The 53,367-nt window shown below is 72.4% G+C and carries 59 protein-coding genes and 1 pseudogene (2 of these 60 running past the window's edge); 31 read left to right on the forward strand and 29 right to left on the reverse strand.

Annotated elements, in window-relative coordinates; genetic code table 11:
- On the forward strand, positions 1–262 hold the 3' portion of the coding sequence (locus tag FPV26_RS03015) for a helix-turn-helix domain-containing protein (protein WP_147652230.1). Its footprint begins 86 nt before the window's first position; the window shows 262 of its 348 coding nt (coding positions 87–348); its start codon lies beyond the left edge, outside the window; it ends in the stop codon at positions 260–262.
- Here FPV26_RS03015 and FPV26_RS03020 read toward each other — a convergent pair.
- The 3 genes from FPV26_RS03020 to FPV26_RS03030 are packed head-to-tail and all read right to left on the reverse strand — an operon-like array spanning position 259 to position 2,361.
- Complete coding sequence (locus FPV26_RS03020) at positions 259–528, reverse strand: acylphosphatase (protein ID WP_147652231.1); 270 nt, start codon at positions 526–528, stop codon at positions 259–261. The genes FPV26_RS03015 and FPV26_RS03020 overlap by 4 nt on opposite strands.
- 1 nt (position 529) lies before the next feature.
- Complete coding sequence (locus tag FPV26_RS03025; protein ID WP_425473038.1) at positions 530–1,099, reverse strand: TlpA family protein disulfide reductase; 570 nt, start codon at positions 1,097–1,099, stop codon at positions 530–532.
- The gene (locus tag FPV26_RS03030; RefSeq protein WP_147652305.1) at positions 1,096–2,361 is read right to left on the reverse strand and encodes a YihY family inner membrane protein; all 1,266 of its coding nucleotides are present in this window, start codon (positions 2,359–2,361) and stop codon (positions 1,096–1,098) included. Before FPV26_RS03030 ends, FPV26_RS03025 begins: the two co-directional genes overlap by 4 nt.
- Positions 2,362–2,416: 55 nt before the next feature.
- Between FPV26_RS03030 and wrbA the strand changes: the two genes are divergently transcribed.
- From wrbA to FPV26_RS03045, 3 genes are read left to right on the forward strand one after another with little or no spacing between them, the layout of a single operon-like run.
- On the forward strand, positions 2,417–3,007 hold the full coding sequence (gene wrbA / locus FPV26_RS03035; RefSeq protein WP_147652232.1) for an NAD(P)H:quinone oxidoreductase: 591 nt from the start codon (positions 2,417–2,419) through the stop codon (positions 3,005–3,007).
- Positions 3,004–3,336, forward strand: a complete 333-nt coding sequence (locus FPV26_RS03040; protein WP_147652233.1) for a DUF2069 domain-containing protein — start codon at positions 3,004–3,006, stop codon at positions 3,334–3,336. The genes wrbA and FPV26_RS03040 overlap by 4 nt, the downstream gene beginning before the upstream one ends.
- A gap of 47 nt (positions 3,337–3,383) precedes the next feature.
- Positions 3,384–3,872 (forward strand): asparaginase domain-containing protein, encoded by a 489-nt coding sequence (locus FPV26_RS03045; protein WP_147652234.1) that lies wholly within the window; start codon positions 3,384–3,386, stop codon positions 3,870–3,872.
- A gap of 74 nt (positions 3,873–3,946) precedes the next feature.
- Here the strand turns inward: FPV26_RS03045 and FPV26_RS12810 are convergent, their stop codons facing one another.
- The 3 genes and pseudogenes from FPV26_RS12810 to FPV26_RS03055 form a co-directional block, all read right to left on the reverse strand.
- Complete coding sequence (locus FPV26_RS12810) at positions 3,947–4,237, reverse strand: proprotein convertase P-domain-containing protein (RefSeq protein WP_246109193.1); 291 nt, start codon at positions 4,235–4,237, stop codon at positions 3,947–3,949.
- A 63-nt stretch (positions 4,238–4,300) separates the two neighbouring features.
- Positions 4,301–6,022, reverse strand: a pseudogene (locus FPV26_RS03050) (S8 family peptidase); the annotation flags it as partial.
- Positions 6,023–6,280: 258 nt separating this feature from the next.
- Positions 6,281–8,182, reverse strand: a complete 1,902-nt coding sequence (locus tag FPV26_RS03055; protein WP_147652236.1) for a S8 family serine peptidase — start codon at positions 8,180–8,182, stop codon at positions 6,281–6,283.
- Between the two features lie 731 nt (positions 8,183–8,913).
- Between FPV26_RS03055 and FPV26_RS03060 the strand changes: the two genes are divergently transcribed.
- Complete coding sequence (locus tag FPV26_RS03060; RefSeq protein ID WP_147652237.1) at positions 8,914–11,796, forward strand: winged helix-turn-helix domain-containing protein; 2,883 nt, start codon at positions 8,914–8,916, stop codon at positions 11,794–11,796.
- A 22-nt stretch (positions 11,797–11,818) separates the two neighbouring features.
- Here FPV26_RS03060 and sufT read toward each other — a convergent pair whose 3' ends face one another.
- Entirely contained in the window at positions 11,819–12,370 is a 552-nt protein-coding gene (sufT, locus tag FPV26_RS03065) for a putative Fe-S cluster assembly protein SufT (protein ID WP_147652238.1), read from the reverse strand.
- A gap of 74 nt (positions 12,371–12,444) precedes the next feature.
- On the opposite strand from sufT, the gene FPV26_RS03070 reads away from it, so the two are divergent.
- On the forward strand, positions 12,445–12,876 hold the full coding sequence (locus FPV26_RS03070; RefSeq protein ID WP_246109186.1) for a hypothetical protein: 432 nt from the start codon (positions 12,445–12,447) through the stop codon (positions 12,874–12,876).
- A gap of 3 nt (positions 12,877–12,879) precedes the next feature.
- On the opposite strand, the gene FPV26_RS03075 is transcribed toward FPV26_RS03070, so the two are convergent.
- Both FPV26_RS03075 and FPV26_RS03080 read right to left on the reverse strand, forming a co-directional pair.
- Positions 12,880–14,271, reverse strand: coding sequence for an NAD(P)(+) transhydrogenase (Re/Si-specific) subunit beta (locus FPV26_RS03075; RefSeq protein ID WP_147652239.1), 1,392 nt, complete (start codon positions 14,269–14,271; stop codon positions 12,880–12,882).
- Positions 14,268–14,567 carry an NAD(P) transhydrogenase subunit alpha part 2 gene (locus FPV26_RS03080; protein WP_147652240.1) on the reverse strand — a complete coding sequence of 100 codons (300 nt, stop codon included), beginning with the start codon at positions 14,565–14,567 and terminating at the stop codon, positions 14,268–14,270. The genes FPV26_RS03075 and FPV26_RS03080 overlap by 4 nt, the downstream gene beginning before the upstream one ends.
- A 128-nt stretch (positions 14,568–14,695) precedes the next feature.
- Here FPV26_RS03080 and FPV26_RS03085 point away from each other — a divergent pair, with 128 nt between their 5' ends.
- Genes FPV26_RS03085 through FPV26_RS03100 form a run of 4 tightly spaced genes read left to right on the forward strand, consistent with a single transcriptional unit; the run spans position 14,696 to position 16,413 of the window.
- The gene (locus FPV26_RS03085) at positions 14,696–15,028 is read left to right on the forward strand and encodes a hypothetical protein (protein WP_147652241.1); all 333 of its coding nucleotides are present in this window, start codon (positions 14,696–14,698) and stop codon (positions 15,026–15,028) included.
- Between the two features lie 24 nt (positions 15,029–15,052).
- A complete protein-coding gene (locus tag FPV26_RS03090) occupies positions 15,053–15,628 on the forward strand; it encodes an RNA polymerase sigma factor (RefSeq protein ID WP_246109187.1) in 576 nt (191 codons plus the stop codon).
- Positions 15,625–15,984: a hypothetical protein gene (locus FPV26_RS03095; RefSeq protein ID WP_147652243.1), complete on the forward strand. Its 360-nt coding sequence runs from the start codon at positions 15,625–15,627 to the stop codon at positions 15,982–15,984. The genes FPV26_RS03090 and FPV26_RS03095 overlap by 4 nt, the downstream gene beginning before the upstream one ends.
- A gap of 6 nt (positions 15,985–15,990) precedes the next feature.
- On the forward strand, positions 15,991–16,413 hold the full coding sequence (locus FPV26_RS03100; RefSeq protein ID WP_147652244.1) for a DUF3106 domain-containing protein: 423 nt from the start codon (positions 15,991–15,993) through the stop codon (positions 16,411–16,413).
- 33 nt (positions 16,414–16,446) lie between these two features.
- Here FPV26_RS03100 and FPV26_RS03105 read toward each other — a convergent pair whose 3' ends face one another.
- Positions 16,447–17,538, reverse strand: coding sequence for an NAD(P) transhydrogenase subunit alpha (locus FPV26_RS03105; protein ID WP_147652245.1), 1,092 nt, complete (start codon positions 17,536–17,538; stop codon positions 16,447–16,449).
- Positions 17,539–17,604: 66 nt separating this feature from the next.
- A complete protein-coding gene (locus FPV26_RS03110) occupies positions 17,605–19,749 on the reverse strand; it encodes a DUF1631 family protein (protein ID WP_181952543.1) in 2,145 nt (714 codons plus the stop codon).
- Positions 19,750–19,863: 114 nt separating this feature from the next.
- Between FPV26_RS03110 and FPV26_RS03115 the strand changes: the two genes are divergently transcribed.
- The 3 genes from FPV26_RS03115 to FPV26_RS03125 are packed head-to-tail and all read left to right on the forward strand — an operon-like array spanning position 19,864 to position 21,960.
- Positions 19,864–20,445 (forward strand): nitroreductase family protein, encoded by a 582-nt coding sequence (locus tag FPV26_RS03115; protein ID WP_147652247.1) that lies wholly within the window; start codon positions 19,864–19,866, stop codon positions 20,443–20,445.
- Complete coding sequence (locus FPV26_RS03120) at positions 20,445–21,353, forward strand: 5'-3' exonuclease (protein WP_147652248.1); 909 nt, start codon at positions 20,445–20,447, stop codon at positions 21,351–21,353. The genes FPV26_RS03115 and FPV26_RS03120 overlap by 1 nt, the downstream gene beginning before the upstream one ends.
- 46 nt (positions 21,354–21,399) lie before the next feature.
- On the forward strand, positions 21,400–21,960 hold the full coding sequence (locus FPV26_RS03125; RefSeq protein ID WP_147652249.1) for an NUDIX hydrolase: 561 nt from the start codon (positions 21,400–21,402) through the stop codon (positions 21,958–21,960).
- A 6-nt stretch (positions 21,961–21,966) separates the two neighbouring features.
- On the opposite strand, the gene pip is transcribed toward FPV26_RS03125, so the two are convergent.
- From pip to FPV26_RS03145, 4 genes are all read right to left on the reverse strand, one after another.
- Positions 21,967–22,908 (reverse strand): prolyl aminopeptidase, encoded by a 942-nt coding sequence (gene pip / locus FPV26_RS03130; RefSeq protein ID WP_147652250.1) that lies wholly within the window; start codon positions 22,906–22,908, stop codon positions 21,967–21,969.
- 31 nt (positions 22,909–22,939) lie between these two features.
- The gene (gene prmC, locus FPV26_RS03135) at positions 22,940–23,782 is read right to left on the reverse strand and encodes a peptide chain release factor N(5)-glutamine methyltransferase (RefSeq protein ID WP_147652251.1); all 843 of its coding nucleotides are present in this window, start codon (positions 23,780–23,782) and stop codon (positions 22,940–22,942) included.
- Positions 23,783–23,798: 16 nt separating this feature from the next.
- Positions 23,799–24,332 carry an alkylhydroperoxidase, AhpD family gene (gene ahpD, locus FPV26_RS03140; RefSeq protein ID WP_147652252.1) on the reverse strand — a complete coding sequence of 178 codons (534 nt, stop codon included), beginning with the start codon at positions 24,330–24,332 and terminating at the stop codon, positions 23,799–23,801.
- A 109-nt stretch (positions 24,333–24,441) separates the two neighbouring features.
- A complete protein-coding gene (locus FPV26_RS03145; protein WP_147652253.1) occupies positions 24,442–24,981 on the reverse strand; it encodes a peroxiredoxin in 540 nt (179 codons plus the stop codon).
- Positions 24,982–25,157: 176 nt separating this feature from the next.
- Here FPV26_RS03145 and oxyR point away from each other — a divergent pair, with 176 nt between their 5' ends.
- From oxyR to FPV26_RS03165, 4 genes are all read left to right on the forward strand, one after another.
- Positions 25,158–26,126 carry a DNA-binding transcriptional regulator OxyR gene (gene oxyR, locus FPV26_RS03150; protein WP_147652254.1) on the forward strand — a complete coding sequence of 323 codons (969 nt, stop codon included), beginning with the start codon at positions 25,158–25,160 and terminating at the stop codon, positions 26,124–26,126.
- Positions 26,127–26,279: 153 nt separating this feature from the next.
- The gene (locus FPV26_RS03155; protein WP_147652255.1) at positions 26,280–26,699 is read left to right on the forward strand and encodes a rubrerythrin family protein; all 420 of its coding nucleotides are present in this window, start codon (positions 26,280–26,282) and stop codon (positions 26,697–26,699) included.
- 69 nt (positions 26,700–26,768) lie between these two features.
- On the forward strand, positions 26,769–28,112 hold the full coding sequence (locus tag FPV26_RS03160) for a heterodisulfide reductase-related iron-sulfur binding cluster (RefSeq protein ID WP_147652256.1): 1,344 nt from the start codon (positions 26,769–26,771) through the stop codon (positions 28,110–28,112).
- Positions 28,113–28,123: 11 nt separating this feature from the next.
- Complete coding sequence (locus tag FPV26_RS03165) at positions 28,124–28,705, forward strand: DUF3501 family protein (RefSeq protein WP_147652257.1); 582 nt, start codon at positions 28,124–28,126, stop codon at positions 28,703–28,705.
- 9 nt (positions 28,706–28,714) lie between these two features.
- Here the strand turns inward: FPV26_RS03165 and msrA are convergent, their stop codons facing one another.
- Positions 28,715–29,365 carry a peptide-methionine (S)-S-oxide reductase MsrA gene (msrA, locus tag FPV26_RS03170; RefSeq protein WP_147652307.1) on the reverse strand — a complete coding sequence of 217 codons (651 nt, stop codon included), beginning with the start codon at positions 29,363–29,365 and terminating at the stop codon, positions 28,715–28,717.
- Positions 29,366–29,491: 126 nt separating this feature from the next.
- Between msrA and FPV26_RS03175 the strand changes: the two genes are divergently transcribed.
- The 4 genes from FPV26_RS03175 to rlmM all read left to right on the forward strand — a co-directional run bounded on the left by FPV26_RS03175 (position 29,492) and on the right by rlmM (position 33,466).
- On the forward strand, positions 29,492–31,237 hold the full coding sequence (locus tag FPV26_RS03175; RefSeq protein ID WP_147652258.1) for a glutamine--tRNA ligase/YqeY domain fusion protein: 1,746 nt from the start codon (positions 29,492–29,494) through the stop codon (positions 31,235–31,237).
- A gap of 10 nt (positions 31,238–31,247) precedes the next feature.
- Positions 31,248–31,664, forward strand: a complete 417-nt coding sequence (locus FPV26_RS03180; protein WP_425473039.1) for a hypothetical protein — start codon at positions 31,248–31,250, stop codon at positions 31,662–31,664.
- On the forward strand, positions 31,664–32,239 hold the full coding sequence (locus FPV26_RS03185) for a nucleoside deaminase (RefSeq protein WP_147652259.1): 576 nt from the start codon (positions 31,664–31,666) through the stop codon (positions 32,237–32,239). Before FPV26_RS03180 ends, FPV26_RS03185 begins: the two co-directional genes overlap by 1 nt.
- 171 nt (positions 32,240–32,410) lie before the next feature.
- Entirely contained in the window at positions 32,411–33,466 is a 1,056-nt protein-coding gene (gene rlmM, locus FPV26_RS03190) for a 23S rRNA (cytidine(2498)-2'-O)-methyltransferase RlmM (protein ID WP_147652260.1), read from the forward strand.
- Here the strand turns inward: rlmM and FPV26_RS03195 are convergent.
- Entirely contained in the window at positions 33,435–34,649 is a 1,215-nt protein-coding gene (locus FPV26_RS03195; protein ID WP_147652261.1) for an FAD-dependent oxidoreductase, read from the reverse strand. The genes rlmM and FPV26_RS03195 overlap by 32 nt on opposite strands.
- Positions 34,646–35,857, reverse strand: a complete 1,212-nt coding sequence (ubiH, locus tag FPV26_RS03200; RefSeq protein WP_147652262.1) for a 2-octaprenyl-6-methoxyphenyl hydroxylase — start codon at positions 35,855–35,857, stop codon at positions 34,646–34,648. Before ubiH ends, FPV26_RS03195 begins: the two co-directional genes overlap by 4 nt.
- A gap of 104 nt (positions 35,858–35,961) precedes the next feature.
- Between ubiH and FPV26_RS03205 the strand changes: the two genes are divergently transcribed.
- The 3 genes from FPV26_RS03205 (at position 35,962) to FPV26_RS03215 (ending at position 38,085) form a co-directional block, all read left to right on the forward strand.
- On the forward strand, positions 35,962–36,528 hold the full coding sequence (locus tag FPV26_RS03205; RefSeq protein WP_147652263.1) for a DUF6580 family putative transport protein: 567 nt from the start codon (positions 35,962–35,964) through the stop codon (positions 36,526–36,528).
- A gap of 1 nt (position 36,529) precedes the next feature.
- A complete protein-coding gene (locus FPV26_RS03210; RefSeq protein ID WP_147652264.1) occupies positions 36,530–37,084 on the forward strand; it encodes a cob(I)yrinic acid a,c-diamide adenosyltransferase in 555 nt (184 codons plus the stop codon).
- Between the two features lie 92 nt (positions 37,085–37,176).
- On the forward strand, positions 37,177–38,085 hold the full coding sequence (locus FPV26_RS03215; RefSeq protein ID WP_147652265.1) for a histone deacetylase family protein: 909 nt from the start codon (positions 37,177–37,179) through the stop codon (positions 38,083–38,085).
- 83 nt (positions 38,086–38,168) lie between these two features.
- Here FPV26_RS03215 and msrB read toward each other — a convergent pair whose 3' ends face one another.
- The gene (msrB, locus tag FPV26_RS03220; protein ID WP_147652266.1) at positions 38,169–38,576 is read right to left on the reverse strand and encodes a peptide-methionine (R)-S-oxide reductase MsrB; all 408 of its coding nucleotides are present in this window, start codon (positions 38,574–38,576) and stop codon (positions 38,169–38,171) included.
- A gap of 154 nt (positions 38,577–38,730) precedes the next feature.
- Between msrB and lptD the strand changes: the two genes are divergently transcribed.
- The 6 genes from lptD (at position 38,731) to FPV26_RS03250 (ending at position 45,617) form a co-directional block, all read left to right on the forward strand.
- On the forward strand, positions 38,731–41,082 hold the full coding sequence (gene lptD / locus FPV26_RS03225) for an LPS assembly protein LptD (protein ID WP_246109188.1): 2,352 nt from the start codon (positions 38,731–38,733) through the stop codon (positions 41,080–41,082).
- Entirely contained in the window at positions 41,079–42,404 is a 1,326-nt protein-coding gene (locus tag FPV26_RS03230; RefSeq protein ID WP_147652267.1) for a peptidylprolyl isomerase, read from the forward strand. Before lptD ends, FPV26_RS03230 begins: the two co-directional genes overlap by 4 nt.
- Positions 42,405–42,406: 2 nt before the next feature.
- A complete protein-coding gene (pdxA, locus tag FPV26_RS03235; protein ID WP_147652268.1) occupies positions 42,407–43,399 on the forward strand; it encodes a 4-hydroxythreonine-4-phosphate dehydrogenase PdxA in 993 nt (330 codons plus the stop codon).
- An 84-nt stretch (positions 43,400–43,483) separates the two neighbouring features.
- The gene (gene rsmA / locus FPV26_RS03240) at positions 43,484–44,287 is read left to right on the forward strand and encodes a 16S rRNA (adenine(1518)-N(6)/adenine(1519)-N(6))-dimethyltransferase RsmA (RefSeq protein ID WP_147652269.1); all 804 of its coding nucleotides are present in this window, start codon (positions 43,484–43,486) and stop codon (positions 44,285–44,287) included.
- Positions 44,288–44,322: 35 nt separating this feature from the next.
- Positions 44,323–44,709, forward strand: a complete 387-nt coding sequence (apaG, locus tag FPV26_RS03245) for a Co2+/Mg2+ efflux protein ApaG (RefSeq protein ID WP_147652270.1) — start codon at positions 44,323–44,325, stop codon at positions 44,707–44,709.
- An 11-nt stretch (positions 44,710–44,720) separates the two neighbouring features.
- On the forward strand, positions 44,721–45,617 hold the full coding sequence (locus tag FPV26_RS03250; RefSeq protein WP_147652271.1) for a symmetrical bis(5'-nucleosyl)-tetraphosphatase: 897 nt from the start codon (positions 44,721–44,723) through the stop codon (positions 45,615–45,617).
- On the opposite strand, the gene FPV26_RS03255 is transcribed toward FPV26_RS03250, so the two are convergent.
- The 8 genes from FPV26_RS03255 to FPV26_RS03290 form a co-directional block, all read right to left on the reverse strand.
- Positions 45,602–46,090, reverse strand: a complete 489-nt coding sequence (locus tag FPV26_RS03255) for a dihydrofolate reductase (RefSeq protein ID WP_147652309.1) — start codon at positions 46,088–46,090, stop codon at positions 45,602–45,604. The genes FPV26_RS03250 and FPV26_RS03255 overlap by 16 nt on opposite strands.
- Positions 46,091–46,095: 5 nt before the next feature.
- Positions 46,096–46,890, reverse strand: a complete 795-nt coding sequence (locus FPV26_RS03260; protein ID WP_147652272.1) for a thymidylate synthase — start codon at positions 46,888–46,890, stop codon at positions 46,096–46,098.
- On the reverse strand, positions 46,887–47,801 hold the full coding sequence (gene lgt / locus FPV26_RS03265) for a prolipoprotein diacylglyceryl transferase (RefSeq protein WP_147652273.1): 915 nt from the start codon (positions 47,799–47,801) through the stop codon (positions 46,887–46,889). Before lgt ends, FPV26_RS03260 begins: the two co-directional genes overlap by 4 nt.
- Before the next feature lie 46 nt (positions 47,802–47,847).
- The gene (locus FPV26_RS03270) at positions 47,848–48,585 is read right to left on the reverse strand and encodes a TerC family protein (protein ID WP_147652274.1); all 738 of its coding nucleotides are present in this window, start codon (positions 48,583–48,585) and stop codon (positions 47,848–47,850) included.
- 16 nt (positions 48,586–48,601) lie between these two features.
- A complete protein-coding gene (locus FPV26_RS03275; RefSeq protein WP_147652275.1) occupies positions 48,602–48,982 on the reverse strand; it encodes a diacylglycerol kinase in 381 nt (126 codons plus the stop codon).
- A 215-nt stretch (positions 48,983–49,197) separates the two neighbouring features.
- The gene (locus tag FPV26_RS03280; RefSeq protein ID WP_246109189.1) at positions 49,198–50,160 is read right to left on the reverse strand and encodes an isoaspartyl peptidase/L-asparaginase family protein; all 963 of its coding nucleotides are present in this window, start codon (positions 50,158–50,160) and stop codon (positions 49,198–49,200) included.
- 92 nt (positions 50,161–50,252) lie between these two features.
- The gene (locus FPV26_RS03285; RefSeq protein ID WP_147652277.1) at positions 50,253–51,533 is read right to left on the reverse strand and encodes a sensor histidine kinase; all 1,281 of its coding nucleotides are present in this window, start codon (positions 51,531–51,533) and stop codon (positions 50,253–50,255) included.
- Between the two features lie 25 nt (positions 51,534–51,558).
- Positions 51,559–52,272, reverse strand: a complete 714-nt coding sequence (locus FPV26_RS03290) for a response regulator transcription factor (protein WP_147652278.1) — start codon at positions 52,270–52,272, stop codon at positions 51,559–51,561.
- Between the two features lie 119 nt (positions 52,273–52,391).
- Here FPV26_RS03290 and FPV26_RS03295 point away from each other — a divergent pair, with 119 nt between their 5' ends.
- Positions 52,392–52,733, forward strand: coding sequence for a DMT family protein (locus FPV26_RS03295; RefSeq protein WP_147652279.1), 342 nt, complete (start codon positions 52,392–52,394; stop codon positions 52,731–52,733).
- A 130-nt stretch (positions 52,734–52,863) separates the two neighbouring features.
- Here FPV26_RS03295 and FPV26_RS03300 read toward each other — a convergent pair whose 3' ends face one another.
- Both FPV26_RS03300 and mazG read right to left on the reverse strand, forming a co-directional pair.
- Entirely contained in the window at positions 52,864–53,169 is a 306-nt protein-coding gene (locus FPV26_RS03300) for an Mpo1-like protein (protein ID WP_147652280.1), read from the reverse strand.
- Positions 53,170–53,212: 43 nt separating this feature from the next.
- Positions 53,213–53,367, reverse strand: the 3' end of a protein-coding gene (mazG, locus tag FPV26_RS03305) for a nucleoside triphosphate pyrophosphohydrolase (protein ID WP_147652281.1). 682 nt of this gene lie beyond the right edge of the window; the window shows 155 of its 837 coding nt (coding positions 683–837); its start codon lies off the right edge, out of view — the gene reads right to left on this strand; its stop codon occupies positions 53,213–53,215.

The raw sequence follows: 53,367 nt of genomic DNA on the forward strand, positions 1-53,367 counted from the left end.
CGCCGACACCGTCGCCGCCTGGCTGCGCGGCGAGAAGCTGCCCGGCCGCCAGCAGCTCGCCGCGCTCGCCCGCACCCTGGGCGTGCCGGCCGGGGCGCTGCTGGCCGAACTCGCGCACACCCTCGACCCCGCGCGCACGCCGGGCGAACACCGCCTGCTCGCCGCCTACCGCGCGCTGACGCCGAAGCAGCAGGGCGCGCTGCTGGAGGTGGCGTGCGCGATGGCGGGGCAGCGCCCGACGCGCGCGCGCCGAAGCCGTTAGCCGGTGACGAAGCCGGGCCCGGCCTCGGCCGCGTCGGCTTGCTCGCGTTCGACCGCGGTCACCCGCGCCAGCGGCGGCCCGTGCCACAGCCAGCGCTCGAGCGCGGCGATCGCTGCCTCGCTCCCCACCGCCAGCACCTCGACGCTGCCGTCGGGCAGGTTGCGGGCATGGCCGCACAGGCCCAGCGGCACGGCCTGGGCCCGGGTCGCGGCGCGGAAGCTCACGCCCTGCACGCGGCCGCGGACGCGGAAACGCGCGGCCGCCACCTCAGCCGGCCTCCGCCGCCGGGCCGCCGGCGGCGGCGATCGCGTTCTCCAGGTCGGCCGCGGTCACCGGGCCGAGGAACCGCTTCGCCACACGGCCGTCGGGCGCGATCAGGTACGTCATCGGCAACCCGCGCGGCGTGTCGAAGTCGGCCGGCGGCGCGTACACGTCCACGATCGCCACCGGGTACACCACCGGATGTTCCTGCAGGAACGCGCGCATCGCCCCGGCGTCGATCTCCTCGTAGGCCAGGCCGACCACCTCGATGTGCTCGTGCATCGCATCCAGCGCGGACAGCTCGGGCATCTCCTTCAGGCACGGCGAGCACCAGGTGGCCCAGAAGTTGACCACCACCCACTTGCCGCGGCGGTCGGCCAAGTCCCAGGGCTTGCCGTCGAGCGTGGTGACGCGCAGCGCGGGGCGCTCGGGCTTCGCCGCCTCGGCCTGCGGCGGTGCGGCCGGCGCCGGCGCCGCTGCCGCCGGTTCCTGCTCCGGCGCGCGCTCCCCGCATCCGGCCAGGGCCAGCGCCGCCGCGGCCAGCCACGCCATCGCTCGCTTCGTCATCGCGCTCATGCTCCGTTGTCGTAGATCGAGGATACGCGCCGCTTGAGCAGCTCGCGCAGCGGCAGCCGCAGTTCGTCGAACGCGGCCATCGCCTGCCGCCCGAGCGGATCGTCGCGCGCCGGCAGGTGCGCCTCGGCGACCGGGATGCGCAGCTGGCAGGCTTCGTACAGCTCGGCCAAGGTGAGGTCGTCGAGGTCGCGCGCCAGCAGCCATTCGCCCGACTCGGCCCGACGCAGCAACCCGATCGCGTTGAGCTGGGCCAGCATGTGCTGCACCAGCGCGTCGGTCATGATCGGCTCCAGGCGCTCGATCTCGTCGCTATGCAGGCCCTCGCCCCTCTCGCGCGCCTGGGCGAAGCGGCCGAGCATGCGCAGCAGCGCGTACAGCTCGTAGCCGATCGGCAGGCGCAGCGCGGCGGGCTGGTAGCGGAATTCGGAGATCGCCGAGGCGAACGAGGCGCCGAGCAGGACCGCCACCCAGCCCAGGAACACCCACACCAGGAAGATCGGCACGAACGCCAGCGTGCCGTAGATCCGGTTGTAGCTGCCGAAGCCGGCGATGAAGCTGCCCAGCCCCCACTTCACCCCTTCCAGCAGCAGCACCGCGATCAGCGCGCCGGCGAACGCGTGCCGCCAGTGCACGGTGCGGTGCGGCACCACCTTGTAGATCGCGGCGAACGCGGCCAGCTCGATGAACAGCGGCGCCCCCTGCAGCAGCAGGTGCTCGAGCAGGCGGCCCGGCGGCGTCTCGAACAGCGCCAGCGCGAACAGGCGGGTGGACAGCGCCATGCTGGTCGCCGCGACCAGCGCGCCGAGGGTGAACACCGTCCAGTACACCAGGAAGCGGGTGAAGCGCGGCCGCGGCGCCTTGACCCGCCAGATCCGGTTGAAGGTGGCCTCGACGCTGGTCAGGGTGATCAGCAGCGACAGCACCAGGGCGATGATGCCGGCGGCGGTGAGCTGGCCGGCATTGGCCGAGAACTGGCGCAGGTAGGTCTCCACCGCGCGCGCCGAACTGGGTACGAAGTTGGAGAAGATGTAGTCGCTCAGCGCCACGCTCCAGCGCTCGTACACCGGGAACGCCGAGAGCACGCCGAACACGACGATGGACAGCGGCACCAGGGCGAACACCGTGGTGTAGGCCAGGGCGCCGGCGGCCTGGAACAGGTTGTCGTCGAGGAAGCGCCGCCACAGGAAGCGGAAGAAGGTGCCGGCCCGGGCGCGATCGCGCAGGCGTTCGCTCCAGCGATGGAACGTGTCGAGCGGCTGCATGGCGCGGCAAGCGTAACCGATGGCGGGGAAAAGGGGGTCGAGGTACATTGCGCCCATGCCCGAGATCCTGGTGCTCTACTACAGCCGCGGCGGTTCGGTGGCGCGCCTGGCGCGGCATGTCGCGCGCGGCGTCGGCGAGGTCGCGGGCATGGACGCGCGGCTGCGCACGGTGCCGCCGGTGGCGCCGGTGACCCAGGTCGCCGCGCCGCCGGTGCCCGAGGAGGGCGCACCCTACGCGACGGTGCAGGACCTGCTCGACTGCGCCGGCCTGGTGCTCGGCAGCCCGACCCGTTTCGGCAACATGGCCGCGCCGCTCAAGCACTTCCTCGACGGGCTCGGCAGCGAATGGGCGAGCGGCGCGCTGGTCGGCAAGCCGGCCGGGGTGTTCACCTCCACCGCGACCATGCACGGCGGCCAGGAGAGCACCCTGCTGTCCATGATGCTGCCGCTGCTGCACCACGGCTGCGTGATCGCCGGCATCCCCTACACCGAGCCTGCGCTCAACACCACCCGCAGCGGCGGCACGCCCTACGGCGCGAGCCACGTGTCCGGGCTGCAGGACGATCCGCAGCCGAGCGACGAGGAAGCCGCGCTCGCGCGCGCGCTCGGCCGGCGCATCGCCACGCTCGCCGCGAGGCTGGCATGAGCGCCCCGGTCCGCGTGCTGGTCGCCGCCCTGCTCGCGCTCGCCGCGTTGTACGCGTTCTGGTTCGCCACCGATCCCGACCCGCTGGCCGCCCTGCTGGTGTTCGCCGCACCGCCGGCCTTGCTCGCGCTCGCGGCCTGGGCCGGCTGGCGCCGCGCGCCGTTCCTAGCCGGGGTGCTGGCGCTGGGATGGTTCAGCCACGGGGTAATGACCGCCTGGGCCCACCCGGATCGCGCCGGGCTGGCCTGGGGCTCGATCGCGCTGGCGCTGGCGGTGGTGTTCGCCTCCGCCTGGCCCGGCCTGCGCGCCCGCTTCGGCCGGCGGGATTGAGCCGCGGCCGTATAATTCCGCGCCCGTCCGCGCCGAGCCGCAACGCCATGCAGGAACTCCTCGTCGTCACCACCGGCGGCACCATCGACAAGGTCTATTTCGACGACAAGTCGGACTACCAGGTCGGCGAGCCGCAGATCGCGCGCATCCTCGAGGAGCTCGGCGTCGCCTTCCGCTTCACCGTGATCCCGCTGCTGCGCAAGGACTCGCTGTACATCACCGACGCCGACCGCGAGCTGCTGCGCGCCACCATCGCCGCGCAGCCGATGCGCCACGTGCTGGTCACCCACGGCACCGACACCATGGTGGAGACGGCCAAGGTGCTGGCCGGCATCCCAGGCAAGACCATCGTCCTGACCGGCGCGCTCAACCCCGCGCGCTTCCGCGGCTCCGACGCCGAATTCAACATCGGCACCGCGGTCGGCGCGGTGCAATCGCTGCCGCCGGGCGTGTACATCGCCATGAACGGCCGCGTCTGGGATCCGCACAAGGTGCGCAAGAACATCGCCGCGAACCGCTTCGAACCGCTCGCCTGAGCCGGCGGCGCCGGAAGAAAAAAGCCCCGGCGCAAGGCCGGGGCCCGGGACGGACAGGGATCGTCCCGCAAGGATCAGAAGGTGATGCTCCAGCTGTTGATGTAGCCGGTGTCGCCGCCCGCGTTGTCGTTCACGCGCAGCTTCCAGGTGCCGTTCAGGGCCTCGCTCGACAGGTTCACCGTGTAGGTCTGGTTGATGTTGTCGGCGCTGCCGCCGCTGCGGTTGTGCAGCACGTAGATCGAGCCGTCCGGGGCGATCAGATCCACCTTCAGGTCGCCGATGTAGGTGTGCACGATGTTGACCGCCACCGGCACGCTGCTGCCGGCGTTGCCGCTGCGGCCGGACACCGTGATCGGGCTCTCCACCGTGGCGTTGTCGCTGATGGTGTAGTCGGCCGAGTTGGTGTAGGTCTGGGCCGTGCCGGTGGAATAGCTGCCGGTCAGGCTGACCCCGGAGTAGCTCGAGTAGGCCTTGACCCGCACGTAGTAGGTGCCGGCCTGGGCGGTGGCGATGTTGCAGGTCTCGTTGTTGCCGCTGAGGTACGGGCGGCAATCGTACGAGGTGTCGGTCGGCGCGCTGCCGAACTTCACGTAGAGGTCGGCGTCACCGGTGCCACCGGAGATCGTGAACTTCAGGTTCGACGCGCCCGCGGGAACGGTCATCGTGTAGTTCAGCGAGTTGCCGGTGGTCGCCGCCAGGCCGGTCTTGGGCACGCCGTTGCTGAGCACGGTGTCGCCGCCGCCACCACCGCCGCCGTTGGTCGCGTCGAGCACGGCCTTGGCGTTGAGGATGCCCGGGCCGATCGGCTGCGACGGCGTCGACGGGAACGGCGTGACGTTGGCCTTGATCAGCGCCTCGACCTCGGCCGGGGTCTTGGGCGTGGTGGCATGGGCCTGGATCAGCGCGACCACGCCGGCCACGTGCGGCGTGGCCATCGAGGTGCCGTTGTAGGAGGCGTAGCTCTCGGCGCCGGGCGTGGTGGTGCCGGCGTTGAGCGTGGACATGATGTTCGAACCCGGCGCGGCGATGTCGATGCCGGTGCCGTAGTTGGAGAAGCTCGAACGGGCGCCGGTGCTGGTGATCGAGGCCACCGCGATCACGTTGTTGCAGTTGGCCGGGCGGGCGTTGGAGACGTTGGTGTTGTCGTTGCCCGCCGCCACCACCACCGTGGTGCCGCGGCTCACCGCGCCGTCGATCGCGGCCTGGTAGGTGGTGCCGCAGGCGCCGCTGCCGCCCAGGCTCATGTTGATCACCTCGGCCGGGTTGGCGTTGGCCGGCACGCCGCTGACGGTGCCACCCGAGGCCCAGGTGATCGCGTCGGCGATGTCGGAGAGCATGCCGCCGCACTTGCCCAGCACGCGCGCGTGCACGATCCGGGCGTTGTGCGCGGTGCCGGCCACGCCCTTGGCGTTGTTGGTCAACGCGGCGACGGTGCCGGCGACGTGGGTGCCGTGCCAGCTCGAGTTCGAGGCCGGGTGGGTGTAGCCGCACTCGTTGGCGGCGACCCAGTCGCCCTCGTCCTGCGGATTGCTGTCGCGGCCGTTGCCATCGCGCGCGGCGGTGGCGTCGGAGATGAAGTCGTAGCCCGGAAGGGTATTGCTGTTGAGGTCGCTGTGGTTGGTGCTGCCGGTGTCAATCACCGCCACCACCACGCCGGTGCCGGTGGAGATGTCCCAGGCCTGCTCGGCCTTGATGCCGTAGGTGCCGTTGAACCCCCACTGCTGGCTGTAGTTGGTGTCGTTCGGGGTCAGCGCCGGGTACATGCGCGCGTCCACCTCCACGTACTCGACGTTCGGATCGGCGGCGATCTGCCGCATCAGCGCCTCGGCCTCGACCCGGTCGAGCTTGCGGTCGGCCTTGACCACGTCGGCGCCGATCCCCATGCGGCGCAGGTGGCCGAGCGCCACCGCCCGGCCGCCGACCTTGGCCGCCGCAGCGCGGTTCAGCGCGCCCCGGGCCTGGGCCACGTCGGCGCGCTGCGGCGTGCCCTCGCGGTAGCGGACGATGAAGCGGTCGTGGGTAGCGGCCGAGTCCAGGCCGGCGGTCTCGACCCGGCCGGCGAAGGCCGGGGCGGCGAGCGTGCACAGCGCGACCGAGGTCGCCACGGCGAGCGCATGCAGGCGCATGCAGCGGTTGCTTGCAACGGACATCAGATTCCCCTGGAAATGACGAATGATTGAGAGGGAGCCCGCCGGCAGACGGGCCTTGCTCGTGCACTGCCTGGTGGGCGGCCGGCAGCGCGGCCGCGCGTCCCTGCGACGCCGCGGACCGTGCCCCCTGCACTGTCCGCGATCGGCGCCCTGGCTGGTCAGGCCATGTCCGCGCCGCCTGCGCGGCGGCTGCGACCCCTGCAACAAATCGGGCCCCGGCATCCTGCCGGGGCCCGTCTCCTTCCTGGAGAACGACGCTCAGAAGGTGATGCTCCAGCTGTCAATGTAGCCCGTGTCGCCGGAGTACACATCGCGCACGCGCAGCTTCCAGGTGCCGTTCAGCGCCTCGCTCGACAGGTTCACCGTGTAGGTGGCGATCACGTTGTCCGCGCTGTCGGAGCTGCTGCTGTTCTTCAGCTGGTACAGCGAGCCGTCCGGCGCGACCAGGTCAATCACCAGGTCGCCGCGGTAGGTGTGCTTGATGTCCACCGCCACCTGCGCGTTCGACGGCGCGTTGCCGCTGCGGCCGGAGACCGAGATCGGGCTCTCGACCGTGCTGTTGTCGTTGATGGTGTAGTTGTTGGGGTTGGTGTAGGTCTGCACGCAATTGCTCGTGCAGGGCTCGGTGTAGCTGCCGGTCAGGCTCACGCCGCTGAAGCTGGTGTAGGCGTGCAGGCTGACGTACCAGGTGCCGGCCTGCGGCGTGGTGAAGCTGCAGGTTTCCTCGTTGCCGCTCTTGTACGGCCGGCAGTCGTAGGAGCTGCTGGTCGGCTGCGAGCCGAACTTGACGTACAGATCGGCGTCGCCAGAACCGCCGGTGATGACGAACTTCAGGTTGCTCGCCCCCGACGGCACCGACATGGTGTAGTGCAGCCAGTTGCCCTGGCTCGCCGACAGGTTGGAGACCGTTACGCCGTTGCTGAGCTCATTGCTCGGCGGCGGGGGCGGCGGGCTGCTGGTGAAGAAGGAGTACAGCAGCCGGTTCGGCGAGCCGGTGCCCGCGCTGGTGACCTTGTTCGGCGTGGCGGCGTTGATGATCGCGTTGGTCACCTGGGACGGGGTCGCCGACGGATTGGCCGCCAGGTACAGCGCGGCCACGCCGGCCACGTGCGGCGAGGCCATCGAGGTGCCGCTGATGGTGTTGGTGGCGGTGTCGCCGGTGGACCAGGCCGAGGTGATGGACGAGCCCGGGGCGAAGATGTCCAGGCACGAGCCGTAGTTGGAGAACGACGAACGCGCGTCGGTGTTGGTGGTGGAACCGACAGTGATCGCCGAGGCCGCGCGCGCCGGCGAGTAGTTGCAGGCGTTGCTGTTGTCGTTGCCCGCGGCCACCACCACGGTGACGCCGGCGTTGGTCATGCGCGTGACCGCGTCGTCCACCGCGGTGGATGCGCCGCCACCCAGGCTCATGTTGGCCACGGCCGGCTTGACGTGGTTCGAGGCGACCCAATCCATGCCGGCGATCACGCCCGAATTGGTGCCCGAGCCGTTGCAGTCGAGCACCCGCACCGGATGCAGGGTCACGCCCTTGGCCACACCCCAGGTCGCGCCGCCGACGGTGCCGGCGACGTGGGTGCCGTGGCCATTGCAGTCGGAAGTGCCGTTGCCGTCGCTGATCGCGGTGTAGCCGTTGCCGATCCGGCCGCCGAAGTCGGTGTGGCTGGCGCGGATGCCGGTGTCAATGATGTAGGCATGCACTCCGGACGCGGTGGTGTCGTAGGTGTAGGTGCCGCTCAGCGGCAGGTCGCGCTGGTCAATGCGATCCAGGCCCCAGGTGGCGTTGTTCTGGGTCGCGGTCGCCCGGACGTAGCCGTCCTCCTCGACGTAGGCGACGCGGTCGTCGGCGAGCAGGCGGGCGAGCGCGGCGTCGTCGGCGCGGACCACGAAGCCGCGCAGGGCGTGCTCGAAGCTGCGCATGACGTTGGCGCGATGGGCGCGGGCGATCTCCTGCGCGACGGTGGCCACGCGCGGGCGCTGCGAGCGCTCGCTGGCCAGGCTGGCCACCTCCTCCTTGAGGACCACGATGTACTGGCCCTTGACCGGCTGACGGGCCACGCGCAGGTCGGCGGCCTCGGCAGGGAGTGCGAAGGCCGCGGTGGCGAGCGCGACGGCAGTGGCGGCGGCGAGCAGGTGCTGCCGGGTGCGGTGCTGGATGGACATTCCGGTGAAACCCCCGAGTCGAATGGAAAGGTTGTCCGCGCCGGGTCGCGGCGCGGACGGGCTCGAACGACGGTGGTGCCCGCACCGCGTCCCGCGAGGGCCGCGATGCGGCGACGGCGGCCTGCCGGGCGGCATCGCTGCCTCCCCTTCCCCGGCCCGCCGGCCGTCTCCCCACCCCGGCGGCAGCGCCGGGCGCATCCCCCATGCGCCCCGGAACCGCGCCCCCGGAATGGGGGAGGTCGCGTGGCGACCTTCCTTCCCGCCACGACGACCGTCACCTCCCTGTCCCGGCGCGTCCTGCACCGGCGATCCCGGAACCCCGGCGGCCTCACGGCCCGAGCCGCGGTACCGCCCCTGTCCTACGCGCGCTCCGGCGCGTCCGCCAATCCGCAATTTCCCTCAGCGGGCCCCGTCGGAGGCCCCGCCGCGGAAGGTCAGGAAACGATCCGGAAGCGGCAGTCCTTCCCGCAGAACCGCTGGCGGCGCGGATCGGACCGCCGCCTGCGTCACGGTTTAGTGACCGGACGGTGTCCGTGGCTTCTTGCTGGCTCTCAAATCTTTCTCAAATGGCGGGAAAAGTTTGAATTCGGTCACAGTTCCGAAATGACGCCCCCTCCATTCCCGCGCTATGCGACCGGGGCGCCGTACGCTTGCCGTTCAAGCTCCCCCCTGTGCGGTCCGCGAGGGGTTGCTCCACGCGGCACCCGGGGCCATCGGCCCGAGACTCCGCCTTGCCCGACGTCACGCGCACGCCCTGGCCTGCGGACACCCGGCATCTCCGGGTCGGGGACGTGCGCGTGGACCTGCGCTACCGCCGTGTCTCCCATCCCGAGGGCGAGACCGAACTGCCGCAGCGCATGTTCGAGCTGCTGCTGGTGTTCCTGGCCGAGCCGCAGGTGCTGCACACCCGGGCCGCGCTGTTCCAGCGCGTCTGGCCGGGCGTGATCGTCGAGGACGCCAACCTCTCGCAGAGCGTGTGGATGCTGCGCAAGGCGCTGGGCGAGACGCGCAAGCACTGGATCCGCACCGTCGCCAAGAGCGGCTACGTCTTCGAGCCGCCGACGCCGGTGACGGCGGACGCCCCCGCTGCGCCGCGGCCGTCGGCGCCCCCCGCACCGGTACCGGCGCCGGCGCCCGAACCGGCGGGCCCGGAACCCGCGGCGGCGGCCGGCATCGCCGCCCCGCCCGCCGCGCACCGGACACGCCCGCCACGCCGTTGGCGCTGGGCGGGCGCCGCCGCCTTCGCCCTGCTTGCCGCCGGCCTGGCGGCCTGGTGGTACCCCGGCCGCGAACGCCCCTCTGCGGCCGCGGCACCGACGCTCACGCTGACCCTGGTGACCGCCGAGGACGCCGCCGCCCCGCATGAGGTGCGCTGGCCGCTGCGACTGCTGCACGCCTGGCTGGAGTGGAAGCTGGGCAGCCTGCCGGAGGTCAACCTGGTGCCCGAGTCGAGTCTGGCCACCAACGCCGGCGCGACTCCGCCCCAGGTGGTGCTGCTCGCGGCCAGCGTCGTGCCCGGCCAGCCCCGCCGGGTTTCGTTGCTGGCCCGCTTCGAGGCGGGTGGACACGAACACCGACTGAGCCGCGAGGGCGATGCCACGCAAATGCCGGCGCTGGTGGATTCGCTCAGCCGCGAGGTGCTCGTGCAGCTGCTGCCGGCGCGCGCGGAGGAACCCTGGCCGGCGCTGGAGATCGGCGCGGATGCCGGTCGCCGCTACGCCGACGCGCGCGACGCGCTCAAGCGCCGCGACTGGGCCGAGAGCGCGGAGATCCTGCGCGAGGTGGTGGGCAGGGCGCCGCGCTTCGGCCTGGCCCGGATGGAACTGGCGCGGTCGTATTCGCGCCTGGCCCTGGCCGCGCCGGCGGTGGAACAGATGGAGGCCGCGCTGGAGCTGCTGGCACCGGTGCCGAAGGACGTGGCGCAGGCCCTGCATGCCTACCGGCTCGCGGTGGATCCGCGCCGCGAGGCCGCGGCCGTGGCCGCCTATGCCGAGCTCGCCCGCCGCCATCCCGGCAAGTCCGCCTGGACGCTCGACCACGCGCGTCTGCTCGCGCGCACCGGGCAATTGCAGCAGGCGTTGGCGATCCTGTCGCAGCCGCGCTGGCAGAGCGAGCCGGTCGGGCAGCAGATCGCGCGCCTGCTGACCCTGGGGGAGGTGCACCTGGGCCTGGGCGATTCGGTCAGCGCGCGCCGCGACGCACGCGCCGCCGACCAGCTCGCGCGCGAGGCCGGCCCCGGCTGGGTGCTGGAACGCGCCTCGGCCTCGCTGCTGTTGGCCCAGGCCGACGCGTTCGAACACGAAGGCTTCGGCGACCTGTCCGGTTTCGAACGCGCCGCGCGCCAGTTCGAAGCCGCCGGCGACCACACCGATGCCCTCTACGCGCGCTTCCTGGCCGAGACCCTGCGCCCGGGCAAGGGGCCGAACCCGCGCCTGGACGCGCTGCTGGTGCAGGCGCGCGAGGGCGGCTACCACTGGCTCGAGGTGCAGATCCTGCGCATGGAGGCATTCCGCCATTACCGCGAAGGCGACATGGCGCAGTACCGGGCGCGGCTGGAGCAGGCATTGGCCACCGCGCGCGCCTCCGGCGACACCCAGAGCCAGCAGTACCTGGAGTTCGACCTGCTCAACGAGGACCTGCTGCGGGCCAACTTCGCCAGTGCCGAACGGCGAATCGCGCGCCTGCGCGCGGCCGACCCGCACGGCGAGAACGCGCTGTGGATAGACCAGTTCGTGTCGGCGCTGGCCGGCATCCGCGGCCGCTACGCGCAGGCCGAGAGCACGCTCGACCGGCATCTGCGCAACGACGGCGACGGCCGCCCGCGCCTGACCGCCGCCACCGAACGCCTGGCCTGCGTCAAGGGCGAGCTGCGCCTGGTGCGCGGCGATCTCACCGGCGCACGCCGTTACGCCGCGCTGTGCGCCGAGTCGGCGCAGCCGAGCACGCGCCTGCAGGCCCTGCTGACCCGCGCCGGCGTCGAACTGATGGCCGGCGACCGCCAACGCGCCGGCCGCCTGCTCGACGCTGCGGAAACCGAGACCGCGCAGTTGCCGGACGGACCCGACCGCTGGGCCTACGCCATGCAGTTGGCGACCCTGCTCACCCGCATCGGCGCGCTCGACCGCGCCCAGGCCCTGTATGCCGCGGCGCGCACCCCTGTCCGGCATGCCGGGTACGCCTGGCTGACCGCCAACATCGAGACCGGGCTGGCCGAAGTCGCCGCCGCGCGCGGCGACTGGCCCGCCAGCCGCACCCATCTGGCCGCCGCCCGCCATGGCCTGCCGCGCGATGCCTGGCTGCTGACCAACCGTCTCGACGTGGTCGAAGCCGCGATGGCCCACGCCACCGGCGAGCAGGCCCGGGCCACGACCCGCCTGGCCGCGGTGCACGCGCAGGCGCACCGCCTGGGCGATGTCATCAGCCAGCTCGAAACCCACAGTCTGGCCGCACGCGGCGTGGACGTACCCGGTTGCGGCGAGGCTGAGCGCACCGCGCTCGAGGCCCGCACCGGCCTGCGCGGCGCGACCCTGGCCTGGCTCACCGGCGCCTCCGGCGCGGACAGCGCCGAACTGCGGCTGGCCGCGGCACCGGCGGAATCGGCCGCGCGCAAATGACCACCCGCGCGACGGCGCGGCGTCAGAACATCCCGGTCTCGAGCCGCGCCGCCTCGGACATCATGCTGCGGTTCCAGGGCGGGTCGAACACCAGCTCGACGTCGGCCTCGGCCACGGTCGGGATCAGCTCGAGCTTGCTGCGCACGTCGTCCACCAGGATCTCGCCCATGCCGCAGGCCGGCGCGGTCAGGGTCATGCGCACCTCGACCAGGCGCTGGCCGTCCTCGCGCCGACGCAGGCCGACCTCGTACACCAGGCCCAGGTCCACGATGTTGATCGGGATCTCGGGGTCGAAGCAGGTGCGCAACTGGCGCCAGACCAGCTTCTCCACGTCCTCGTCGCTCGCGCCCTCGGGCAGTTGCAGCGGCTCGGGCGGCTCCTTGCCGATCGCGTCGGCATCGCGCCCGGCGATGCGGAACAGGTTGCCCTCGACGAACACGGTCCAGCTGCCACCGAGCGCCTGGGTGATGTAGCCGACGCTGCCGGCGGGCAGGGTCACCTGCTCGCCCTGCGGAACCAGGACGGCGGCGCAGTCGCGCTCGAAACGGACGGGTTCGCTGCTGCGGGAATACATGACGGGAAGATGCGGGCACCGCAGCGCGGGACAAGATGCGATTTTAAGCCCCGCGCGCCGGCTATGCTGTCCGGATGCCCAACGCCCGACCGAATCCGGCACCCCATCGCACCCTGCCCCTGTTCGCGCTCGCACTGCTGCTGCTCGGCAGCGGCGGCGTGGCCGCGGCGTGGGTGGCGGTGGCCATGCTCTCCGGCCACCAGGCCGCGTGGATGGCGGTGGTGGCGGCGCTGGACGCGGCCTGGCTGCTGCGCCTGGCCGGCGTGCCGCGCGGCTGGCCGCGCCCGCTCGCGGCGGTGGCGGCGACCGGCCTGGCGATCGCGCTGGCGCACTGGTGGATCGTCGCCGCGCAGGTCGGCGGGCCGCTCGGCCTGGATTTCCTCGAAACCCTGCAGCGCCTCGGCCCGTCCCTGACCTGGACCCTCGCGCAGCTGGCCACCGACGTGCCCGGCGACGTGCTGTGGTACCTCGCGGCGCTGGCCGTGGCCGTGATCGCCGCGCGCTGAAGCTCAGTGCCCGCCGCCGTCGAGCGCCTTGAGCTCGGCGACCAGCGCCGCCGCCATCTCCGCGCCGTCGCCGTAGAGCATGCGCGTGTTGTCGGCGTAGAACAGCGCGTTCTCGATCCCGGCGAAGCCGGTGCCCTTGCCGCGCTTGATCACCACCACGTTCTTCGCGTTCACCACGTCCAGGATCGGCATGCCGTAGATCGGCGAGGACGGGTCGGTCTTCGCCACCGGGTTGACCACGTCGTTGGCGCCGATCACCAGCGCCACGTCGGTGTTGGCGAACTCGGGGTTGATGTCGTCCATGTCCGCGATCAGGTCGTAGGGCACGCCGGCCTCGGCCAGCAGCACGTTCATGTGCCCGGGCATGCGCCCGGCCACCGGGTGGATCGCGAACTTCACCTTCACCCCGCGCTCGAGCAGCTTCTGCGCCAGCTCCCAGATCTTGTGCTGCGCCTGCGCCACCGCCATGCCGTAGCCGGGCACCACCACCACCCGCTCGGCATAGGCCATCATCGCCGCCACGTCGCCGGCCTCGATCGGCTTCTGCGCGCCCTGGATCTCCTGCGCCTGCCCGCCGCCGCCGAAGCTGCCGAACAGCACGTTGCGCAGCGGCCGGTTCATCGCCCTGGCCATCAGCTGGGTGAGCAGCGTGCCGGCGGCGCCGACCATCGTGCCGGCGATGATCAGCGCCTCGTTGCCGAGCACGTAGCCCTCGAACGCCACCGCCAGGCCGGTCAGCGCGTTGTACAGCGAGATCACCACCGGCATGTCCGCGCCGCCGATCGGCAGCGTCATCAGCACACCGAGCGCGAGCGCGGCGAGGAAGAAGGCCACGATCGCCGGCACGCCGAGCGCGTGCACCACCATCCCGCCCAGCGCGAGCGCGAGCGCGAACACCGCGCCGTTGAACAGTTGCTGGCCCGGGAACACGTAGCGCTTGTCCATGCGTCCGTCGAGCTTGGCCCAGGCGACCACCGAGCCCGACAGCGAGACCGCGCCGATCAGCGCGCCGAGCGTGGCCAGCACCACGGCGGCCAGGGACGGCGCGCGCCCTTCGGCCGAGAACCGCAGCAGCTCCACCGCGCCGATCGCCGCCGCCGAACCGCCGCCCATGCCGTTGTACAGCGCGACCATCTGCGGCATGTCGGTGATCGGCACGCGCTTGCCCGAGACCCACGCCAGCACCGTGCCCAGCACCAGCGCGAGCACGATCAGGCCGAGGTTGTGCAGCCCCGGCAGCGCGAACGTGGCCACGGTGGCGATCAGCATGCCGGCGCCGGCCCACTGGATGCCGCTGCGCGCGGTGCGCGGCGAGGCCATGCGCTGCAGGCCGAGCAGGAACAGGGTGGCGGCGACGAAGTAGCTGGCCTTGGCCAGGGTGGGCAGCCAGCTCATGCCTGGCCTCCGGGCCGCTTCGACGACTTGAACATCTCCAGCATGCGCTCGGTGACCACGTAGCCGCCGGCGGCGTTGCCGGCGCCGAGCAGCACGGCGAGGAAGCCGATCGCCTTCTCCAGCGTGGAGTCGGCGTGCCCCAGCACCACCATCGCGCCGATCAGGACGATGCCGTGGATGAAGTTGCTGCCCGACATCAGCGGCGTGTGCAGGATCACCGGCACGCGGGCGATGATCACGTGGCCCGCGATCGCCGCGAGCATGAAGATGTACAGCGCCACGAATCCGTCGGTCATGCGCGGGCTCCCCAGGTCGCGTCCGCCCCATCATAACGAGCCCTGAACGCGGCCGTGGCGCGGTCAACCGCCGCCGCCCCGGGGCGTTCCCTCCTGCGCAGTCTCCCCTGCCACCGGAGGATCTACCGATGACCCGCACCCGCCTCGCCCTCGCCGCCGCCCTGCTGCTGGCCGCCGGGGCCGTCCATGCCGCCGACCGCGGCGACCGCGTCGAACGCCGCCTGGACCGGCGCGGCGACCGCATCGAGCACCGGCTCGACCTGCGCGGCGACCGCATTGACGCCCGCCTCGACCGCCGCGCCGCGCACGCCGAGGCCCATGGCCATGCGCGCCTGGCCGAGCATCTGGACCGCCGTGGCGACCGCGTTGATGCGCGGCTGGACCGTCGTGGCGAACGCATCAATGCCCGCCTCGATCGCCGCGGCGAGCGCTTCGACCGCCGCTGGGACCGCCACCACTGAGCCCGCGCCGATATGCTGCTGCGCGTGAGCGAAGCGCCCGCCGAGGCCGGCCCCCGCCCCGCGTCCGATCCGGACGCGGGCCCGGCCGCGCCGCGCACGCTGGACGCGTTCCTGCATGCGATCGCCGCGCGCGCGTTCCGCTTCGCCGAACTCGGCCTGCAGCACCGCGAGGACGCGCTCGACGCGGTCCAGGACGCGATGCTGCGCATGCTCCGCTATGCCGACCGCCCGGCCGCGGAATGGACGCCGTTGTTCTGGAGCGTGCTGCGCCGGCGCATGGTGGATGTGCAACGCCGGCGGCTGCTGCGCCTGGGCTGGCTGCGCGGCGATGCGCGCGAGGACGGCAGCGTGATTGATTGGACGCCCGACCCGCAGGCCGATCCCGCGCACCGCCACGACGACCGCGAGGCCTACGCGCGCCTGGCCGCGGCGCTGCGCGCGCTGCCGCGCCGCCAGCGCGAGGCCTTCACCCTGCGCGTGCTGGAGGAACTGGACGTGGCCGCCACCGCGCAGGCGATGGGCTGCAGCGAGGGCGCGGTGAAGACCCACCTCTTCCGTGCGCGCGAGGCGCTGCAACGACAGCTGGAGGATTTCCGATGACCACGCCCGGACCCGATCCGCACCGCGACGCCGAGTTCGACCGGCACGCACGGGAGTGCTACGCGCGGTCGCTATCGCGGCTGTCGCCGGCCACCCGCCTGCGCCTGCGTCCCGCGCCCGCGCCGCCCGCGCGCGCCTGGCGCATCGCCTGGCCGCTGGCCGCCGCCTGCGCGGTCGGCGTGCTGGCGATCGGCCTGACCCGCCTGCCGGCGCCGTCCGCCCCCGCGACGCCGACCGGCACCATGCCCACGGCGACGCTCGCCGGCGATGCCCCGCTCGATGCCGTGCTCGACGAATCCCCCGACCTCTACCTCTGGCTCGCATCCACCGATGCGCCCGACTTCCCTCTGGAGTGACCCGCCATGTCCCGATCCCGCCATGTCCTGCTGCTCGCCGCGCTGCTGGCCGGCCCCGCCCTCGCCGAGCAGGCCTCCGCGCCCGCGCGCAGCTATCCGGCCTGGGAACAGCTCAGCCAGGCCGAACGCGAGCTGCTGATCGCGCCGGTCCGCGAGCGCTGGAACGCCAACCCCGAAGCGCGCGCACGGATGATGCAGCACGCCCAGCGCTGGCAGACCATGACCCCCGAGCAGCGCGCCCGCGCCCGTCACGGCATGGGGCGCTGGGCGCACATGCCGCCGGAAAAGCGCGAGGCCATGCGCGCGCTGTTCGCGAAGATGCGCACGATGACCCCGGAGGAACGCCAGGCCTTCCGCGCGAAATGGAAGGCGATGACGCCCGAACAGCGCCGCGAGTGGCTGCGCGCCAACCCGCCGCCGAAGGAATGACCCGTTGCCGGGGAAATCCGGAGTGCGGCCGTCTCAGCCGCGCTCCGGCCACACCGTCCTGGCCAGCAGCTCGTCGCTCCAGTCAGGCGCGAGCGCGCCGTCCCTGAGCAGCAGCAGGGCGAAATTGAGCACGTTGCGCGCGTACATCTCGCTGGCGTGCACCGCGCCCTGGCTGGGCAGGTTGAGCGGGCCGGCGACGGTGACGCCGGCGTGCTCGATGGTCTGGCCGGGCCGGGTCAGTTCGCAGTTGCCGCCGGTCTCGGCGGCCAGATCCACGATCACGCTGCCCGGGCGCATGCCCTCGACCATCGCCGTGCTGACGATCTTCGGCGCCGGCCGCCCCGGCACCGCCGCGGTGCACACGATCACGTCCACGTTCTTCAGGTGCGCGGCCAGGCGGCGCTGCTGTTCGGCGCGTTCCTCGTCGGTGAGCGGGCGCGCATAGCCGCCCTCGCCCGCCGCGCTCACGCCCAGGTCGAGGAAGCGCCCGCCGAGCGATTCGATCTGCTCGCGCGTCTCCGGGCGCACGTCGAAGCCCTCGACCTGCGCGCCGAGCCGTTTCGCGGTGGCGATCGCCTGCAATCCGGCCACACCGGCGCCGATCACCAGCACCTTCGACGGGCGGATCGTGCCCGCGGCGGTGGTCAGCATCGGGAAGAAGCGCGGCGCCAGGGTGGCCGCGATCAGCACCGCCTTGTACCCGGCCATGCCGGCCTGCGAGCTGAGCACGTCCATCGCCTGGGCGCGGGTGGTGCGCGGCAGGCGTTCGAGCGGGAAAGCGACGATGCCGCGCGCCTGCATGGCCGCGGCGCGCACCGGATCGGCCTGCGGCTGCAGCATGCCGACCAGCACCGCGCCGGGCTTGAGGGCCTCGACGACGGCCACCGGCGGCGGCTGCACGCACAGCACCAGGTCGGCTTCGGCCAGCGCGGCGCGCGCATCGTCCACCAGTTGCGCGCCGGATTCGGCATAGGCGGCGTCGGCGAAGTGCGCGCCGGCGCCGAGCCCGCGCTCGATCCGCACCTGCGCGCCGGCCGCAACCAGCTTGCGGCAGGTCTCCGGCGTCAGCGCCACGCGCCGTTCGCCCGGCGCAGTCTCGCGCGCCACTCCGATGGTGATGCCCATGCTGCGCTCCGTCGTGACCCCGGCGCATCCTAGCGAATGCGCCGGCGGAACGCGCAACGCAGGGCGTCAGTTCTGGCCGACGGCGCGCTTCAGTCGCTCGCCCACGCGGCGCATCGCCTCGTCGAAGGGCTCCGGCCCAGCACCGACCTCCAGCCGCCCTTCGGCATGCAGCGCGGCGAGCTGCTCGGGCGAGGCCACCAGCACGCGCATGCCGCGCCGGTTGACCAAGAGCAGGCGCCCGGTCAGCGGGCTGATCCAGGCCACCTTGGCAGCGATGTTCTGCCCCTCCGCATCCACCAGCCGCAGCCACTCGCCGGGCGCCAGCCGGCGCATGCGCTCGGCCGCCTGCGGCTCGAAGTGCAGGCTGGCATGGCCGCCAACCACCCGCAGCACGCCCTGGTCGGCCTCCTCGTCGGCGACCTGCGGCGGCGGCAGATGGCGCACGCTGCGCGGCAGGTCCGGTTGCGCCAGCGCGCGCACCAGCCCCGCGAACCACTCCTGCGCCGCGCTCTCGTCCAGGCCGCAGCTCGCCAGGCAATCGGCGATCGCCGGCTGCAGCGCGAGCAGGCGGTCGGCGACGACGCCGCCGCGGCCCTGCGCGGCTAGCCCATCCACCACCACTAGCGCGTCGCCCAGCGCCAGCGTGTCCTCGTGCCGGGTCGAACCCAGCCCGTCGCGCAGCAGGGTCTGCACCAGATGGTGCTGCCAATGCTCGCTGAGGAACTGCGCCACGGCCTCGGTGAGCGGGGCCTTGCGCAGCCGTTCGCCGAGTGCGGCACCGGCCTGCAGGCGCGCCTGCAGCAGGCGTTCCTTGCCGTACACCGACTCGGCCGCGCGCTTCTCCAGCACTTCGGTCCGCCGACGCTGCTGTTCGAGCAGCGACTCCAGCTCCTCGGCGGCGGTCTCGAAGATCGCCAGATCCTCGTGGAAGTCGGCGACGATGCGCTGGGCCACGCCGGCCACGCGCTCGAGTAGTTCGCGGTCCTGCGGCGTGGCGCCCTCGTTGCCCTCGCAGGCCTCGGTGATCGCATCGAGCAGGCGCCGCGCGGGATGGGTGCGGCGCACGAACAGGGCATCGTCGTTGAGCGCCACCTTGACGTAGGGCAGCACCAGGCGTGCGTAAAGCCGGCGCGCACGGTCGAGCATGGCGTGGGTCTGGAACAGCGACTCGAACAGCAGGCCGACCATGTCAATGGCGTCGTGCTCGTGCTGGCTGAAGCAGGTCTGCTCGGGGTCCAGGCCGAGCCGGCGCGCACCCTCGGTGAGCTGCTGGCGGATGGTGTCGGCCAGGCTGCCGGCGCCGGCCAGCGCGCGCGCGAAGGGCTCGGGGGCGTCGCGCTGCAGCAGCGAGACCACGCTCACCACCTCGGCCGGGCGCAGCTCGCGGCGCGGCACGGCGCGACGGCCGGCGGACGCCTCGGCCGGCGGCGTGACGCGCTCGCGCCAGGCATGCACCAGCTCGCGCAGCTCGGTCAGGCGCTCGCGCGCCTCCAGCTCGGTTTCCACCGGCTCGGGGGCGGGCGGCGGAACGGGCGTGGCCGCCGGCGCCGGCTGCGCGGCGCGGGCCGCCTTCGAGATCCCGTAGCCGGCAGCGGCCAGCAGGGTGTTGACCCGGCCGTAGAGGTCGCCGAGCACGCTGTTGAGCTCGAGTTCGTACTGGCGGAACAGCAGCGGACGCAGGGTCTCGGGGATCTCGGCGTCGCGGTAGGTGGCCAGGAACGCGCCGGCCAGGCGGGTCGGGCCGAGCGGGTTGGCCGGCGCGCTCTGGCCGAGCGCCTGCGCCAGCTCCTCCAGCCGGCCTTCCAGGATTTCCAGCGGACGCGCGTAGCGCTGGCTGATGGACTCGGCCAGCTTCTGGCCAGCGAAATGGAACTCGAGCTGGCTCTCTTCCACCAGCCCCAGCGGGGTGCCGCTTCGCGCGCGCAGCGGCAGCACACGGAAATCCTCGAAGCCCTGCGCGATCATCTGCCGGTAGCGCATCACGTACGCGGCGTTGCGCTGGCGCAGGGCGAGCAGCGCGGCATGGTCGCTGCGGCGGATCATGACCAGCCCCGAGCGGCGCGCGGCGTCGTTGAGCGCGTCCTCGATCGGCTGGTACAGCGCGCTGGGCAGCCCCCCGAGCTGCTCCACCGCGACGCGCTTCATTTCCTCCAGCACTTCGGCAGGATTGCTGCGCGGTGGCTGGCCCACCCCCATCGCATGACCGGACATGGCACTTCCCCGAACAGACCGTCCGCGGCGAATTTCGACGCGCCACGGCAGCTTAGTGCCGATCCGCGTCAGGCGGACAACCTCGTTTCCAAATCGTGACATCCTTCCCAATTCATGAACACCGATCGTCACACCCCCCTGTCCTGCCTGGACCGCCGCCGGTCGGTTCCCGCCCGCCTGCTGGGCGAGCCCGGCCCGGATCACCCCACCCTGCTGCGGCTGCTGCAGTCCGCGGTGCGCGTGCCCGACCACGGCAAGCGCGTGCCGTGGCGCTTCCTGCGCATCGCCGGCGACGCCCGCCACGCGCTCGGCGAGGCGCTGGCCGCGCGGGCCCGCGAACGCGATCCGGAGGCGAGCGAGGCGGTGCTGGAGAAGGACCGCCAGCGCTTCGCCCATGCCCCGGTGGTGGTGGCGGTGATCGCGCGCCTGGGCCCGGACGAGAAGATCCCCGAGTCCGAGCGCTTCTCGTCCGCGTGCTGCGTCTGCTTCGCGCTGCTGCAGGCGGCGCAGGCGCTGGGCTTCGGCGCGCAGTGGCTGACCGGCTGGCCGGCCTACGACCCGGCAATCCTGCGCCTGCTCGGCCTGGCCGAGCACGAGCGCATCGTCGGCTTCATCCACATCGGCACGCCGAAGCAGGACGCGCCCGAGCGCGAGCGCCCGGACCCCGCGGCGCTGCTGTCCGACTGGACGCCGTGATGCCCTCGCCCCTGTACCTCATCGACGCCAGCCTGTACGTGTTCCGCGCCTGGCACTCGATGCCGGACGAGTTCCGCGACGCCGACGGCTGGCCGAGCAACGCGGTGCAGGGTTTCGCCCGCTTCCTGCTCGACCTGCTCGAGCGCGAACGCCCGCGGCACGTGGTGGTGGCGTTCGACGAGGCGCTCGACTCCTGCTTCCGCAACGCGCTGTACCCGGCCTACAAGGCCAACCGCGAGCCGGCGCCGGAGGAACTCAAGCGCCAGTTCGCGCACTGCAAGGCGCTGTGCGCGTCGCTCGGCCTGGCCGTGCTCGCGCATCCGGAGTACGAAGCCGACGACCTGATCGGCAGCGCCCTGCACGCATCGCGCGCGCACGGCCACCGCGGGGTGATCGTCTCGGCCGACAAGGACCTGTCGCAGCTGCTCGCCGGCGAGGACGAGCAGTGGGACTTCTCCCGCGACCAGCGCTGGAACGCGGCCGGCGTGCGCGCCCGGCACGGCGTGCACGCGCACCAGATCGCCGACTTCCTGGCCCTCACCGGCGATGCCATAGACAACATCCCCGGCGTGCCCGGCATCGGCGCCAAGACCGCGGCCCTGCTGCTGGCGCACTTCGGCACGCTCGACGCGCTGCTGGCGCGCGTGGACGAGGTGCCGTTCCTGCGCCTGCGCGGCGCGGCGCAGATCGCCGCGCGCCTGCGCGAACAGCGCGCGGCGGTGCTGCTGTGGCGGCAGCTGACCACGATCGCGTGCGATGCGCCGGTGGCCGCCCTCGCGCCGTACCCGCGCGGCGCTGCCGACGGCGCGGCGCTGCAGGCGCTGTGCGAGCACCTGCGCTTCGGCCCGATGTCGCGCCGCCGCCTGCACGCCGCCGCCGGCCTGCCCTACGCTCCGCCAGGGACGTAGGGCGGGCCTCGGCCCGCCACCCCGCCCGCGGGGTAGCATCCCTCGCATGAGCCCCCCCGACGACGAACCCTTCGAACTGCTCGCCCAGGGCCGCTGGCTGCGCCTGGTCCGGCGCGGCCGCTGGGAATCCTGCGAGCGCGTCCACGGCCAGGGCATGGCGGTGATCGTCATCGCCCGCACGCCCGCCGACGAGGTGCTGCTGGTGGAGCAGTACCGCGTGCCGCTGGGCCAGCGCACGATCGAGATGCCCGCCGGCCTGGTCGGCGACGAGTCCGGCGAGGACACGCTCGAGGATGCCGCGCGCCGCGAACTGGAGGAGGAAACCGGCTGGCGCGCGGACAAGGTGGAGGTGCTGCTGGTCGGCCCCACCTCCGCCGGCCTGACCAACGAACGCATCGCCTTCGTCCGCGCCACCGGATTGACCAAGGTCGGCCCCGGCGGCGGCGTGGGCGGCGAGGACATCACCGTGCACGCCGTGCCGCGCCGCGACGCGCCGCGCTGGCTGGTGCGCAAGCAGCGCGAGGGCTACGCCCTCGACATCAAGCTCTGGGCCGGGCTGTGGATGCTGGAGCGCGAGCCGGACGGGACGCCGCTGCCCCCGGCGTGAGGTCGCTCAGGCGAAGCGGTCCGTCGCCGTCACCAAGGCGTCCACGTTCTCGGCCTCGAACGCGGAATGGCCCGAGGTCGGGGTGATGACGAGTTCGCCCTTCGGCCAGGCCTTGTGCAGGTCCCAGGCGTTCTGCAGCGGGCAGACCACGTCGTAGCGGCCGTGCACGATCGCCCCGGGGATGTCGGCGAGGCGGTGCGCGTCGCGCAGCAACTGGTCCTCGACCTCGAAGAAGCCGCCGTGGACGAAGTAGTGGTTCTCGATCCGGGCGAAGGCGAGCGCGAACGCGTCCTCCTCGTGGCCGCTGATGAAGTCCGGGTCCTGGCGCAGGAACGAGGTGGCGCCCTCCCACACGCTCCACGCGCGGGCGGCGGCCAGGCGCACGGCCGGGTCGTCGGCGGTCAGGCGGCGGTGGTAGGCGCTCATCAGGTCGTGCCGCTCCACCGGCGGGATCGGCGCCAGGTAGTGCTCCCACGCATCCGGGAACAGGCGCGAGGCGCCCTCCTGGTAGAACCATTCCAGCTCCCAGCGGCGCAGCATGAAGATGCCGCGCAGCACCAGCTCGGTGACCCGCTCGGGGTGCGTCTCGGCATAGGCGAGCGCGAGCGTGGAGCCCCACGAGCCGCCGAACACCTGCCAGCGTTCGATACCCAGGCGCGTGCGCAGGGCCTCGATGTCGGCGACCAGGTGCCAGGTGGTGTTGTCGGTGAGGTCGGCGTGCGGCGTGGACCGGCCGGCGCCGCGCTGGTCGAACAGCACGATCCGGTACTTCGCCGGGTCGTGGAAGCGCCGCATTTTCTCGTTGCAGCCCGCGCCCGGCCCGCCGTGCAGCACCACCACCGGCTTGCCGCGCGGATTGCCGCACTGCTCGTAGTAGAGCGTGTGGCGCGCGTCCACCTTGAGCGTGCCGGTGTCGAAGGGCTGCAGCTCGGGATACAGCGTGCGCATGGGGGCGGCTTCCGGCCGGGGGCGGACGATGTTACCTCAGCGGCTCAGGCCCGCACCTGCCCAGACTCACCCGTTCGCGCCCTTCCAGGTCGCGTTCGGTGACGACCTCGACGAAGCCGGCGGCGCGCAGCAGCGCGCGCACCGCCGCGCCCTGGTCGTAGCCGTGCTCGAGCAGCAGCCAGCCGCCCGCGGCCAGGTGCGCGGGCGCGTCGCGGACGATGGCGCGGATCGCATCGAGCCCGTCCGCGCCCGAGGCCAGCGCAGCCGGGGGTTCGTGGCGCAGGGCGTCGAGGTGCGGATCGCCCTCGGCGACGTAGGGCGGATTGCTCGCGATCAGGTCGAAGCGCTCGCCGTGCAGCGGGGCGCACCAGTCGCCATGGCGGAACTCGACGTTGCCCAGCGCGAGCGCCTCGGCATTGGCCCGCGCCACCGCCAGCGCCGCGGCGCTGGCGTCGGTGGCGACCACCCGCGCCCACGGCCGCTCGCAGGCGATGGCGAGCGCGATCGCGCCGCTGCCGGTGCCGAGGTCGGCCACGCGCAGCGCGCGGCCCGCGGGCAGGCGCTCCAGCGCCAGTTCGACCAGGCGCTCGGTTTCCGGACGCGGGATCAGCGTGGCCGGGGTGACGCGCAGCTCGAAGCGCCAGAAGCCGCGCCGGCCGGTGAGGTAGGCCACCGGCTCGCCGGCCTGGCGCCGCTGCAGCAGGGCCTCGAACGCGGCCTGCACGGCCGGGGCGAGCGGCTCGTCGCCGTGCGCGTACAGCCAGCTGCGCGGCCGGCCGAGCGCGTGCGCGAGCAGCAGCTCGGCCTCGGCCGGCTCCACCCGGGCGCGGGCGTGGCACAGCGCGGCGGCGATGTCCGTGGCGGCGGGCGTCATCCCGCCATCGTACCCGTCACGCCGCCGCCTGCTCCGCGGTCACGCCGACCGCGTGCACCACCGCGGCGATCCTGAGCGCGCTCTGCACCGCCTGCGCGCTGGCGCCGTGCTGGCGGATGGTGCGCTCGTGCGAGTCCAGGCACGCGCCGCAGCCGTTGATCGCCGACACCGCGAGCGAAGCCAGCTCGAAGGTGAGCTTGTCCACGCCCGGGCGGGCCATCACGTTCATGCGCAGGCCGGTGCGCATCTGCCCGTACTCGTCGTTGTGGATCAGGTGCGTGGCGCGGTAGTAGATGTTGTTCATCGCCATGATCGCGGCGGCCGCCTTCGCGCCGTGGATCTCCTCGGGCGAGAGCTGCTCGGCGGCGAAGGCCTCGAGCGCGGCGGTCAGCGGCAGGTAGCGGGTGGCGATGGCGCAGGCGAGCGCGATCACCCGGATCTGCTTGCCGTCCAGGCCGGGGGAGCCGGCCTCGCTCAGCACCGAGTCGAGGTTGAGCTTGAGGTCCTTGGCGTAGTCTGGCAGCGCGTTGCGCAGGTCAGTCAGGCTCATGTCGCGGAACTCCAGGCAAAAAGAAACCGGGGCGAACCCCGGCGGCAGGCGGTCCGCATGCGGGCCGGCAGCGTTCCGGCCCGCATGCACGCTCGCGGGGATGGCGGGATCAGGCGACCTTGAGCACCTCGTCGCCCTGCTTCCAGTTGCAGGGGCACAGCTCGTCGGTCTGCAGCGCGTCGAGCACGCGCAGCACTTCCTCCGGGCTGCGGCCGACCGACAGGTCGGTCACGTACACGAAGCGGATGATGCCGTCCGGATCCACGATGAAGGTGGCGCGCTGGGCCACGCCCTCGTTCTTGTCCAGGATGCCCAGCGCCGAGGTCAGCTCGCGCTTGACGTCGGCCAGCATCGGGAACGGCAGGTCGTGCAGGTCCTTGTGGTGCGTGCGCCAGGCGTGGTGCACGAACTCGCTGTCGGTGGAGCCGGTCAGCAGCTGCGCGTCGCGGTCCAGGAACGCCTGGTTGTACTTGGCGAAGCCGGCGATCTCGGTCGGGCAGACGAAGGTGAAGTCCTTCGGGTAGAAGAACAGCACCAGCCACTTGCCCTTGTAGGTGTCGTTGTCGATCTCGACGAAGGCGTTCTTGAGATCGGTCGAGACGGTGGCCTTGAGCTTGAACTGGGGCAGCTTGTCGCCGACGGTCAGCATGGAGCGGTTCTCCTTGTGGGATGGTTGGGGAGGGGGACGGCCCGGGCGGGACACCCGGGCGACGGGGCACAGTGTGGGGGCGCCCCATTCATCCATCAAGGCGATTGTTTTGATGTTGACGATAGATCGAAACTATCGTAAACCGGTTCTGCCGCGCCGCCATCCGGGAGTGCGCCATGAACCTGCGCGACCTGCGCTACCTCGTCGCCCTCGCCGACCACCGCCACTTCGGCAAGGCCGCGGCCGCGTGCTTCGTCAGCCAGCCCACGCTCTCCACCCAGATCCGCAAGCTCGAGGACGAGCTCGGCGTGGCCCTGGTCGAGCGCGCCCCGCGCAAGGTGATGCTCACCGCCGCCGGGCGCGACATCGCCGAGCGCGCGCGCCGGATCGTGGCCGAGGTCGAGCAGATGAAGGAGGCCGCGCGCCGCAGCCAGGATCCGGAGGCCGGCACCGTGCGCCTGGGCCTGTTCCCGACCCTGGGCCCCTACCTGCTGCCGCACGTGGTGCCGCGCATCCGCGAGCGCTTCCCGCGCCTGGAGCTGCTGCTGGTGGAGGAGAAGAGCCCGGTGATCCTGGAGCGGTTGCGCAGCGGGAAGCTCGACGCCGGCCTGCTCGCCCTGCCCCTGCACGACGAGCAGCTGCACGCCGAATTCCTGTTCGAGGAACCCTTCCTGCTCGCGGTGCCCGGGACCCATCCGCTGGCGCGCAAGTCCGCGCTCGCGCTCAAGGACCTCGCCGACGAACGCCTGCTGCTGCTCGAGGACGGCCACTGCCTGCGCGAACAGGCGCTGGACGTGTGCCAGCTCGCCGGCGCCGGCGAGATGAGCGGCTTCCAGGCCACCAGTCTGGAGACCCTGCGCCAGATGGTGGCCGCCAACGTCGGCGTGACCCTGCTGCCCACGCTCGCGGTCAAACCGCCGGTGGCGCGCTCGCCCGACATCCGCCTGCTGCCGTTCCGCGACTCCCGCCCGAGCCGCCAGATCGCGATGGTCTGGCGCAAGAGTTCGGCGATGGGCGGGTTCCTGCAGCGCCTGGCGCAGGTGTTCCGCGAACTGCCCGAGGAGCTGTTCACGCCGACGGCGGAACCGGCGGCCGTCGCCGCAGCGAAACCGGCGCGGGGGAAAGCGCCCGCGGCGCGCGGCTGAGCCCGCCGCGGGGCGGGCCGGCCTCGGCATTCACGCGCCTTATCGGAATCATCGAATCAATCGAATTCCCCTACCCATTCCCGCAGGGTATGTTCGATTCGACCCGGTCCGTCCGGGCCGTTTCCTCCCGCCATACCGCCACGAGGTGACGCCATGAAGCCCCTGAAAGGCACCAAGACCGAGGAAAACCTGAAGTACGCCTTCGCCGGCGAGTCGCAGGCCAACCGGCGCTACCTCTACTTCGCCGCCAAGGCCGACGTGGAGGGCTACAACGACGTGGCCGCGGTGTTCCGCTCCACCGCCGAGGGCGAGACCGGCCATGCCCACGGCCACCTGGAGTACCTGGAGCAGTCGGGCGACCCGGCCACGGGGCTGCCGTTCGGGCCCACCGCGGAGAACCTGAAATCGGCGATCGCGGGCGAGACCCACGAGTACACCGACATGTACCCCGGCATGGCCAGGACCGCGCGCGAGGAAGGCTTCGACGAGATCGCCGACTGGTTCGAGACCCTGGCCAAGGCCGAGCGTTCGCACGCGAACCGGTTCACCAAGGCCTTGAACGAGTTGCAGTGATCCCGGCCCCGGCCCTCCCCCGCCAGGGGAGGGCCGGGAGCGCACGCAGCAGGGCGCGAAGGAGCGGGCATGTCGAATCCCGAAGGCGGCATCCGCGAGGGCAGCCTGGAAGCGCCGACCCGGCACCCGCTCGAGTGGCGCACGCCGGAGTTCTGGGACCGCGCCGCGCTCGAGGCGGAAATGGAGCGCGTGTTCGACATCTGCCACGGCTGCCGCCGCTGCGTCAGCCTGTGCCACGCCTTCCCCACCCTGTTCGACCTGGTGGACCAGTCCACGACGATGGAAGTGGACGGGGTGGCGAAGAGCGACTACGCCAAGGTCGTCGAGCAGTGCTACCTGTGCGACCTGTGCTACCAGACCAAGTGCCCGTACGTGCCGCCGCACCCGTGGAACGTGGACTTCCCGCACCTGATGCTGCGCGCCAAGGCGGTGGCGTTCCGCGAACGCGGCGCGGGCTTCGGCGCGCAGGTGCTGTCGAGCACCACCACCGTCGGCAGGCTCGCCTCGATCCCGGTGGTGGTGGAAGCGGTGAACTGGGGCAACCGCCAGCCGCCGCTGCGCAAGGCCATGGAGCGCACCCTCGGCGTGCACCGCGAGGCCGAGGTGCCGCGCTACCACGCGCGCACCGCGAAACGGCGCTTGCGCCGTGACGACGACGGCGCCGGCGCGGTCGCGGCCGGGCCGACCCGCGGCAAGGTTGCGATCTTCGCCACCTGCTATGGCAACTACAACCGGCCGCAGATGGTGGAGGACCTGGCCGCGGTGCTGCGCCACAACCGCATCCCGGTGAAGCTGATCCGGCACGAGCAGTGCTGCGGCATGCCCAAGCTCGAGCTGGGCGACCTGGAGCAGGTGGCGCGCTACCGGGAACGCAATCTCCCGCTGCTGCTCGAAGCCGTGGACGCGGGCTGGGACCTGACCGCGCCGATCCCGTCCTGCGTGCTGATGTTCCGGCAGGAACTGCCGCTGATGTTCCCTGGCGATCCGGACGTGCAACGGGTGAAGCAGGCGTTCTTCGATCCGTTCGACTACCTGATGCACCGCCACCGCGCCGGGCTGCTCGACACCGATTTCCGGCACTCGCTCGGCACCGTGGCGCTGCACGCGCCCTGCCACCAGCGGGTGCAGAACATCGGCCCGAAGACCAAGCAGGTGCTCGAACTGATCCCGAATACGGTCGTCAGCGCGATCGAGCGCTGCTCCGGCCACGACGGCACCTACGGCGTGAAGGTCGCCACCTACGAACGCGCGCGGAGGATCGCCCGGCCGGTGGAGCAGCGCGTGCAGCAGGTGCAGCCGGCGCACTTCGCCAGCGACTGCCCGATGGCCGCCGCGCACATCGCCCACGGCCTGGCCGACGGCACCGCCCCGGAACACCCGATCAGCCTGTTGCGCCGGGCCTACGGGATCTGAATCATCCACGCATGGACAAGCTGACCCGCGCCGACCTGCTCAGCCTGGAGCGCTACGCCGCCGAGCGCCCCGCCTTTCGCGAACGCGCGATCGCGCACAAGCGCGCCCGCACCCTGGCCCTGGGGCCGCATGCCACGCTTCTGTTCGAGGACCGGCTGACCATCCAGTACCAGATCCAGGAGATGCTGCGGGTCGAGCGCATCTTCGAGCCGGAGGGGATCGAGGACGAGCTGGCCGCCTACAACCCGCTGATCCCCGACGGGCGCAACCTCAAGGCCACCATGCTGCTGGAGTTCCCGGACGAGGCCGAGCGCCGGCGCCGGCTGGCGGAGCTGGGCGGGATCGAGCACCGGGTGTATGCCGAGGTGGACGGGTTGCCGCGCGTGTTCGCCCACGCCGACGAGGACCTGCCGCGCAGCAGCGAGGGCAAGACCTCGGCGGTGCATTTCCTGCGCTTCGAGTTCGACGAGGCCCAGGTCATCGCCCTGCGCGGCGGGGCCGGGCTCGCCTTCGGCGTGGACGATCCGCGCATGCCGCTGCACGCGGACACCGGCGCCCTGCTGCGCGCGGCGCTGCTGGCCGACTTCGACTGAGCCCGGCGCTCAGGCCCCGGTCCCGACCGGGCAGCCCACCCCGGTGCCGCCGAGCCCGCAGTAGCCCTGCGGGTGCTTGGCCAGGTACTGCTGGTGCTCCTCCTCGGCGTAGTAGAACGGCGGCGCGGGGAACACGATCTCGGTGGTGATCGGGCCGTAACCGGCGGCGGTGAGCCGCGACTGGTAGGCCTCGCGGCTGGCGAGCGCGGCCTCGTACTGGGCCTCGGTGCTGCAATGGATCACCGAACGGTACTGGGTGCCGACGTCGTTGCCCTGGCGCATGCCCTGGGTCGGGTCGTGGCCTTCCCAGAACGCGCGCAGCAGGGTGTCGAAGCCGACCTGCGCCGGGTCGTACACCACCAGCACCACCTCGGCGTGCCCGGTCAGGCCGCTGCAGACCTCGCGGTAGGTGGCGTTCGGGGTATAGCCGCCGGCATAGCCGACCGCAGTGGTGTACACGCCGGGCAGGGTCCAGAACAGGCGCTCGGCGCCCCAGAAACAGCCCATCCCGAACTGGACCTGCGCCAGCCCGGCGAACGCATCGCGCAGCGGCCGGCCGTGGACGAAATGGCGGTTGCCCAGCGGCAGCGGCTCGCGGCGCCCGGGCAGGGCGTCCTGCGGCCGCGGCATGCGCTGCTTGAAGGCGCCGATTCCCAGCACCATGCCCCGTCTCCCGGCGGCCCTCCCCCTCGGGCCGCCATTACCCCTCCCGCCTCGGCCGCTGTCAACCGCGGCCGGGGCGGGCGCGCGGGCTACACTTGCCGTTCCGCTGCACGACCCACCGCAATGTCCGCGACCTCCGCTCCGCCGGCGCCCGAAGCCGCGCCCGCCAAGACCGACTTCATCCGCCAGATCGTCCGCGAGGACCTGGCCAGCGGCAAGCACACCGCGATCCGCACCCGCTTTCCGCCCGAACCCAACGGCTACCTGCACATCGGCCACGCCAAGGCGATCTGCCTGGACTTCGGCATCGCCCAGGAATTCGGCGGCACCTGCAACCTGCGCTTCGACGACACCAACCCGGTGAAGGAAGACCCCGAGTACGTGCGCGCGATCTGCGAGGACGTGCGCTGGCTCGGCTTCGACTGGCACGCGCTGCGCCACGCCTCGGACTACTTCGAGGTGTTCTACCTCGCCGCCGAGAAGCTGATCCGGCAGGGCGACGCCTACGTCTGCGACCTCACCGCCGAGCAGGTGCGCGAGTACCGCGGCACCCTGACCGAACCCGGCCGCGATTCGCCCTGGCGCAACCGCAGCGTGGAGGAGAACCTGGACCTGTTCCGGCGCATGCGCGCCGGCGAGTTCCCCGACGGCGCGCGCACGCTGCGGGCGAAGATCGACATGGCCAGCGGCAACATCAACCTGCGCGACCCGGCGCTGTACCGGATCAAGCACGTGCCGCACCCGATCGCCGGCGCGGGCTGGTGCATCTACCCGATGTACGACTTCGCCCACTCGCTGTCGGACGCGATCGAGGGCATCACCCACTCGCTGTGCACGCTCGAGTTCGAGGACCACCGCCCGCTGTACGACTGGTGCGTGGACCGGGTGGCGCTGCACCGGCACCCGGAGCTGCTGCGCCCGCTGCTCGACCAAGGCTATCCGCTGGAGGCCGCCAAGCCGCGCCAGATCGAGTTCTCGCGCCTGAACATCAACTACACGGTGATGAGCAAGCGCAAGCTGATGGCGCTGGTGCAGGAGGGCCTGGTGGACGGCTGGGACGATCCGCGCATGCCCACCCTGCAGGGCATCCGCCGCCGCGGCTACACCCCGGCCTCGTTGCGCCTGTTCGCCGAGCGCGTGGGCATCAGCAAGCAGAACTCGCTGATTGATTTCTCGGTGCTGGAGAACTGCCTGCGCGAGGACCTGGACGCGCACGCGCCGCGGCGGATGGCGGTGCTCGACCCGCTGCGGCTGGTGGTCACCAACCTGGCCGAGGACCACGTCGAGACGCTGCGCTTCGCCAACCATCCCAAGGATGAATCGCTCGGCACGCGCGAGGTGCCGTTCGCGCGCGAGCTGTGGATCGAGCGCGACGACTTCGCCGAGGTGCCGCCCAAGGGCTTCAAACGCCTGGTCCCGGGCGGTGAGGTGCGGCTGCGCGGCGCCGGCATCGTGCGTTGCGACGAGGTCGTCAAGGACACGGACGGACGCGTGGTCGAACTGCGCTGCACGCTCGACCCCGATTCGCGCCCCGGCCTGCCCGGCGCCGACCGCAAGGTCAAGGGCACCATCCACTGGGTCAGCGCGCGCCACGCGGTGGCCGCCGAGGTGCGCCTGTACGACCGCCTGTTCGCGGTGCCAGACCCGGACAACGACGAGGGCGGCCGCAGCTACAAGGACTGCCTCAACCCGGAGTCGCGCCGCACCGTGCGCGGCTGGGTGGAGCCCGCCGCCGCGGGCGCCGCGCCCGAGCAGTCGTTCCAGTTCGAGCGCCTGGGCTACTTCGTCGCCGACCGCCACGACCACCGCCCCGATGCGCCGGTGTTCAACCGCAGCGTCAGCCTGCGCGATACCTGGAGCGCCGCCTGAGAGAGCCGCCATGCGCCGGAACCGTGCCCATGTCCTCGTCTGGCTGGCCATCGTGCTGACCGCACTGGCCGCCTGCGCGGCGCCGACGCCGCAGGCGCCGGCCCAGGACGCTGCGGCCACGGCGCCCGCGCCGCGCAAACCGATGCGCACCGGCGGCCCGCTGCCGGCCGAACCGATGCCGGACGCGCCGGTGCAGGTGGACCGCAGCTGCCGCAACGACGCCGACTGCACGGTCAAGAACGTCGGCAACTGCTGTGGCTATTACCCGGCCTGCGTCAACGTGGACAGCCCCACCGACCCCGAGGGCGTGCAGGCGCGCTGCGCGCGCGAAGGCATCGCCTCGGTATGCGGCTTCCCCGAGATCGCCGGCTGCCGCTGCGTGGACGGGCAATGCCGGGAGCTCGCCGCCGGCACGGAGACGCGCTGATGCTGTACGCGCAACTGCACCTCACCCTGCCCGCGTGGGTGCACGAGACGATCGGAGACGACCACGTCTGCCCCGGCGACGAGGACAAGGTCGCGCTCGCGATCGAGCTCTCGCGCCGCAACGTCGAGGCGCGCACCGGCGGCCCGTTCGGCGCCGCGGTGTTCGGGCCCGACCACCGCCTGGTCGCGGTCGGCGTCAACCGCGTGCTGCCGCAGAACTGCTCGGTGGCGCATGCCGAGATCATGGCCTACGCCCTGGCCCAGCAGCGCGTGCAGCGTTCGCGGCTCAACTGCGACGAGGCCGGCAACCGCTACGGCCCGTACACCCTGGCCACCTCGGCGCAGCCCTGCTGCCAGTGCTACGGCGCGACCTTCTGGGCCGGCGTGGACCGGCTGCTGATCGGCGCGCGCAGCGAGGACGTGATGCGCCTGACCGAGTTCGACGAAGGCCCGCTCCCGGCCGACTGGCTCGGCGAACTCGAACGCCGCGGCATCGCCGTGGTCCGCGACCTGCACCGCGATGCCGCCTGCGAGGTGCTGCGCAAGTACGGCGAGCTGGGCGGGGTGTTTTATTGAAAAGCATGGACCACGGATCTGCACGGATGAACACGGATCAGGAAAGGGAGGAAAGTCAGGAGCGCGCATCGAGAAGCCGTGCATCATCACGGCACGGCATCGGAACCGAGGCACCCTCTCTTCTCCCTATCCGCGTTCATCCGTGGCTGAATCACCCTTCCCCACCAACGCATGACCCCGCACACCGGTTTGCTGTGCTACTGCCGTGCCGGGTTCGAGCCCGAGCTCGCGGCGGAGCTGACCGAACGCGCGGCGCAGGCCGGGCTGGCGGGGTATGCGAAGGCGATCCGCGGCGAAGGCTTCGTGCGTTTTCTCGGCGTGCCCGGGGAGGCGCTGGCGCGGGCCTTGCCGCTGCGCACGCTGATCTTCGCCCGGCAGGCGCTGGCGCTGCTGGCCGAGCTGCGCGGACTGGATCCGAAGGACCGGGTCGCGCCGGTGCTCGACGCGCTGTCCGGGCACGGCCCGTTCGGCGCGCTCGTGGTCGAGCATCCCGACAGCGACGCCGGCCGCCCGCTCGCCGGCCTGGCGCGCAGTTTCGGCAACGCGCTGCGCCCGGCGCTGCGCAAGGCCGGGCTGCTCACCGCGCAGGACGACGCGCGCCGGCCGCGCCTGCACGTGTGCCTGCTCGCCGGCGACCAGCTGCTGCTCGCCGCCGCCCCGCACGAGGCCTCGCCCTGGCCGCTCGGCATCCCGCGCCTGCGCCTGCATCCCGAAGCGCCGTCGCGCTCGGCGCTCAAGCTCGAAGAGGCGCTGCTGGTGCTGCTCGACGCCGACGAGCGCGCGCGGCTGTTGCGCCCGGGCATGCGCGCGGCCGACCTCGGTGCCGCCCCGGGCGGCTGGACCTGGGTGCTCGCGCGCCACGGCCTGCGCGTGACCGCGATAGACAACGGCCCGCTGCGCCCGCACCTGTTCGACACCGGCCTGGTCGAGCACCTGCGCGCCGACGGCTTCACCTGGCAGCCGCCCAGGCCGCTGGACTGGATGGTGTGCGACATGGTCGAACAACCGCGCCGGGTCGCCACGCGCATCGCGCAGTGGTTCCGCGAGGGCTGGTGCCGGCAGTCGGTCTTCAACCTCAAGCTGCCGATGAAGAAGCGCTGGGAGGAGACCGTGCTGTGCCTGGCGCTGCTGCGCGACCAGGCCGCCCACCCGCTGACGCTGCGCGCGCGCCAGCTCTACCACGACCGCGAGGAGATCACGGTGTTCGCGACGCGTGCCGCGCCGTGAGCCCCGTCGCCAGCCGCGCCAGCCCCGCCGCCACGCCCGGCAACCTCCCGGCCACACCGAGCAGCGGGCCGCGCAGCAGGGTCGGCAGCAGCAGGTCGTTGCCGAACACGGCGTTGATCGCGGAGAACGCGTGCGCGGCGAGCGTGCATTCGCTGCGCCGGCTGCGCTCCCAGCGCGCCAGGCGGTGCGGCGAGGTCCAGTCGGCCTGGGCGCGGCGCGCGTCGGCGAGCAGCGCCTCCAGGCCGGCGACGTCGCGCAGGCCGAGGTTCACGCCCTGGCCGGCCAGCGGATGCACCACATGCGCGGCGTCGCCCAGCAGCAGCACGCGGCCGGCCACGTAGCGCTGCGCCAGCAGCCGCCGCAGCGGGAACAGGGCCCGCGCCGAACGCAGCCGGAACGCGCCCAGGCGGGCCTGGAAGGCCTCGGTCAGTTCGCGCTCGAAGGCCTCCGGCGCGAGCCCGTGCAGGCGCACGGCCTCGGCCTCGGGCAGGGTCCAGACGATCGAGGACAGCCGGTCGCCGGATTCGGCACAGGGCAGCACCGCGAGCGGGCCGCCGGGCAGGAACCGCTGCCAGGCGGTGAGCGCGTGCGGCCGCTCGCTCTCGACGTAGGCCACCAGGCCCTGCTGGCCGTAGTCGTGCAGGTCGGCCTCGATGCCGACGAGCTCGCGCAGCCTGGAGTGCGCGCCGTCGGCGGCGAGCGCCACGCGCGCCTCCAGCGCGGCGCCGTCGTCCAGCCGCAGCCGCACGCCGTGCGCGTCCTGCTCCAGCCCGACCACGCGCGCGGGGCAATGCACCTGCACGCCCGCGCCCGCCAGCGCCGCCCACAGCCGGTCCACGAGCAGGGCGTGCTCGACGATCCAGCCGAGCTCCGGCCGCGCCAGCGCGTCGGCGTCGAACGCCAGCGCGCCCTCGCCGCCGGCGTCCCACACCCGCATGTGCCGGTACGGTTGCGCCCGCGCCGCGCGCACGCCCGGCCAGACCTGCAGCCGTTCGAGCAGCGCGGCGTTGTCGGGTGCGAACGCGTACACGCGCAGGTCGCGCGGTTCCGGCGTCCACGGCGGCGGCTCGCGCGATTCGAGCAGCGCCGTCTGCAGCCCCGCGCGCGCCAGCGCCAGCGCGGCGGCCGCGCCGACCACGCCGCCGCCGACCACCGCTGCGTCCAGCCGCAGGCGCCGGGTCATGCGCCCCCCCGGCACAGCGCCGGCACGTCGCCGCGGTAGCCCATCGCGCCGCCGACCAGCCATGCCTGCAAGGCCGGGATCCGGTCGAGCGCGACCAGGCCCAGGCTGCGCAGCGGCCGCAACAGCAGCGCCTCGTCGGCGCTGAGCCGGGCCAGGCCGTGGCTGAAGGCGAGCGTCCGCGTGCGGTCCTCGTGGCGGCGGCGGACGTAGGCCTCGAGCAGCGCCGGCGCACCGGGATCGCCCCGCCCGGCCTCGATCAGCTCGGCCAGGGTGAGCGCGTCGCGCAGACCGAGGTTGAAGCCCTGCGCGCCGATCGGGTGCAGGGTCTGTGCGGCGTTGCCCACCAGCACTGCGCGCGGCGCGGTGGTGCGGCGCGCGACCACGCGCGCGAGCGGATAGGCGCTGCGCGGTCCGCAGGCGAGGAAGCGGCCCACGCGCCAGCCGAATGCGTCCTGCAGCCGGGCCAGGAATGCGGCCTCGTCGAGCGCGGCCACGGCCGGCGCCTCCGCGGTCGGCACCCCGTGCACCACGCCCCAGTGGCGGTCGCCGCGCGGCAGCAGCGCGGTCGGCCCGTGCGGGCCGAGCCGCTCCCAGGCGGTGCCGTCGGGCGCGCGCTCGGCGCGTGCGCGGGTCACGAACAGGGTCTGGTCGTAATCGTGGCGTTCGGCTTCGATCCCGAGCGCCTCGCGCACGGCGCTGGCGGTGCCGTCGGCGGCGACCAGCAGCCGGGCGCGCAACCGACGCTCGCCCGCGGGCGTCTCCAGCCGCAGCTCGCGCCCCTCGCCGTCGTCGGCGCCGACCGCCACGCAGCGCGCCGGCCGGTAGCGGACCAGGCCGCGCAGCTCGGCCAGCCGCGCCTCCAGCGCCTCGCCGAAGTCGCGCGCGACCACCACCTGGCCGAACGCCTCGCGCCCGTAGTCGGCGGCCTCGAACCGCGCGCGGCCGAAATCGCCGCGCCGGCTGACGTGGATGCGCCGGATCGGCGCGGTGGGCGCGCGCAACCGGCCCATCACGCCGAGCGCGGCGAGCGCGTTCACCGTGGCCTCGGCCAGGCTCAGGTTGCGCTCGTCGAACACCGGCGGCAGCGCGCCGGCGGGCGCGGCCTCGACCAGCGCCGCCTCCACCCCGATCCGGTCCAATGCGATCGCCAGGCTGGCGCCGACCAGGCCGCCGCCGACGATCACCACTTCGTGCTGCGCGAGGTTCATGGGCGGGGCGGGCGGCTGCGGCGGGGCCGGCAGGTGCGCCGACCGGGAAAAAACACGGGTCGGGTATGCTAACGGTTCTCTCCCGCCGCAGCCGTCCGCTTCCGATGACCCGTCCGTCCCTGCTCGCTCCCGGCCCGCTCGCGCTCACCGGCATGATCCTGCTCGCCGCGCTCTCGCGCCTGCTGCCGCACCCGCCGAACTTCTCGCCGGTGGAGGCGATCGCGCTGTTCGGCGGCGCCTACTTCGCGGCGCGGCATCTGGCCCTGCTGGTGCCGCTGGCGGCGATGTTCGTCTCCGACCTGGCCCTGGGCCTGCTGCGGGGCGGCATCTACCTCGACTATTTCGCCGGCGCCGGCTTCTGGCTGCAGTACGCCTGCATCGCCGCGCTGGTCGTGCTCGGCTTCGGCCTGCGCGGCAAGGTCTCCGCGGCGCGCGTGCTCGGCTACGCGCTGGCCGGCTCGAGCCTGTTCTTCCTGGTCACCAACTTCGGCGCCTGGCTGGGCTCGCCGCTGTACCCGCAGACCGCGGCCGGGCTGATGGCGGCCTACGTCGCCGGCATCCCGTTCTTCCAGTGGACCGTGCTCGGCACCCTGTTCTACGCCGCGCTTCTGTTCGGCGGCTTCGCCCTGCTCCGCGGCCGGGTGCCGGCGCTGCGCGCGCAGACGGTGTGACGTGGGCCACCGCCTGTCGAAGATCTACACCAGGACCGGCGACGACGGCACCACCGGCCTCGGCGACGGCACCCGGGTGGCCAAGGACGCCGCGCGCGTGGCCGCCTACGGCACCGTGGACGAGGCCAACTCGGCGCTCGGCCTGCTGCTCGCCGCGCCGCTGCCCGAGGACGTGCGCGCGGCGCTGACCGCGATCCAGCACCAGTTGTTCGACCTCGGCGGCGAGCTGTGCATCCCCGGCCACGCCGCGATCACCGACGCCGACATCGAACGGCTCGAGCGCCAGCTCGACGCTTGGAACGAGCCGCTGCCGCCGCTGAAGGACTTCATCCTGCCCGGCGGCGGCGAGGCCGCGGCGCGCTGCCACCTCGCCCGCACCATCGTCCGTCGCGCCGAGCGCGAAACGGTCGCGCTGGCGCGCCAGGAACCGGTGCGGCCGCAGGCGATCCGCTACCTCAACCGCCTGTCCGACCTGCTGTTCGTGCTGGCGCGGGTGCTGGCGCGCGCCGACGGCCACGGCGAGGTGCTGTGGAACCACGAGCGGCGCAAGGGCTGAAGGCCCGCGGCGGACTGTCGCCGCCTTCACCGCGGCGCTGACGCCGCTCCGCTACGCTCCGGCGGCCTGGCAGTCCTGATCGGCCCGAACCCTTGCTGCTCCTCACCCACCCTGCCTGCCTCGAGCACGACACCGGCGACTTCCATCCCGAGCGCCCGGAGCGGCTGCGCGTGGTGGTCGAGGCGCTGCGCGGGGCGTTCCCGGACTTGCCGTGGCGCGAGGCGTCGCGCGCCAGCCGCGGCCAGTTGCTGCGGGTGCACGACGAGGCGCTGCTGCGCCTGGTGCTGGAGACACGGCCGGCGCAGGCGGTGCGTCTGGATCCGGACACGGTGCTGTCGCCGGCTTCGGCCGAGGCCGCGCTGCGCGCCGCGGGCGCGGTGCTGGACGCCACCGACGCGGTGCTGCACGGGCAGACGCGGCGTGCCTTCTGCGCGGTGCGGCCGCCCGGCCACCACGCCACGCGCGAGGCGGCGATGGGCTTCTGCCTGTTCAACAACGTCGCGGTCGCGGCCGCGCACGCGCTGGCGCAGGGCGTGGAGCGGGTGGCGATCGCCGACTTCGACGTGCACCACGGCAACGGCACCCAGGCGATCTTCGCCGACGAGCCGCGGGTGCTGTTCCTGAGCACGCACCAGCTGCCGCTGTATCCCGACACCGGCACCAGTGCCGAGCGCGGGGTGGGCAACGTGTTCAACGCGCCGCTCGCGCCGGGCAGCGGCGGCGACGCGTTCCGCGCCGCCTGGCGCGAGCGCCTGCTGCCCGAGCTCGACGCGTTCGCGCCGCGGTTGCTGTTCGTCTCGGCCGGCTTCGACGCCGACCGCCGCGACCCGCTGGCGCACCTGGAACTGGGCCCCGACGACTACGCCTGGCTCACCGCGGAACTGGTCGCGCGCGCCGAGCGCCACGCCGCCGGGCGCGTGGTCTCGACCCTGGAAGGCGGCTACGACCTCGACGCGCTGCGCGAGGACAGCGTCGCCCACGTGCGCGCGCTGCTCGACTGACGCACGGGCAGTACCCGACCAAGCCGCCCGCAATCCAGCCCCGCGAGAACCAAGCCCCCGCGCTCAACAGCGGACAAGGAACCTCACCCCTCCGCCCCCGGCTCGAAGTCGAGCGCGGCGGAGTTGATGCAATAGCGCAGCCCCGTCGGCGGCGGTCCGTCCGGGAACACGTGCCCCAGGTGCGAGTCGCAGCGCGCGCAGCGCACCTCGATCCGGTGCATGCCGTGGCTGTGGTCGTGGTGCTCGCTCACCGCATCGGCGGCGATCGGCGCGAAATAGCTCGGCCACCCCGTCCCCGAGTCGTACTTGGCCGCGGAGGCGAACAACCGCGCACCGCAGGCCACGCAGGTGTAGGTGCCGGGCGCCTTGTGGTTCCACCAGCGTCCGGTGAACGCACGCTCCGTGGCCGAGCAGCGGCACACCGCGTACTGCTCGGGCGTGAGCCGGGCACGCCATTCGGCGTCGGATTTCTCGATCCTGGGCTTGTCCATGTGGGGGCTCCGCAGCGTCGGCCGCCGATTGTCCCGCGGCGGGCGTTCGCGACCAGTTACGGCCGCAACCGCCCGGCGGATGCACCCGGCCCTCCCGGCGGCCGGCGTTCGGCCGTAAGCTAACCGGCCGTTTGGCTGCGAGACTGGATCCCGCGTGCGCCCGAGCCTCCGCCTGCTGCCGCTGCCCCTGTGCATCGCCCTGTCCCTGGCCGCCCAGGTCCGGGCCCAGGACCGGGAAATGCCGGAGGACTGGAGCCTGTGCCCGGTCACCGACATCGTCCCCGCGTTCGAGGACGCCCAGACCGGCGTCTCCACCGCCGACCGCGCCACCCAGCACACCGACATCGAAGGCGACACACTCACCGGCACCGACAAGCACCCGGTGTTCGAAGGCAATGTCGCCCTGCGCCGCGGCGACCAGTTCCTCGGCGCGGACAAGCTGACCTTCGACAGCGAACAGCAACGCTACGTGGCCGAAGGCAGCATCCGCTACCAGGACGCGGGCCTGCGCCTGGTCGCAGAGCGCGCCGAGGGCGACCAGGCCCGCGACGAGCACCGCATCGAGACCGTCCGCTACCAGCTCCTGTCCCGCCGCGGCAACGGCGGCGCCGACCTGATCACTCTGCACGGCACCGAAGGCAGCCTGCACGGCTCCACCTACTCCACCTGCGATCCGTCCGAGCGGCTGTGGGAACTGCGCGCCGAGCGCATTGACATAGACACCGCCGAGGGCATGGGCGTGGCCCGCAACGCCACCCTGAGGGTCGGCCGGATCCCGGTGCTGTACGTGCCGTGGTTCATGTTCCCGGTGGACGACCGCCGCCGCACCGGCCTGCTGTATCCCTCGATCAGCAACTCCGGCCGCAACGGTTTCGACTGGCGCCAGCCGATCTACCTCAACCTCGCCCCCCACTACGACGCCACCCTCGAACCGCGCTGGATGAGCAAGCGCGGCCTGCAGCTGGGCGGCGAGTTCCGCTATCTCCTCCCGGGCGGCCGCGGCACCTTCCACGGCGCCTGGCTTCCCGACGACGAACTCGCCGTGCGCGGACGCGCCGAGGAGATCGCCCTCGGCATTCCCCCGGAAAATCGCCGCCGCGACAACCGCGGCAGCTTCGGCTTCAGCGGCTACCAGAATGTCGGCGCGCAATGGCAGGCGCGCGCCAGCCTCAACTGGATCAGCGATCCGCGCTGGATCGAGGATGCCAGCGGTTCCGCCGCCGGCAACGCCCTGTTCGCGCTGTCCAGCGACCTCGGCCTGTACGGCCGCGGCCGACACTGGGAAGCGGCGCTGATGGCCGATCACTGGCAACTGGCCGACTACACCCTGAGCGAGGCCTTCCTGCCCTTCGCACGGCTGCCGCGTGGTTACGTGCGCTGGGATCGGCCGCTCGGCCGCTGGCTCGAGGTCGGCATGCAAGCCGAGGCGGTACGCTTCTCCCACGAAGTGCTCAGCGGCGGCAGCCGGCTCGACATCAAGCCCTATCTCTCGCTGCCGCTGGAAGGCGCGAGCTGGTACCTGCGACCGACGCTGGCCTGGCGCCATACCACCTACCAGCTCGATGCCGACCTGGCCGCGAGCCTGGGCGGCGACCGCTCGCCAAGCCGCAGCCTGCCGATCACGACCGTGGACGCGGGCGTGTTCTTCGACCGGCAGACGCGTCTGGACGGTGTTCCGTTCCTGCACACGCTCGAGCCGCGCCTGTTCTACCTGCGCGTGCCCTACCGCGACCAGAACGGCCTGCCGCTGTTCGACACCCGGCCGCTCACGTTCGGCTGGAGCCAGCTGTTCCGCGACAACCGCTATTCCGGGCCAGACCGGCAGACCGATGCCAACCAGCTCACCGTCGCGCTCACCAGCCGCCTGATCCGCGAGACCGACGGCCGCGAGAAGCTGGCAGCGAGCATCGGCCAGATCCACTACTTCGACGACTCGCGGGTCACGGTGCCGGGCGAGCGGCCGGTGGAGCGCGGCAAGTCGGCCTGGATCGCCGATCTCGGCTACGCGCCGACCGACCGCTGGACCATCGGCGCCGCCTACTACTGGGATCCGAAGTTCCGCCGCGAGGATCTCGCCAGCATCCGCGCACGCTACCTGATCGGCGAGGAGGGCATCGTCAACCTCGCCTACCGCTACCGGCGCGACCTGCTCAAGCAGGTGGATTTCTCGTTCCTGTATCCGGTGTCGCCGAACTGGAGCCTGGTCGGCCGCTACTACTACTCCCTGCTCGACAACAAGCCGCTCGAGGCGATCGCGGGCGTGCAATGGGAGAGCTGCTGCCTGGCGGTGCGCCTGGTCGGACGGCGCTATGTGCGCGACCGTATCGGCGAGCTGAACAACTCGATCCAGCTCGAGATCGAGCTCAAGGGCCTGGGCTCGGCCGGTCCCGACACGGAACAGGTGTTGCGCCGTGCTATCCTCGGCTACCACCGCGACGACCTCCATCTCGTCCCGCTGCCCGAGATCCGCAGCGGCGATCCCCGCGAGCCAGATCCGATCCCATGACCACACTTCTGCGCCGGTTCGCCGGTTCCCTGCTTGCCCTGGCGCTGCTGGTCGGCGCGGCCGCACAGGCCCAGCAGCTGCAGCCCATCGACCGCATCGCGGCGGTCGTGAACGAGGACGTGATCCTGCACAGCGAACTCGAACGGGCGCTGCGCAACATCCGCGCCCAGTACGCCGGACGCGAGGACCAGTTGCCACCGCCGAACGTGCTGCGCCGGCAGGTGCTGGAACGGATGGTGCTCACCCGCCTGCAGGTCGCGCGCGCGCTCGAATCCGGCATTCGCGTCGGCGACCAGGAACTCGACGCGGCGATCGCCAACATCGCCGCCCAGAACGGCTTGACCCTCGACCAGTTGCGCGAACGGCTGGCGCAGGAGGGGCAGAGCCTGGCCGAGTTCCGCACCTCGATCCGCGATGAAATCCTGATGCAGCGGCTGCGCCAGCGCTTCGCCCAGAGCCGGATCACCGTCACCGAGGCCGAGGTGGATGCCGCACTCGCGGCGCAGGCCGGCGGTGGCCAGCAATACCGTCTGGCCCACATCCTGGTCGCGCTGCCGGAAGGCGCCACCCCCGAGCAGATCGCCACCGGCGAGCAGAAGATCATCGGCATCAAGGGGCTGATCGACCGTGGCGAGATGGACTTTGCCGCCGCCGCGGTGCGCTACTCCGACAGCCCCAACGCGCTCGAGGGCGGTGATCTCGGCTGGCGCACGCTGGACGAGATCCCGGCTGCATTCGCCAACGTCGTCCGCAGCATGGCGCCCGGCCAGGTCTTCGGGCCGGTGCGCGGGCCGAGCGGGTTCCAGCTGCTCAAACTGGTCGAGGTGCGCGACGCCTCCGCGGCCGCGCCGATGCTGGTGAGCGAGTTCAATGCCCGCCACATCCTGATCCGGGTGGACCAGGACACCACGCCCGAGCAGGCGCGGGCGCGGATCGACGCGCTGGCCGCGCGCATCGCCGGCGGCGCCGACTTCGCCGCCGTCGCCCGCGAGGCTTCCGAAGACGCCAACAGCCGCGACCAAGGCGGCGATCTCGGCTGGTTCCCGCAGGACGCCTTCGGCCCGGAGTTCGGCGCGCTGGTCGCCTCGCTCGCCGACGGCGGGGTGTCGGCGCCGTTCCGCAGCGAGGCCGGCTGGCACCTGGTGCAGCGGCTCGGCAGCCGCCAGCGCGACGTCGGCGACCAGAACCGCCGCGAGCAGGTGCGCGAGACCATCGGCCGGCGCAAGCTCGAGGACGAGTACAACCGCTTCCTGCGCGAGCTGCGCGGCGACGCCTACGTCGAGTTCCGCAACCCCGACGGCAGCGTCCAGTCCGGAGGTTGAGCATGCGCCGGCCGCGGCTTGCGCTGGTTCCGGGTGAGCCGGCCGGCGTCGGCCCGGAGCTGTGCGTGCGGCTTGCCCAGGAACCGCGCGCGGACTGCGGCCTGATCGCCTTCGCCGACCCCGACACGCTGCACGCCGCCGCCGAGGCGCTCGGCCTGCCGCTGCGTCCGTTGCCGGTGGACGCCACCCCGCACGCCCCCGGCGACCTGCCGCTGCTGCCGGTGACCAATCCGGCCCCGGTCGTGTTCGGCCGGCCCGACCCGCGCAACGCCCGCGCCGTGGTTGGCGCGCTGCACGCCGCGGCGCAAGCCTGCCTGGAAGGCACGCTCGACGGCCTGGTCACCGGGCCGATCCACAAGGCCACGGTCAACGCCGGAGGCATTCCCTACACCGGCACCACCGAGCTGCTGGCCGCGCACGCCGGCTGCGAGGTGGTGATGATGCTGGCCACTGACCAGTTGCGCGTGGCCCTGGCCACCACCCACCTGCCGCTGCGCGAGGTGCCGGATGCGATCATCCCGGCCGGGCTGGAAGCCAGCCTGCGCATCCTCCACGCCGCGCTGCGCCTGGACTTCGGCATCGCCGAACCCGTCATCGCCGTGCTCGGCCTCAATCCGCACGCCGGCGAGTCCGGCCACCTCGGCCGCGAGGAAATCGAGGTGATCGAACCGGTGCTGCATGCCCTGCGCGGCGAGGGCCTGTGCCTGCTCGGGCCACTGCCGGCCGACACCGCGTTCCTGCCGCGCAAGCTGGCCGGTTACGACGCGGTGCTGGCGATGTACCACGACCAGGGCCTGCCGGTGCTCAAGCACAGCGGCTTCGAGCACGCGGTGAACATCACCCTCGGCCTGCCCTACCCGCGCGTGGCCGTGGACCACGGCACCGCGCTCGACCTTGCCGGCAAGGGCATCGCCGATCCCTCCAGCCTGTTCGCGGCCGTCGCCGCCTGCGCCCGCATCGCCAACACGCGCAGCGCAAGAACTGGACGCGGATGAACGCGGATAGGGCATTCTGATGACCATCGCCCTATCCGCGTGCCTCCGCGTCAATCCGCGTCAAAAAAGATCCGGAATCGGCAGATGACCCGCGCGCAGTTCACCGAACCGGCCAAGAAGCACCTCGGCCAGCACTTCCTGCACGAGCGCGGGATCATCGGCAGGATCGTGCAGGCGGTGGACCCGCAACCGGGCGACCATCTGGTCGAGATCGGGCCGGGCCAGGGCGCGATCACCTTTCCGCTGCTCGATCGCCACGGCGAACTCACCGTGATCGAGTTCGACCGCGACCTGATCTTCCCGCTCACCGAGGCCGCGCGCGCGCACGGCACGCTCGAGGTCATCCACCGCGACGTGCTCGCCGTGGACTTCACCGCGCTGGCCCGCAACTTCGGGCCCGGCGCGCAGCTGCGCCTGGTCGGCAACCTGCCCTACAACCTGTCCTCGCCGATCCTGTTCCATGCCCTGGAACACGCCGCGGCGATCCGCGACATGCACTTCATGCTGCAGAAGGAAGTGGTGGACCGGATGGCGGCGCCGCCGGGCAGCAAGGTGTACGGGCGCCTGAGCGTGATGCTGCAGGCATACTGCGCGGTGACACCGCTGTTCACCGTGCCGCCGGGCGCGTTCCGGCCGCCGCCGAAGGTGGATTCGGCGGTGGTGCGGCTGGTGCCGAAGCCGCCCGCGCAGGTCGGCATCGCCGATCCGGCGCGCTTCGCCGACATCGTCCGCGCCGCCTTCGGCCAGCGCCGCAAGACCCTGCGCAACGCGCTCGCCGGGGTGGCCGACGCCGCGCAGATCGAGGCCGCCGGGCTCGAGCCCGGCCTGCGCGCCGAGCAGGTGGACGTGGCCGGCTTCGTGCGCCTGGCCAACCTGCCCGCCGCATGACGCAGCACGCACGCGCCCGTTGCTACACTGGCGCCATGTCCAGGGACCCGCACGATTACGACTTCGACATCGCCGTCTCCACGCGCTTCCTCGACGAGCAGTCGGCGCCGGAGGAGGACCGTTACGTGTTCGCCTACACCATCCGGATCCGCAACTGCGGCCGGGTGCCCGCGCGCCTGCTCGGCCGGCACTGGGTGATCACCGACGCCAACGGCAAGGTGCAGGAGGTGGTCGGCGAGGGCGTGGTCGGCGAGCAACCGTGGCTGCGCCCCGGGGAGACCTTCGAATACACCTCCGGCGCGGTGCTCGGAACCAGCCTCGGCACCATGCGCGGCAGCTACGACATGCTGGCCGACGACGGCACCCGCTTCGCCGCGCCGATCCCGGCCTTCACCCTGAGCGTGCCGCGCACGCTGCACTGAGACCGTCACGGATGAGCGTCTGGGCCATCGGCGACCTGCAGGGCTGCTACGACCCGCTGCAACGCCTGCTCGAGAAGATCCGCTTCGACCCCGCCGCCGACCGGCTGTGGTTCTGCGGCGACCTGGTCAACCGCGGCGGGCAGTCGCTGGAGACGCTGCAGCTGGTGCACTCGCTGCGCGCCTGCAGCGTGGTCACGCTCGGCAACCACGACCTGTCGCTGCTGGCCATCGGCGAACGCCGCGAGGAGGAGCAGCGCCGGGTCAACGAGGACCTGCGCCGGGTGCTGTTCGCCGAGGACCGCGACCTGCTGCTCGGCTGGCTGCGCACGCAGAAGCTGCTGCATGCCGACCGCGCGCTCGGCTGGATGATGGTGCACGCCGGGCTGGCGCCGAAGTGGACCACGACCATGGCCGAACGGCACGCGCGCGAGGTCGAACGGCGCCTGCACGGCGAGGACCACCGCAAGCTGCTCAAGAACATGTACGGCGACAAGCCGGCGTGGTCGCCGTCGCTGACCGGCATCGACCGCGAACGCGCGATCATCAACGTGTTCACCCGCCTGCGCTACTGCACCCCGCGCGGCAGGATCGCGTTCGAGGAGAAGGGCGCCCCCGGCACCCAGCCGGCCGGCCTGTACCCGTGGTACGAAGTGCCCGGCCGCGCCGAGCGCGACCTGAAGATCGTCTGCGGCCACTGGAGCACGCTCGGCCTGTTCATCGGCCACGGCGTGTACGCGATTGACACCGGCGCGGTCTGGGGCGGCCGGCTCACCGCCCTGCAACTGGACACCGACGAACTGCGCGTGGTGCAGGTGCCAGGCCGCGACGTGCCCGCAAAACCGCCACGCCCGCGCCCGCCGCAGCCGCACCGTCCGCAGCCGGCCACCGCCGGTCAGGTCCGCACGTAATCCACGCACTCGAACGCATGGGCGTGGCGCGCGTCGGCGGGGTGCGCCTCGCGCGCGGTGACACGCCATTGCGCCGGGTCGAACGCGGGGAAGAACGCGTCGGCGCCGGCGATCGCGGTGTCCACGTGGGTCAGGTGCATGCGCGCGGCGTGCGGCAGGCACAGCGCATAGACTTCGCCGCCGCCGATCACGCACAGCTCGGCGGCGCCTTCGTCGGCCGCCGCCGCCAGCGCCGCGGCCAGCGAGGCCACCGGCTGCATGCCCGGCCACGGCGCGGCGCCGGCGCGGGTGAGCACCAGGTTGCGCCGTCCCGGCAGCGCGCGGCCGAGCGACTCGGCGGTGCGCCGGCCCATCAGCACCGGCTTGCCCAGGGTGAGGGCCTTGAAGCGGCGCAGGTCGTCCGGCAGGTGCCAGGGCAGCGCGTTGCCGCGCCCGATCGCGCGGTTGCGGTCGAGCGCGGCGATGAGGACCAGCGCGCTCACACCGCCACCGGCGCCTTGATCGCCGGGTGCGGGTCGTAGCCCTCGATCGCGATGTCGTCCCAGGTGAAGGCGAACAGGTCGGTGACTGCCGGATTGAGCCGCAGCCGCGGCAGCGGGCGCGGCGCGCGCGTCAGTTGCTCCCGCGCCTGTTCGAAGTGGTTGGCGTACAGGTGCGCATCGCCCAGCGTGTGCACGAACTCGCCGGCGCGCAGGCCCGTGACCTGCGCGACCATGTGGGTGAGCAGCGCGTAGCTGGCGATGTTGAACGGCACGCCGAGGAAGATGTCGGCGCTGCGCTGGTAGAGCTGGCAGCTCAGGCGCCCGTTGGCGACGTAGAACTGGAACAGCACGTGGCACGGCTGCAGCGCCATCCGCGGCAGGTCGGCCACGTTCCAGGCGGACACCACCAGCCGGCGCGAGTCCGGATTGCGCTTGATCTCCTCGACCACCCAGCGCATCTGGTCGATCTCGCGCCCGTCCGGCGCGGCCCAGCGCCGCCACTGCTTGCCGTATACCGGGCCGAGTTCGCCCTGCGCGTCCGCCCACTCGTCCCAGATCGTGACCTGGTGCTGGCGCAGCCAGGCGATATTGGTCTCGCCGCGCAGGAACCACAGCAGCTCGTGCACGATCGAGCGCAGGTGCAGCTTCTTGGTGGTGACCAGCGGGAAGCCCTGCTCGAGGTCGAAGCGCATCTGCCAGCCGAACACGCTGCGCGTGCCGGTGCCGGTGCGGTCGGCCTTGTCGGTGCCGTGCTCGAGGACGTGGCGGAGCAGGTCGAGGTACTGCTTCATGGCGCGGGCTTCCGGCTCGGTGCCGCAGCGTCGGCAGACGGCGCGGGCGGCTGCGGCTGCAGGGTCGGCGCCCGGCGCGACAGCCACAGCCAGGCCAGGCCGAGCGCGATCAGCGGCAGGCTCAGCACCTGCCCCATCGTCAACCAGTCGAAGGCGAGGTAGCCGATCTGCGCGTCCGGCTCGCGCACGAACTCGACCGCGAAGCGGAAGCAGCCGTACAGCAGTGCGAACAGGCCGCCCACCGCATGGCGCGGCCGCGGCCGGCGCGAGAACCACCACAGCACCGCGAACAGCACCAGCCCCTCGAGCGTGGCCTGGTACAGCTGCGAGGGATGGCGGGCGAAGGCGTCGAGCGCGCCGGCTTCGAACTGGGCGCGCAGCGTGGCCGGATCGAGCCCGGCGTACTCGGGCGGCAGGGCGCGCGGGAACACCACGCCCCAGTCGCCTCCGGTCGGCTTGCCCCACAGCTCGCCGCCGATGTAGTTGCCGATCCGGCCGAAGCCGAGCCCCGGCGGCACCAGCGGGGCGATGAACTCGGCGGTGTCCATGAAGTGCAGGCGGTGCCGGCGCGACCACCACCACACCGCCGCCAGCACGCCGAGCAGGCCGCCGTGGAAGCTCATCCCGCCCTCCCACACCCGCACCAGCATCAGCGGGTCGGCGAGGAATTCGGAGAAGGCGTAGAACAGCACGTAGCCGATGCGCCCGCCCAGCACCACGCCGAGCATGGCGTAGAACATCAGGTCGCTGAAGCCGTGCTCGTCCACGCCCGGCAGGCGCCCGGCGCGCACCCGGCTGCGGCCGAGCAGCCAGGCCGCGACGAAGCCGAGCAGGTACATCAACCCGTACCAGTGCACCTTGAGCGGACCGAGCGAGAGCGCGACGGGGTCTATCTGGTGCAGGACGGTCATGCGGCGTGGGCTCCGGGCGTCGTCCCCCAATTGTGCCCGAGCGGGGCTAGGCGGGCAGCTGCCGCCGCAGCGCGCGCCGCCGCGCCCACAGGTTCAGGCACTCCACCAGCGCCGAGAAGCCCATCGCGCCGTAGATGTAGCCCTTCGGGATGTGCATCTCGAAGCCCTCGGCGATCAGGTACACGCCGATCAGCACGATGAACGCCAGCGCCAGCATCTTGATGGTCGGATTGCGCTCGATGAAGTGGCCGAGCGGCGTGGCCGCGAGCAGCATCACCGCCACCGCGAGCAGGATCGCGGCGACCATGATCCCGGTCTGGTTGGCCATGCCGACCGCGGCGATCACCGAGTCGAGCGAGAACACGATGTCGATCACCGCGATCTGCGCGATCACCATCCAGAACGAGGCCAGCGGCTTGGTGTCGATGTCCTCCGATTCCGGCTCGCCCTCGACCAGGTCGCGGATCTCCATCACGCCCTTCACCAGCAGGAACACACCGCCCAGGATCAGCACCAGGTCGCGCACCGAGACGCCCTGGCCGAACACGCGGAACAGGTCCTGGGTCAGGCTGGCCAGCCAGGCCAGGGTCAGCAGCAGGCCGATGCGCATCAGGCAGGCGGCGGCGATGCCGAACTTGCGCGCCTTCTCGCGCCGGGACGGCGGCAGCTTGCTGACCGCGATCGAGATGAACACCAGGTTGTCGATGCCGAGCACGATCTCGATCGCGCTCAGCGTCACCAGGGTGATCCACGCCTGCGGATCGGCCAGCCATTCGAGCCCCATCGGTGCTACATCCTCCTCACAGCAGGCACGGGCCGACGATCAGGCCCCACACCAGCAACACGTTCAACATGGTCACGAACACCGCGGCCGAGCCCATGTCCTTGGCGCGTCCCGCCAGTTCGTGGAATTCGGCGCCGTAGCGCTCGATCACCGCCTCGATCGCGGAATTGAGCAGCTCGGCCGCCAGCACCAGCAGGCAGCTGCCCAGCAGCAGCGCCCGCTCGACCCCGTCCTGGCCCAGCCAGAAGCCCAGCGGCGCCAGCACCGTCAGCAGGTACACCTCGAGCCGGAACGAGGACTCGTGCAGCCAGGCCGCGCGCAGCCCCTGCAGGGACCACTGCGCAGCCTTCAGGATCCGCGCCGGCCGGCGCGGCAGGTGCCCGATCTCGTCCGCCACTTACGCCGCCCGCCGCTGGGTTCCGGGCCCGGGCGACCGCGCGCAACGTCCCCGCGCGCGATGGGCGCGGGCGGACAGGGTCTGCGCGGGGTCGGGCATGGCGGGCATCCGGGTGGGTGCGGCCGGACGGCCGCAGGGAAACCGGGATTTTGCCACAAGGGTCGCCGCGGCCGGCCCGTTCAGGCCGGGACGGGCCGCGGCCCGGGACCGCGATCTCAGTCCTCGTCGGCGTAGATGGCCACGCCGCGGCTGCCGTCGGGGCGGATCCAGCCGCGGTACATGCCCGGGGTGTTGAACGGCATGGCGATGTTGCCCTCGCGGTCGAGCGCGATCGCGCCACCGTCGCCGCCGAGCGCCGGGACGACGCGGTTGACCACTTCCTCGGCCGCCTCGGCCAGCGCATCGCCGCGATAGGCCACCCGGGCGCAGATGTCGTGCGCGACCGCGGCGCGGATGTAGTACTCGCCCCAGCCGGTGCCGGACACGCCGCACTGCGCGTTGGCATAGGTGCCGGCGCCGATCACCGGCGAGTCGCCGATCCGGTTCCACTTCTTGTTGGTCATGCCGCCGGTGGAGGTGGCCACGGCGATGTGGCCGTGCACGTCCAGGGCGACCGCGCCGACGGTGCCGAAGTACACCCCGCGCTCGGTGGGGATCCCGGCCTGGCCGGCGCGCTCCCGCTCCCGGGCGCGTTCGAGCTGGCGGCGGCGCGCCTCGGTGTCGAACCAGGTGTTGGGCACGCGCGCGATCTCGGGGCGGGTGTCGGCGAAGGCCTCGGCGCCGGCGCCGGCCAGCATCACGTGCGGGGAGTGCTCCATCACCGCGCGCGCGAGCAGCACCGGGTTGCGCACCGTGGTCACGCCTGCCACCGCGCCGGCGCGCAGGGTGTGGCCTTCCATCACCGCGGCGTCGAGCTGGTGGCTGCCGTCGGCGGCGAACACCGCGCCCTTGCCGGCGTTGAAGCGCGGCGAATCCTCCAGCACCAGCACCGCGGCCTGCACCGCGTCGAGCGCAGTGCCGCCGCGCTGCAGCACCGCGTTGCCGGCATCGAGCGCACGCTCCAGATCCGCGCGCACCGCGCGCTCGTCCTCGGCGCTGAGCGCGCTGCGCTCGATCACGCCCGCGCCGCCGTGGATCACCAGCGCGGTGCGGGGTTTGTCCTGGGCGTGGGCGGTCATGGCGGCAAGGCTGAGCAGCAGAACGAGGACTGGGCGGATGCGGCGCATGGGAGCCTCCGGCGGCAAGGCCGACAGCATAGCCCCGGCCGGCTTCAGCCGAAGTGGATCGTCACCTCGGTTCCGGCCCCCGGCGCGCTGTGCAGCTGCACCGGCCAGCCGAAGCGCTCACCGAGGCGGTGCACGATGGACAGGCCCAGCCCCTTGCGCCCCGCGGCCCCCGTGCCGTCCGCGCCGCCACGGTAGAACGGATCGAAGGCGCGCGCCGCCGTGGCCGCGTCCATGCCGGGGCCGGTGTCGCGGACGCTGAGCCGGTCGGCACCGATCCGGACCTCGATCTCGCCGCGCTCGGTGAAGCGCGCCGCGTTCTCGAGCAGGTTGCCGAGCATCACCCCGAGCACGCGCGGCGGCGCATGCAGCACCGGCGAGGCCTCGGCGACCACGCGCAGCTCCACCGGCTTGTCGGCGAGCAGGGGCCGCACCTTCTCGACCTCGGCCTGCACCACCCCGGCCACGGCGAAATCCTCGCTCAGCGGCTCGACCTCGGCTTCGCGCGCCAGGATCAGGAAGGCATCGATCACCGCCTCCATGTCGCGCGCGGCATGCTGGATGCGTTGCAGCGAACGGCGGCCGCGCTCGGACAGCGGCTCGCGGTCGAGCAGGTCGGTGCCGACCCGGACCACGGTCAGCGGGGTGCGCAGTTCGTGGCTGGCGTCGCGGGTGAAGTTGCGCTCGCGGGCGACGAACGCCTCGAGCCGGCGGCCGAGCGAATGCAGCGCACGCGCGAGCTGCTGGGTCTCGCCGTTGCGCACGTCGGCCGGCAGGCGCTCGGGCGCGAGCGCACCGATGTCGGGCTCGCGCGGGTCCCAGCGCGCCACCTCGCGCGCCAGCCAGTTCACCGGCGCCACCAGCCGCTGGGACAGGCGGTACATCAGCCACGACACCGCCAGCACCGCCAGCAGCGCGATCGCCACCGGCAGCACCACCAGCCCGTACAGCAGTTCGTTGACCAGGCTGCGCTGGTACACCAGGTACAAGGTGCCGGCAGGACGGCGCTCGACCCGCACCAGGGCATCGCGACCGGACAGGTCGTGGTAGCCCGCCGGCAGCGCGGCGATCCCGGCCGGCAGGCCTTCGGCGCCGACCCCGGCCGGGACGAACCAGCCGCGCACCAGCCGCGTGTTCGGCACCGGATGCACCGGATCGGCCGCGCGCATCTCGAAGAAGTGGGCCGCCTCGGCGGCCGAGGCCTTGCGCACGTAGCTGCGCTCGATCACCGACGACACCGCCCAGCCGCCGAGCACGACGGCGAGGCTGACGCCGAACACCTGCAGCAGGAACGCGACCCGGACCCGGCGCGGCAGCGCGTGGCTCATGGCGCCCCCTGCCCGCCCCGGCCGTTCAGTTGTTGGGTTGCTCGAGGTCGGCGATCCGGTAGCCGGCGCTCTGCACGGTGTGCAGCAGCGGCTTGCCGAACGGCTTGTCGATGGTCTTGCGCAGGTTGTACAGGTGGCTGCGCAGGGTGTCCGAGTCGGGCAGGCCGTTGCCCCAGATCTCGCGTTCGATCTCCTGGCGGCTGACCACGCGCGGCGACTCGCGCATCAGGATCGTGAGCAGCTTCAATCCGATCGGCGAGAGCTGCAGTTCGGTGCCGCCGCGGGTCACGCGCAGGCTGGCCGGGTCGAGCACCAGGTCGCCGACCTTGAGCACCTCGGCGCCGACCTGGCGGCGTTCGCGGCGGATCAGGGCGCGCAGGCGCGCCTCCAGTTCCTGGATCGCGAACGGCTTGGTCAGGTAGTCGTCGGCGCCGGCGCCCAGGCCGGTGAGCTTCTCGTCGAGGGTGTCGCGCGCGGTCAGCATCAGCACCGGGGTGGAACGGCGCGCCTCCTCGCGCAACTTGCGGCACACCTCCACGCCGTCCAGGCGCGGCAGCATCAGGTCCAGGACGATGACGTCGTAGGTGTTCTCGGTCGCCAGGCGGTAGCCGTCGAGGCCGTCGGCGGCGTAGTCCACCTCGAAGCCGCGGGTTTCGAGGTATTCGCCCACCATCTCGGAAATGTTGCGGTTGTCCTCGACGATGAGGACGAGCCCGGCCGGTTCGGCGTCGTTGCGCATGTCGCCTCCTGAACGAAGGGTACAGGGCTGTCTTCAGGTTTGTGAAAGCTGCCGGCGCGGGGGTGGAGAGGGCGTGAAGGCGGTAGGCTTGCGCGCCCGGTCCCGCCATTTCGTCCGCCATGCCGTTCGAGCGCTACCTGCCGGTCCTGCTCCTGGTCGGTTCCAACGTGTTCATGACCTTCGCCTGGTACGGGCACCTGAAGGACAAGTCGGCGCCGCTGCCGTCGGTGATCCTGGCCAGCTGGGGGATCGCGCTGTTCGAGTACCTGCTGATGGTGCCGGCCAACCGGATCGGCCACGCGGTGTACTCGGCGCCGCAGCTCAAGGGACTGCAGGAAGTGATCACCCTGCTGGTCTTCGCCGGTTTCTCGACCTGGTACCTGGGGCAGCCGCTGAAATGGAACCACTGGGCCGGCTTCTGCCTGATCGTGGCGGCGGCCTGGCTGATTTTCCTGGAGTAAGGCGCGGGGCCTCCTTCGCCGCTTGCGGGAAGGGGCGTGTTCCTGTCGCTTCGGGCGGGGGCGCCGGTATGCCTGGGGTGGGGTTCGCCGCGTGGGCTCCGCGTCCGGCTCCGACACGCGGCCCCGCGCCCTAGAACCGGATCTTCCCGCTCAGGATGTCCTTGAACATCACCCAGTCGCCGGCGAAGGAATAGAACGGGTGCCGGAACGTCGCCGGGCGGTTCTTCTCGAAGAAGAAATGCCCGACCCACGCGAAACCGTAGCCGGCCGCGAGCGCGGCGAGCAGCCACCAGGGATTGCCCTGCACGACCGCCAGCGCGACCAGCGCCAGCGCCACGCAACTGCCGATGAAATGCAGGCGCCGGCAGGTGCGGTTGCGGTGCTCGCCCAGATAGAACGGATAGAACTCGCGGAAACTGGAGAATCGCTGCGTCATGGTGCCCTCCCCGCTCCGGGATCCGCCGGGGACCGGCCCGTGCTCAGGACGACGGCCCCTGCCCCTGCTCCGCCGCCTTGGCGCGGTCCCAGTACCGATCCTGCCCCTCCAGCGGCAGCGCGGCAAGCTCCACGCCCTCGGCCGCGGCCAGCGCCTCCATCGCCCGGAACCGGCGCTCGAACTTGAGATTGGCCCGGC

It is taken from the genome of Vulcaniibacterium gelatinicum, assembly GCF_008033445.1.
Lineage (GTDB): Bacteria > Pseudomonadota > Gammaproteobacteria > Xanthomonadales > Xanthomonadaceae > Vulcaniibacterium_B > Vulcaniibacterium_B gelatinicum.

Excerpts from the sequence above, each read along its gene's own strand:
- FPV26_RS03025 (WP_425473038.1), bottom strand. The coding sequence starts at position 1,099 with ATGAGCGCGATGACGAAGCGAGCGATGGCGTGGCTGGCCGCGGCGGCG.
- FPV26_RS03030 (WP_147652305.1), bottom strand. The coding sequence starts at position 2,361 with ATGCAGCCGCTCGACACGTTCCATCGCTGGAGCGAACGCCTGCGCGAT.
- wrbA (WP_147652232.1), top strand. The coding sequence starts at position 2,417 with ATGCCCGAGATCCTGGTGCTCTACTACAGCCGCGGCGGTTCGGTGGCG.
- FPV26_RS03040 (WP_147652233.1), top strand. The coding sequence starts at position 3,004 with ATGAGCGCCCCGGTCCGCGTGCTGGTCGCCGCCCTGCTCGCGCTCGCC.
- FPV26_RS03045 (WP_147652234.1), top strand. The coding sequence starts at position 3,384 with ATGCAGGAACTCCTCGTCGTCACCACCGGCGGCACCATCGACAAGGTC.
- FPV26_RS03055 (WP_147652236.1), bottom strand. The coding sequence starts at position 8,182 with ATGTCCATCCAGCACCGCACCCGGCAGCACCTGCTCGCCGCCGCCACT.
- sufT (WP_147652238.1), bottom strand. The coding sequence starts at position 12,370 with ATGTATTCCCGCAGCAGCGAACCCGTCCGTTTCGAGCGCGACTGCGCC.
- FPV26_RS03070 (WP_246109186.1), top strand. The coding sequence starts at position 12,445 with ATGCCCAACGCCCGACCGAATCCGGCACCCCATCGCACCCTGCCCCTG.
- FPV26_RS03075 (WP_147652239.1), bottom strand. The coding sequence starts at position 14,271 with ATGAGCTGGCTGCCCACCCTGGCCAAGGCCAGCTACTTCGTCGCCGCC.
- FPV26_RS03080 (WP_147652240.1), bottom strand. The coding sequence starts at position 14,567 with ATGACCGACGGATTCGTGGCGCTGTACATCTTCATGCTCGCGGCGATC.
- FPV26_RS03085 (WP_147652241.1), top strand. The coding sequence starts at position 14,696 with ATGACCCGCACCCGCCTCGCCCTCGCCGCCGCCCTGCTGCTGGCCGCC.
- FPV26_RS03095 (WP_147652243.1), top strand. The coding sequence starts at position 15,625 with ATGACCACGCCCGGACCCGATCCGCACCGCGACGCCGAGTTCGACCGG.
- FPV26_RS03100 (WP_147652244.1), top strand. The coding sequence starts at position 15,991 with ATGTCCCGATCCCGCCATGTCCTGCTGCTCGCCGCGCTGCTGGCCGGC.
- FPV26_RS03105 (WP_147652245.1), bottom strand. The coding sequence starts at position 17,538 with ATGGGCATCACCATCGGAGTGGCGCGCGAGACTGCGCCGGGCGAACGG.
- FPV26_RS03110 (WP_181952543.1), bottom strand. The coding sequence starts at position 19,749 with ATGTCCGGTCATGCGATGGGGGTGGGCCAGCCACCGCGCAGCAATCCT.
- FPV26_RS03115 (WP_147652247.1), top strand. The coding sequence starts at position 19,864 with ATGAACACCGATCGTCACACCCCCCTGTCCTGCCTGGACCGCCGCCGG.
- FPV26_RS03120 (WP_147652248.1), top strand. The coding sequence starts at position 20,445 with ATGCCCTCGCCCCTGTACCTCATCGACGCCAGCCTGTACGTGTTCCGC.
- FPV26_RS03125 (WP_147652249.1), top strand. The coding sequence starts at position 21,400 with ATGAGCCCCCCCGACGACGAACCCTTCGAACTGCTCGCCCAGGGCCGC.
- pip (WP_147652250.1), bottom strand. The coding sequence starts at position 22,908 with ATGCGCACGCTGTATCCCGAGCTGCAGCCCTTCGACACCGGCACGCTC.
- prmC (WP_147652251.1), bottom strand. The coding sequence starts at position 23,782 with ATGACGCCCGCCGCCACGGACATCGCCGCCGCGCTGTGCCACGCCCGC.
- ahpD (WP_147652252.1), bottom strand. The coding sequence starts at position 24,332 with ATGAGCCTGACTGACCTGCGCAACGCGCTGCCAGACTACGCCAAGGAC.
- FPV26_RS03145 (WP_147652253.1), bottom strand. The coding sequence starts at position 24,981 with ATGCTGACCGTCGGCGACAAGCTGCCCCAGTTCAAGCTCAAGGCCACC.
- oxyR (WP_147652254.1), top strand. The coding sequence starts at position 25,158 with ATGAACCTGCGCGACCTGCGCTACCTCGTCGCCCTCGCCGACCACCGC.
- FPV26_RS03155 (WP_147652255.1), top strand. The coding sequence starts at position 26,280 with ATGAAGCCCCTGAAAGGCACCAAGACCGAGGAAAACCTGAAGTACGCC.
- FPV26_RS03160 (WP_147652256.1), top strand. The coding sequence starts at position 26,769 with ATGTCGAATCCCGAAGGCGGCATCCGCGAGGGCAGCCTGGAAGCGCCG.
- FPV26_RS03165 (WP_147652257.1), top strand. The coding sequence starts at position 28,124 with ATGGACAAGCTGACCCGCGCCGACCTGCTCAGCCTGGAGCGCTACGCC.
- FPV26_RS03175 (WP_147652258.1), top strand. The coding sequence starts at position 29,492 with ATGTCCGCGACCTCCGCTCCGCCGGCGCCCGAAGCCGCGCCCGCCAAG.
- FPV26_RS03180 (WP_425473039.1), top strand. The coding sequence starts at position 31,248 with ATGCGCCGGAACCGTGCCCATGTCCTCGTCTGGCTGGCCATCGTGCTG.
- FPV26_RS03185 (WP_147652259.1), top strand. The coding sequence starts at position 31,664 with ATGCTGTACGCGCAACTGCACCTCACCCTGCCCGCGTGGGTGCACGAG.
- rlmM (WP_147652260.1), top strand. The coding sequence starts at position 32,411 with ATGACCCCGCACACCGGTTTGCTGTGCTACTGCCGTGCCGGGTTCGAG.
- FPV26_RS03195 (WP_147652261.1), bottom strand. The coding sequence starts at position 34,649 with ATGACCCGGCGCCTGCGGCTGGACGCAGCGGTGGTCGGCGGCGGCGTG.
- ubiH (WP_147652262.1), bottom strand. The coding sequence starts at position 35,857 with ATGAACCTCGCGCAGCACGAAGTGGTGATCGTCGGCGGCGGCCTGGTC.
- FPV26_RS03205 (WP_147652263.1), top strand. The coding sequence starts at position 35,962 with ATGACCCGTCCGTCCCTGCTCGCTCCCGGCCCGCTCGCGCTCACCGGC.
- msrB (WP_147652266.1), bottom strand. The coding sequence starts at position 38,576 with ATGGACAAGCCCAGGATCGAGAAATCCGACGCCGAATGGCGTGCCCGG.
- FPV26_RS03230 (WP_147652267.1), top strand. The coding sequence starts at position 41,079 with ATGACCACACTTCTGCGCCGGTTCGCCGGTTCCCTGCTTGCCCTGGCG.
- pdxA (WP_147652268.1), top strand. The coding sequence starts at position 42,407 with ATGCGCCGGCCGCGGCTTGCGCTGGTTCCGGGTGAGCCGGCCGGCGTC.
- rsmA (WP_147652269.1), top strand. The coding sequence starts at position 43,484 with ATGACCCGCGCGCAGTTCACCGAACCGGCCAAGAAGCACCTCGGCCAG.
- apaG (WP_147652270.1), top strand. The coding sequence starts at position 44,323 with ATGTCCAGGGACCCGCACGATTACGACTTCGACATCGCCGTCTCCACG.
- FPV26_RS03250 (WP_147652271.1), top strand. The coding sequence starts at position 44,721 with ATGAGCGTCTGGGCCATCGGCGACCTGCAGGGCTGCTACGACCCGCTG.
- FPV26_RS03260 (WP_147652272.1), bottom strand. The coding sequence starts at position 46,890 with ATGAAGCAGTACCTCGACCTGCTCCGCCACGTCCTCGAGCACGGCACC.
- lgt (WP_147652273.1), bottom strand. The coding sequence starts at position 47,801 with ATGACCGTCCTGCACCAGATAGACCCCGTCGCGCTCTCGCTCGGTCCG.
- FPV26_RS03270 (WP_147652274.1), bottom strand. The coding sequence starts at position 48,585 with ATGGGGCTCGAATGGCTGGCCGATCCGCAGGCGTGGATCACCCTGGTG.
- FPV26_RS03280 (WP_246109189.1), bottom strand. The coding sequence starts at position 50,160 with ATGACCGCCCACGCCCAGGACAAACCCCGCACCGCGCTGGTGATCCAC.
- FPV26_RS03285 (WP_147652277.1), bottom strand. The coding sequence starts at position 51,533 with ATGAGCCACGCGCTGCCGCGCCGGGTCCGGGTCGCGTTCCTGCTGCAG.
- FPV26_RS03290 (WP_147652278.1), bottom strand. The coding sequence starts at position 52,272 with ATGCGCAACGACGCCGAACCGGCCGGGCTCGTCCTCATCGTCGAGGAC.
- FPV26_RS03295 (WP_147652279.1), top strand. The coding sequence starts at position 52,392 with ATGCCGTTCGAGCGCTACCTGCCGGTCCTGCTCCTGGTCGGTTCCAAC.
- FPV26_RS03300 (WP_147652280.1), bottom strand. The coding sequence starts at position 53,169 with ATGACGCAGCGATTCTCCAGTTTCCGCGAGTTCTATCCGTTCTATCTG.